Below are 57,671 nucleotides of genomic sequence, written 5' to 3' on the forward strand. Positions count from 1 at the left end.
TGCATTCTCCTCTCTTCTTCTCTTTTGTTACAAAACTTCTATTATACTAATACGCTTGATAGAAATACGATTAATGCTGTTAATACTACTGCTCCACTTGCTGATCCTACGAAGTCACCTTTTGTTACTTGTAATACTTGCTCTTTCATTTTGCATTCTCCTCTCTTCTTCTCTTTTGTTACAAAACTTCTATTATACTAATACGCTTGATAGAAATACGATTAATGCCGTTAATACTACTGCTCCACTTGCTGATCCTACGAAGTCACCTTTTGTTACTTGTAATACTTGCTCTTTCATTTTATGTATCCTCCTTTTAATAAGTTATCTATATGTAATTTCTAAGAAATGTTTATTTCATAGTTTATACGTTAGCGTTACATTAAATTTAATAACGTAACGTTTGTAACATTAATGTAACATAACTATTGTTACGTTGCAATATAATTACGTAAAATTTATTACACTTTTTTTACGTTTTTTTATAACTACCCTTAAAAACCTTGTTTTAATGCACTTTCTACTAAGTTTACGCTTGTAATGTTATTGTAATATTACAGTCATATAACGAAATATACCCATACTCCCTCCTACTTTTGTTACAAATTAAAGTGCATATTGGAATGAATACGTTGGAATCTATCAAGATTTTACTAACTGTTCGTGCTAGATAAAATACAATCTTTCCAAGATAAGTTTATATGTTTCCTCTATATAACTATGTATAATAAAAGCAAAGAGGTGGTCATTTTGAAATTAATCGCATTAGATATGGATGGTACACTACTATCATCTAATCTTGAGATCTCCAAAGAGAACTTACAAGCTATCCAAACTGCAAAAGAGGCTGGTCATATTGTCATGATTTGTTCTGGTCGTGCAAAAGAGGATGCTTTAAAATTATTGGAAGAATATAAACTATCCCTTCCAGTTGGAGCGAGCAATGGGGCAATTGTTTATGTGGATGGAAAAGTAATTAACTCGCGTTGTTTACAAAACGATAAAGTATACAAGCTTGCAAAATTACTAGAATGTGAAGGTTTTCCATATAAGCTATATACGAATAAAGGAGTTTATTCTCCATATACATGGCAAAACCAAGTCATGCAAGCTTTTGAAGAGAACAAGCATGCACTAGATGTTACACTTGAGGAACTTGAAAGAATTACAGAAAAACAAAAGAAATCAAATTTAATTACTGATTTCCAAAAAATCGAAGATGTTGTAAATAATCCAGAATTAGAAATATCTAAATTCTTCATTTTGACATTTAATGCAGCGCATCGTGCGCAGCTATTAAATACGTTACAAGAAGATACTGATATTTCGGTTACAGCATCAGCTCCTACTAATGTAGAAATTATGGATAAGCTTGGTCATAAAGGGAACGGTCTACAAGAAATGGCTGCTTATTTCAATATATCAATTGAAGATACTATTGCAATTGGAGACAACTTTAATGATGTGCCAATGTTACAAGTAGCTGGCTTATCAGTTGCGATGGGAAATGCTGAAGAAGATGTAAAAAAACTATGTGATGTTGTAACATTAACAAACAATGAACACGGTGTTGCCCATGCAATCGAGCAATTTGTATTGAAACAAACTTCATCTAGTAAATAAAAGAAAAGGACTCTTTCTATTCGAAAGAGTCCTTTTTTATACATGATGACAAGCAACAAAATGCTCCTCACCAACATTACGGAATTCTGGCACCTTTTTTTTACAAATATCTGTTGCAAACGGGCAACGTGTATGAAAACGACAACCCAAAGGCGGATTTGCCGGACTTGGAATGTCACCCTCTAGTATGATTCTCTCTCGTTTCACTGTTGGATCTGGTATTGGCACTGCCGATAACAACGCTTTTGTATACGGATGAAGTGGATTCGTAAATAACTCATCACGAGGCGCTGTCTCCACAATCGTCCCTAAATACATAATCCCGATTTTCGTACATAAATGTTCGACTACACTTAAATCATGTGAAATGAACAAATAAGATAGTCCCTTTTTCTCCTGTAACTCACTAAATAAATTAATGATCTGTGCTTGAATAGATACATCTAGTGCTGCCACAGGTTCGTCAGCTACAATAAATTCTGGGTTTAATACCATAGCTCTTGCGATAACGATACGTTGACGTTGTCCACCAGAAAATTCATGAGGGTACCGGTCAATATGATATGGAGCTAACCCACATAACTCTAATACTTCCGTCACTTTTTCGCGAACATTTTCTTTCGTTGCTAATCCATGAGCCAACATTGGCTCACCAAGCGCCTCTCCAATTCTCATTCTCGGATTTAATGAGCTAAATGGGTCTTGAAACACGAGTTGCATATTAGGACGATGTTTTCTCAGTTCTTCCTTAGATAAAGAGTGAACATCTTGCCCTTTAAACTTCACTTCCCCTTCTGTTTTCTGGACGAGACGTAAAATTGTTTTTCCTATCGTCGTTTTTCCGCTTCCCGATTCACCAACAAGGCCGAACACTTCACCTTTATTAATAGTAAAACTTACTCCATCAACTGCCTTTACATATCCAACTGTTCTACTAAATATGCCGCCTTTAATTGGAAAATATGTTTTTAAGTTTTTTACTTCTAATAATGGTTCACTCATTGTCCCGCACGCTCCTCATATAACCAGCAGGCTACTTTATGATTCTCATCATGTACATTTAGATTTGGTGCTTCTTCTTTACATATTTCCATACAATGCTCACAACGACCGCTAAAGTAGCAAAACTCATCCAAACCAACTAAATTAGGAACTTGCCCTGGAATAGAGTACAGTTTATCTATTCGTTTTCCCATCACTGGTTTTGATTTCAACAAACCTTTCGTATACGGGTGTTTCGGATTTTGGAATATTTCTAGTACTGGTGCTTCTTCAATAACTTTCCCGCCATACATAACGACAACGTAATCAGCCATTTCTGCTACAACGCCTAAATCATGTGTAATTAATAAAATGGATGTTTTAAATTCCTCTTTTACTTGCCTTAATAAGTCCAATATTTGCGCTTGAATCGTAACATCAAGAGCCGTTGTCGGTTCATCCGCAATTAATAACTTCGGATTACAACTAAGTGCGACAGCAATCATAATACGTTGTAACATGCCACCACTCAGTTCATGTGGATAAGAATGGACAATTTCATCTGCACGAGCTATGCCAACTTTACGAATTAATTCGATTGCTTTCTTGTATGCTTCATTTTTACTAAGCAGTTCATGCTCCCTTAACGTCTCTACAATTTGTTCCCCTACAGTGAAGACTGGATTTAGCGACGTCATTGGTTCTTGGAAAATCATCGCAATATCATTGCCTCGTAAACTACGAAGCTCTTTCTCCTTCATTCCTAGAAGACTTTTTCCTTCGTATAAAATATCTCCACCTACTACACTGCCCGATTCAGCAATAAGCCCCATAATAGATAAAGCTGTTACACTTTTCCCGCAACCCGATTCACCTACTACACAAACCGTTTCACCTTCCCGAACTGTAAAACTAACATGATTCACAGCCTTTACTGTTCCTTCTTCTGTCTGAAAGTGTGTTTGTAAGTCTTTCAGCTCTACTACCGCTTTACTCATATTCCCTCACCTACCGTCTCATCTTTGGGTCTAACGCATCACGAAGTGCATCACCAAGTAAGTTAATTGATACAACTGTTATAAAGATTGCGAAACCAGGCGGAATCCATAACCACGGACGCTTTTGGAAATCAATTAATGAGTTCGCTGCGCTAATCATATTCCCCCATGATGGTGTAGGTGGGACGACGCCGAGGCCTAAGTAGCTTAGTGCGGACTCACTTAAAATAGATCCAGCCACACCCAAAGTTGCTACAACAATAAGCAACGGAAAGACGTTAGGAATTAAATGATGAATAATTTTTCGAGAATCCTTTAATCCTAATACATCTGCTGCTTGCATAAAGGCTTGCTCCCGTAATGTTAAAATTTGTCCCCTCACCAGACGGGCAAGTCCTGGCCATCCTACTAAACTTAAAATAATCATGACAACATATAAGCGGTATTCCGATGGTAATTTCCATTCTGATAAAATTGCTCCCATTATAATAAGTAGCGGTAATCCTGGAATGGACATTAACACATCCGCAACACGCATAATTAAATGATCCACAATCCCTCGATAAAAACCAGCAATTGCTCCTAATAGAGCTCCTAGTATAACGGATAATAGCATTGACGCTAAACCAATTGTTAATGAAATACGCCCTGCTTGCATAAGTCTAGTTAAAATATCCCGTCCCAACTGGTCTGTTCCAAGCCAATGTGACAGGCTGGGCGGTTTATTAATTTGTGTTACTTGTACTTTCCCATCAGCATACGGCGAAAAGATTGGACCGATAAAACTAAATAAAAACATGAATATTAAAACGTATAAGCCATACAATGCCATCTTATTTTTCTTAATTTTTTTATACGCTTGGCGCCATGGTGATGATTCATTTCTCTTTTTTCGTTCTTTCTTTTTCTCTATTATTGGTGTAATAGTCTCCATATCTTTCCCGCCTTACTTCAATCGAATTCTTGGATCAACAAACGCATATACAATATCAGCTAAGAAATTAGCCATAATGGTTAAACAAGAAAGAAACATCGTAAAGGCCATTAATACCGTATAATCACGGAAGTTTAATGCTTCTAATTGAATACTCCCAATCCCTGGCCAGTTAAAAATCTGTTCAATAATAATGGCTCCTGAAAATAAACCTGGTAATTCAAAAGCAAGTAATGTAATTGCTGGTAAAATTGCATTCTTCAATGCATGTTTATAAATAACGGTTCTTTCTTTTAAACCTTTTGCACGAGCCGTACGAATATAATCTTGCCTAATAACATCCAACATACCAGTTCTAAAATATCGTGTTAACGATCCTACACCAAGAAGCGTTAAAATAAACACTGGTAGAATCATGTGACGCAATACTTCTAATATGTATGCTATCCCTGTTGAGTTACTCCCAATATCAATCATGCCACCAATAGGTAATAACTTTAAATCAACTGCTAATAATTTAATTAAAAATAGTCCTATAAAGAATGATGGAAATGACATTGCTGCAAAAACACCGATTGTTACCAATCTATCAAACCAAGAGTGTTGCTTTGTTGCAGAAATAACCCCAATAATAAGAGCAATAATCCAAGTGAAAAATAAAGCTGCAACAGCAACGATAAATGTATTCCAAATAAATTTATTAAGTAATGAAGTTACAGGTTCTTGATACTGTAAAGAAAATCCAAAATCACCATGCAAAGCATTCACTAACCAGTGAAAATATCTTTCAATAATTGGTTTGTTTAAGCCATACAATTCCCTTAACTCTTGCGCCCTCTCTGGTGTTAACTTTGGATTTGAATCAATATAATCCCCCGGCAAAAGTGCAAATAAGAAAAAAATAATAATAGATGTACCAAACAATGTAGGGATCATTTGAAGGAACCTACGAATGATATATGTTTTCACCTTTTGTCTCCCCAATCCTATTTACTTAAAAATAGAAGAACATTTTTTCAAAACAGCTACTATTCCATCGCTGTATGAAAAAACGCCTTCTATTCTTTAGGTCAACCCTTATTGTTCAATAGATAACACTGGTAAGTTAGAACTAATGCTATCGTATTTTTCTGGATCAATTCCTTTTATACGTGCATTATGAGCATAAAGTAGTTTACGATAGTTTAATAAAATAACTGGTGGATCATCGCTTAACTCTTTATACAGTTCTTTATATATTGCTTTACGTTTTTCAATATCTGTCGTCCCTATACCTTTTACAATCAAATCGTCTACTTTCGGATTATTATAACCCGTATCACTTTTTGGATTAGTTGATAAGTACTCACTTACAACTTCACTTGGATCACTAATCCCTGGTGTTGAAACTGCTGCTAAATCGTAGTCACCTTTTCCTACTTTTGAAAGCATCGTATTAAAGTCCATCAACTCTGGATTTAATTCAACACCAATTTCTTTGTAACTTTCTTTTGCAATCGGAATAAAGATATCATTTGTTTTACCTGTATTTGATGCGTAGTATGTTAATTTTAATTTTTGACCATCTTTTTCACGAACCCCGTCAGAACCTACTTTCCAACCAGCCTCATCCAATAATTTTTTAGCCTTTTCTACGTCGTGCGGATATTTATTAATACCCTCTTCTGTATATGCCCATGAAACTGGAGCAATTGGTACGTTAGCAACAGATCCATATCCTTGTAAAGCTGTATCCACATACTTCTTACGGTCTAATCCATAAGTAAGTGCTTGGCGGACCTTTTTATCTTTCAAATACGACTTCTTATTATTTACATAGATATAAGCAATATCACTTGATGATTCAAGATTAATATTTGCGAACTCTAACCCTTTTAATTGGTCTATATTTTCAGGGTTCGCTCTAAATCCACTATAGTCCAGTTCACCTGTTTGGAATAATTGGAATCCAGTATCACCTGATGTGATTTTATAAATAAAGTTTTTAATTTTTGGTTTACCTGCATAATAATGTTCGTTAGCAACAAAGCGTACTTCTTGACCTGGAACATATTTTTCAAACTTATATGGCCCCGCTGCAATTGGTTGCCCATATAATGCTTTTAAATAGTCTAAACTTGTATTTTGTTTATAATCTTTTCCATAATAAGCTTTTGATAGCACTGGGCCACCTAAATTAGTTAGCGCCTGTGAATTAACTTTTTCAGTTGTAATTTTAATTGTCTGTGGATCAACAACTTGAATTCCTTCAATAGAAGTTGCTTTTCCTTCTTTATATTCTTTCCCGCCTTTAACAGCATACTGAGCAATATCCAATCCACCTTCATACGCTTTATCATGAAGTAGTGTTAATGTAAATGCTACGTCATCCGCTGTTAAAGGCGACCCATCACTAAATTTTAAATTTTTACGTAAATGGAATGTATATGTTAACTGGTCAGCAGAAATATCCCATTTTTCTGCAAGATCCGGAACAGGTTTACTTTGTTTGTCTGTTGTTACTAATGACGCAAAAATAACAGACGTTACATTTCCATCCCAACCATTCTCTTGGAAATATGGAAGAAAAACTCCTCCTGGCTTAGAAATGGCTGTAATAAAAGTATCTTTTCGTTGATTTGCTTTCTCTGGACTTTTCTTTTTATCTGTAGCTGGAATTGATTCAATCTTAGCGTCTTTTAAATCCTGTTTTTTTACCGGTTCTGTAGAAGCCGTATCCTCCTGTCCCCCACAAGCAGATAACACTAGCGAACTACTCAGTAATACTGAAAATACACCAGCCCATTTTTTTGTCTTTTTATTCATTGTCCCCACCCTAACTGTTTAATAGTTATACCCTTTGAACTTATTAGCCTATGTATGCCTCCCACAGCACATTTATAGCCAATCGGAAAAGTCGGTTTTAATCGTAAAAAAATAGATGTTTTTGAGGGGTAACAATCCTATTCCGACCTTTCCGGTAGACTTTATGGTTATTAGCTTATATCTTCCGTTATATTTTGTCAATTCTTTCTAATTAAATATTTTGATAATTTTTTCGAAATTATTGTTCTATCTTTAATTTAGGTAAACTTAATAGAATGCCGTTATAGTTATCTTCTTGTAATCCTTGAATTCGTCCATGATGCGCGGACACCACTTTGCTATTATTTAAGAAGATTACAGGTGGGTCTTCACTTAACTCTTGATATAACTTTCTATAGATTTCTTTTCGCTTTTCAATATCCAACGTTTCTAATGCTTGCTTAGCTAAATCATCTACTTTTTGGTTATAATATCCGTCGTAATTTCGTTTACTTGTTGAAACAAACTCTTCAATCGTTCCACTCGGATCATCAATCATTGGCGTAGATACCATCGCTAAATCATAATCACCTTTTATCACTTTTGAAATCATCGTATTAAAGTCCATATATTCTGGGTTAAACCCTACACCAAGCTTTTTATAATCCTCTTTCATTACTGGAATCATCACATCATTTATTTTACTTGCAGAAGAAGCAAAATAACTTACCTTCAATTTTTGGCCATCTTTTTCGCGGATTCCATCTGAACCAGCTTTCCATCCAGCCTCATCCAATAATTTCTTTGCTTTCTCTAAGTTATATTCATATTTATTAATACCCTCTTCTGTATGCGCCCACGAGACTGGCGTAATCGGTACATTAACGAGTGACGCATAACCTTGGAAATACGTATCAATAACCTTTTGCCGCTCTAATCCGTAAATAAACGCTTGGCGAACACGCTTATCTTTAAAGTATGGCTTCTTATAATTCATTTTAATGTAGCCGTAAGAGCTTCCTGTGTATACATTAATATTAGCAAAGCCTAAATCCTTTAACTGCTCAATCGTCTCCGCGTTTGTCGTAAAACCATCATAATCTACTTCCCCGGCTTGAAATTGTTGTAGCTTCGTATCACCTTTTGAAATTTTATAAATAAAGTGCTCAATCTTCGGTTTTCCTTCAAAATAATTTTCATTTGCTACAAATCGAACTTCTTGACCTGGAATGTATTTATCTAGCTTATAGGCTCCTGCTCCCACCGGCTTCCCATACAACTCTTTTAAGTACTCCAAATGTCCTTGCTTATACTCTTTCCCGTAATAAGCTTTAGATATAACTTCTCCGCCAATTAAAGATAATGTTTGGGCATTTACTTTCTCGGTTGTAATCGTAATTGTTTTCGGATCAATGACCTGAATTCCCTCAATAGAATTTGCTTTTCCTTCTTTATATGCTTGCCCACCTTTTATTGCTGTTTGACTTATATCAGTCGCACCACTATAGGTTGGATCGTGTAATAACGTTAATGTAAATGCTACATCATCTGCAGTTAACGGTGTACCGTCACTAAACTTTAAATCATCTTTCAAATGGAACGTATATGTAAGCTGATCTTCTGAAATATCCCACTTCTTCGCCAAAATAGGAATTGGTTTCCCTTCCTTATCGAGTCCAACAAGAGGTGCAAATATAGCTTGCGTTATATTACCATCCCATCCATTCTCCATAAAGTGTGGAAGGAATATTCCTCCAGGACTCGGCATTCCAACTACAAAAGTATCTTTTCTCTCTTTTACTTTCGTAGGAATTTTTGATTTATCGCTTGCCTTAATAAATTCATCTTTTATTTTGGGAACATTCCCGGCTTCATTTGTACTCACTTCCTCTTGACCACATCCGGCTAGCAATACTGATACACTAAGAAATGTAGCAATTGCTCCTTTAAAAGCATTTTTCATTGCACGCTCACCTTTACCTTCCTAATTTTTAACGATGTAGAAACAAGGCCTCCCTCCTGTAACTATTTTTATTTTTCCTATAAAAATAGTATGAATTAATTTCAAGATTATTCCTTTCCTTGAAACATGTCAATTGTTCTCTTTTATTTCGTATGAAAAAACTTAAAAATTCACTTCTATTCGTTCTGTATGAAACATAGAATACTAATAACCAATTACCAAAAAGGGGGCGAAAACATGGACAACCTATTCCAATACGTCCTGCACTACGTATTATTAACAATTATGATAGTTGGGGCGCTATTACTATTCCCATTCTTCCCAAAGTTCGTCCTCTTTTTAGCTTTTTTTATTATGCTCTTGATTGCTATTATCATCTCAACAAGGGAAGATACCACACAAAAAGAAAACAGAGTTCAGCGCTTAAAGCTATAACTCTGTTTTTTTATTTCCAATCATGAATCTTAGTTTCACGCACTTATGTCTCGGGAAATAATTAATCGCTCTAAAAATCGCCTAATATCATTTATGTTTCACACTCTACGCAAATTGCGGAACAAGGATTTATGAAATATGTGTTTCACGTGAAACACATATTTTCTTTTTCTCTTACAGTAAAATATGAGTATAAAAAAGCGAATTCCTTCAGCAAAACTGAAAGGAATTCGCTTTCTACTTTTTACTCCACAATATTCTCTAACTCATTATATAACTCTGCTCGTAACAACTCTTTCTTCGCTTTTTCTTCATACAATTGTTCAAGCATTTCAACATCAACTACATGTTCCATCTTATGATCAAGCGTATATATATCTTCTTCTACACGCATTAACTCTGTTTCAATCTCCTCAATATCCTTAACTTTTTTCTTTTTTACAGGTGCTGTTTCAATACTTTTTCTTCCTTGGCGCTGTTGCTTTACTACTTGTTTCTCGAGCTTTTCTTCCCACTTTTGACGAGCCCATGCATAGTTCCCTGCAAACTCAAATAATTTACGCTCATCAATCCAATATGTCTTTTCAAATAACTTATTTAAAAAATAACGATCATGTGAAACAGCTAGAATCGTCCCATTATATTGCTCAAGAGCTTCCTCTAAAACTTCCCTTGATTCAATGTCGAGATGGTTTGTCGGCTCATCTAAAATTAAAAAATTGATATCTTGATACATCAGTTGCGCAAGTCTTAACCTCATTTTTTCTCCACCGCTCAGTTGCGTTACTTTCTTAAACACCGCTGGACCATAAAATAAAAACTTAGCTAATATATGTCTTGCTTCTCCTTCTGTTACAGCTACACATTCCCTAAAGGCTTCCAATACATTACTCTTCATATTTCCGTACGCATGCTGTGATAAATAACCGATTTTCACACTACTACCAATTCGAATTTCTCCAGCATCTGGTTCTATTTCTTCTAATAATAACTTTAGTAGCGTTGTCTTCCCTGTACCATTACGGCCAACGATAGCAGCACGCTCTTGAAAACGAACATGTAAATTTGCTTCGTTAAATAAAAAATCGTCAGCAAATCCTTTACTCACTTCTTTCATTACAACAACATCTTTCCCACTTCTCTCTTGTCCTTCAAACTGAAGTCCCATTTGTTTTCGTTCTAAAATAGGTTTCTTTAGTTTCTCCATACGTTCCAGTGCACGTTCCATACTTCTCGCTCTCTTATGCAATCCTTCATTCGGAGGATTCGCCTGATTTGCCCATTCACGTAATCGTTTAATAGCTTCTTTCATTTTCTTTATTTTCTTTTGCTGTTCTTGATAAGCTTGAAACTCTTGAAGCAACCGTTCTTCCTTTTCCTCAACAAACTGAGAGTAGTTTGTATGATACACGTGAATCTCTCCATCTTCTAAATCAAAAATCTTCGTTACAACTTCATCAAGGAAATAGCGATCATGTGAAATGACCATAACCGTTCCATTGTATTCTTTCAAAAATTGCTCTAGCCATTCTACCGCAAATAAATCTAAATGATTGGTTGGTTCATCTAATAAAAGTAAATCTGGTTTCTGCAATAGCATATACGCAAGACTTACCTTTGTTTGTTCCCCACCACTTAACTCCAGAAATGATCGAGGGAATAGCTCTGTCACCTGTAGACCATTTGCTACCTTCATCAAATTCGCTTCTATTTCATAACCACCAAGGAACGCAAACTTTTCTTCAATTACTCCGTATCTCTCCATTAATTTTTGTAAAGCAGACGGTTCTCGTTCTTCCGCCATATTTTTTTCTAAAGTACGCATTTCTCTTTCTAATTCCTTTTCTGCTTTAAAAGCCGAACTCAGTACATCATATACAGTCATATCCTCATCAAATTTCGGAATTTGTGCCACATGACCAATACGTGTACCTTTCTTCATATGAATGGCTCCTGCATCTAAACTTTCCATTCCAGTTAGAAGCTGAAAGATTGTTGTCTTCCCACTACCGTTACGACCAACTAATCCAACACGTTCACCATTCTTTATTTCAAGCGATATATTTTCAAATATGATGTTTCCACCAAAAGATTTCGTTACATTATTTACACTACAAATTGTCATTTTCCGCACTCCTTTCAATATAAAAAACCATGGGAAAGAAACATTCCCCATGGTTTTCGACATAGAAAAAGGAAGCCAAATAGCTCCCTTTTCACACGTTTATTAAAAATGGGTGAAGAGATTTCTATCGTTCAATAGCTACTATGCAATTGTTAAAAAAGGACAGACGTATCCCGTTAACAACTACATCATGAAAAATCGCACGACAAAAATAGATATAATCTAAAAATTTGGCACGTGCAGCTAAAGAACGTTTCATCTCATTCACCTCTTTCGTACGGAATTTAATACTTACTTCTTTATTATACTTTCCCATTTCATGTTTGAATAGTCATTTTTCTGAAAATAATGAAGATAGACTAAACATTTCAATAAGTGACATCAAATCTTACAAAACTGTTATGTTCACGTAATGGAAAGCGATAGTACGAAAAGATGCCTCCCTATACAATAAAGATGTAAACAAGAGAGACAACAAAAGGAGGAAACAATCATGATGAAAGAAATCGTAACAGCAATCTTTGAGGTATTAGTGAACGGACAAGCAGTTGTAAAAGAACTAAACGAACTATAAAAAGGAGTGAAAGAATATGATGAACATGGTAAAAATGATTTTACACGCTCTAGTTGATGCAAAAGCAGTTAGCCACGAATTAAACCAACAATAAAAAAGGGGTAAACGAATATGAAGAAAGCCATTATTGTAATCGCAAGTACAGCAATTGCCTTATACACAATAAAAAATAGAAAAAAGAAGTACAATACAAACGATCTATACTATCCATACACATTATTAAAGAAAAAATAAAAGACAAGGTACCCTATCTTAATGAGGATATCTTGTCTTTTATTTTTCCGATTTCCTTTAAAGGATTTTCTTCTCCTTTTCCCGAATGTATTAAGCGGGATTTTTACACATATTTTAAAGGGGCATATATACAAATGGATACACAACAACTATACTTTTTAAACGATATCGGTAAACAAAAACCAGAAAGCATCCGGAATAGAAGCGCGGCATGTCCTTTTTGTGACAGAGAAAATTTAACGGATATTTTAGCAACTGAAGGATCAATTATTTGGCTAAAAAACAAATTCCCTACATTAAAAGATACATTTCAAACGGTGCTAATTGAAACAGCTAATTGTGAAGACCATATTGCGACATATACAGAAGAACATATGAAATCGCTAATTCATTTTTCCATTAAACATTGGTTAGATTTGCAGAAGAATGAAGAATTCACATCTGTGATTTTATACAAAAATCATGGTCCATTCTCCGGCGGAAGTTTGCATCATGCACACATGCAGATTATCGGAATGAAATATGTAGACTATCTCGATAACGTTGAACAGGACAATTTCCAAGGAGTCATTGTACAAAAAAACGAGCGCATTGAACTCAATATTTCAGATCGCCCTATTATCGGTTTTACTGAATTTAATATCATCATTGAAGATGTTGAATTCATCGATGAATTGGCAAATTACATTCAGCAAACTGTACGTTACATACTGACAGATTTCCATAAAGGATGTAGTAGTTATAACTTATTCTTCTATCACGTAAACGGAAAAATCATTTGTAAAGTTGTTCCTAGATTTGTCGTTTCACCATTGTATGTAGGATATAAAATACCGCAAGTTTCTACAAAGCTAGAAGAGGTGAAAATACAACTGGCAGAGTATTTCACAAAACAACGCGATTATCCACAAAAAATAGAGTAGGTCTCAAAAACCTACTCTTTAATTACACCTTTATTTCGATAGTACACATCCTCTAATCCGACGTTATACTTCATATTATTATCCGTCCACTCCGGCCCTAAATTCCCTGGCCATCCAGATGTATTTGCTACATATTTTAGTAATGCAAAATCCGTCAAACCTTTTTGCACCCCGCGCTTATACCCTTTCATTAAATGCGGCATTGCAATTTGCGCATTTGTGCGCGGATCTTTCAACTCTTCATCAGTTAAATGATCTGGTGCAAGTCCACCACCACGGTGCAATTGAAACAATCCGAATGAAGTTCCGTTATCTCCAATACTTCTTGGATTTAACCGGCTTTCATGTTCGGCAATTGTAAGAGGTATCCATTCTGGAAGATTGACTTTCTTTGCTTCCTCTATAATAATTTGTTTCATCTGTTTTGCTTCTTCTGAGTCAACATAGCTTGTCTCATTCACTAACTTACCCATTCCTTCAGACTTTCCTTGGAAATATAAGTACACCCCAAGAACAACTAAAAATCCTACAAAGAATTTCTTCACTAGCTCTACCTCTTTCTCTGCTGAAATTTGTCCCCTTTCAGCCTTCCCTTTACAATTACCTAAACTTTAGCATTCTCTTACTCTTTCATCATAGCAAATAACTATACATATTATCATCATGCTTTAGACCGATTTTGTGAAAAAACAGCTGGTAAATACGTGTAAAAATGTAACCTTCATAGACTGAAACGCTTTTTTTGTATATAATTGTAAATTGAATTCTAAATATAAACTAGGAGAATAATAATATGAAAAAATGGTTGCTACTCTTATTTAGTTTACTACTATTAATTCCTATCCCTATTTCCGCACAAAAAAACGAAAATCCAAAAGTCCTTATTTTATACAGTTCAATCGATAATCAAATTACAAATGATACCCAAATACTTAATACACAAGTAGGACATTTTACTAATAACATAACAATAAAAAATATAAAACAGTTAGCTGAAATAACTGATAAATCTTTATATACACATGTTATTTACTTAGGTGAAAAACAAGAAGAACTTTCTACTGAAGCAAAAGAATTTCTAGAAAGTTTCTCAGGTCCACTACTCGTTTTAGGTCAAAATATAGAACAATTATCCAATCGTTTTTCATTTATCACACTTAAAAATGAAGATATAAACTCTGATACAATTGAATATCCAACACGTAAACTAAAGAATACATTAGAGGACGAACGATCCATTAAAAATCTTGATACAAATGGAACAATTCTTGCCAATGCTTTAAAAGGAAGTACTACTTATCCATTAATTGTGCAACAAAATAATTCTTATTATGTTGCAACTTCTAACCTCTTTGATTGGATATCTTATTATATTGGCGAAAGCCTATTTTCTTACTTTGGACAAAAGCCAACGACAAATAAAGTGGAAGCTTATTTACGTCTTGAGGATGTTCATCCAGCCGCAGATATAAATCAATTAAAAGAAATTGCTGAATTACTAAAAGAGAAAAAGATGCCATACATGATCACTGTTATTCCTGTATATACGGATCCGGAGACAGGTAAAACACTACATTTAAAAGATAAACCCGAACTAGCCGATCTTTTACGCTCTATGCAAGATGATGGTGCAGCAATTATTATGCATGGTTACACTCACCAATTTTATGATAGTGAAACTGGTGAAGGTTTTGAATTTTGGGACGTAAAAACAGACCAACCGATTCGTCAACCGAAGCATGAAAAACCAAAAACAAAAGATGATTTCCCTAATATAGAGGCATATAATGCATACGTAAAAAAAGGGGAAGAATTTGAAGAAAAATATACGACTGATCATATTGAAAAAGGCATTCAAGAACTTGTAGATGCCAAACTATATCCTGTCGCATTTGAAGCACCTCATTACACCATGTCTCAAAAAGGCTATGAAATATTATCAAGATATTTTTCAACTTATGTAGGACAACTACAGTTAAGTGATACAACTTGGAAATCCATGCACTCTCCAGCATACAGAAGTACACCATCATTCTTACATGGAATGAAATTAATGCCTGAAACAGTTGGATTTATTGAAGAAGATAAACCACAAGCGATTGCTAAAATGAAAGCAAATGCTTTATCTGTTGATAAATTATCCGATGGAGTTATTGGTGCATTCTATCATCCTTACTTAGGTGTGAAACCATTAAAAGAAGTGTTAAAGGACCTAGAAAGCATTCCAAACATAGAATGGATTGATTTACAAAAAGAAACAAATGAAGTGAAAATGAACGATATTCATATTACTACTAATAAAGACGGCATTCACGTTGAAAAACCAACAAGCGTAAGTGACGTAATGGATTATGTAAAACAATATGGGTTCTTCCTTATACTTGGTTTCTTCGTCATTGTCTTTCTTTTATTATTAAGACGTGCGAAAAAATTAGAATCCTAATACAAAACCACCAAGCAGAATGCTTGGTGGTTTTTTTAACTTAAACCAAAACGTGGCATATTATTAATAACCCATTGATTATTTTCATAAACAAATTCAACTTCTACTTTTTCTGTTACATTATCATAGTCGTTATACGTTTCTATCTGTGCTTTTATTTTCCCATCCTTTAACTCGGCAGAAATAATTTTTGTAAATTTAGTTGCTGCTTTTGACCCTGGATCTCCAATAACATAGTGCATTTTTCCATTTAACTCTTTAATATACTTACTCTTCATATACTCTGCTATAAATGATTTTGAGAAGTACGTAGATAGCGTAGTCTCTAAATTATCTTTCTTATTATAAATAGGGTTTACTAATTCCCCGTATGAAAACTCCCCTACTCGTTTTGGGTTTCCTGTTAGTGCAGCCATTTGAACATTAGTCAGTTCCTTCTGTGCATTCCATACTTTCTGTAACATAACGTCATCTGCTAGCTTCTTATCTTTTACTTCATTTGATTTCTTTGTATCCAGATTCATGATAGTTCCATTATCTGTATAGAGATACATATCTCCTGCGACAAAATATAAATAGGATTTAGTTGGTTCAACCGCTTTATTATAAATTACTTTTTCATTTCCGCCATTCATTTTCTTCTTATATACTCCGTCCTTTTTTAAATAATAAAAAGTATCCCCTTTCACATTCATCTGCAAGGCATCCTTTACCAATAACTTTTCATTATTTTGTTGAACGTCTATCTCATATATACCGTGCTCAGCTTCATTTGTTTCAAAAGGTAACGAAAAATCAACAACAGCATATAATTTTTCATTATCATACGTAGCACTAGATATTGTTGCATAATTTTCTTTTGACCAAGTTTTATTATCTTTTGTCACTTGTGTTCCACGATTTTTATTCCAATGTAGAATACTATCATCTATCGTTCGAGACCAACCGGAGTTTTGAAATGCAGCTTCTTCTTCCTTTCCCGTCTTCAAATCCATTTTTGCGATCCCTACAATGTCAAAACCACCATGCTCAGAATATTTTTTCGGATAAAATAAAGTTTTATCTTTTATATAAACATAATTTGTATCCTCTTTTAATGTGTCTAACTTTTTGCTAGATATATCATACTTCATTAAAGAAGATAATCCCGCATTCTTCTCTTCATCCGTATGAATAAAATATAAAGCTTTGTTTTTTTATATTTATGTAAGAAGCATTTACACCTTCCAATACACGTTCCGAAGTCTGAAATTGATCTTTCGTACGATAGATGCCTCCTGTATTTTTATCACCTTTTACCGAATAGTAAATCCAGCCGTTACTCTCTGCCATTTTCCCTTTGTTAGAACTGTTTCCAATCGAATTCCCGTTTTTCTCGGTTTCTTTCATCTGTTTTTCAACTACTGGATCAATTCGTTCTTCTTCTTTATTTTCTTGTATCGCATTTGGATTTATAGCCTTTTTTTCTGCTTCACACCCAAACGCTGCAAGTGAAAGTGCACCAATCATCATTGTAATAGCTATTTTTTTATATGCTTTCCCCATTTTCTCCCCTACTTCCTTCATCAAATTAAACATATCATAAATTATAGAAAATATTAGAAAAAATATCCATAAAAAAGATAAGAGTAACACTCCTATCTTTTCAAATAAAACCGAATGGTATTTCTATATAATGTTTCTGTAACCTTATCAATAGATATGTTTTTTATGATACTAATTTCATTTAATACTTCTCTAATCATTCTTGGATGCGTCATAACGTCCTTTTGAAATTCCCACGGCCCATCTGTTTCTACCATCATATATTCAAGCGGATAATATGAAACGATTTTTCTAATTTTCTCCTTATGTAAAACATCCGGTGTAATAGAAATATGATAACCGTTCCTCATCATCCGTTTCGTTGTCTCCTCACTTCCTTTAAACCAATGGAAGTGTGCACGTGAAACTTTATATTCTTCAAGTAAATCACATACAATGTCAGCATCTTCATAAACTGCGTGCAATACAATTGGTAAATCATACTCACTAGCTAGCCCTATAAATCTTTTCAATACAGCTATGTATGGACCTAGAGTAATCCTTTCATCTTCTTTCCTTAAATAATACGGTAAGCCTACTTCACCAATCGCTACTATATCCTCTACATGATCTTCAATTAATTTATAGATTTGCTTACATCCTTCTTTATGAATCGGTTGCTCTGGATGAAAACCTATTGCTGGATGTACAAAAGGATATCGCTTTGCTAAAGATAAAGTTTCTTTACATGATTGATAATTCATAGATACCGCAATAAGCCCCTTTATCTCTTTGCTATTTTCCACATCTTTAAGTAAGCTACTTTTCTCTTCATCTTTATATTGGTCCACATGTATATGACTATCAATCCATTTCATCTTTATGCCCCCATAAAAAAAACAAGAAAGGATCTCCCTTCTTGTTTTATCATCTATGTTATTTAACAATTAAGTTTGTTATGATATCAAATAATCCAATACATACTACGGCAACAGTAAAGTAGCTACAGAAATCTTTAATTGGAAACTTCACTACTTCTTCTTTACGCATCCCATTCTTCTCCCTTCTTACTATATCCCTAATTATTTTTATCTATTTGTATCTATTATGCAAAAAATATGACAAATTTACTATCGAATTAACTTACGTAAACCTTACAATGTTGTAAGGTTTATAAAAAGGGCCTCATCTCCATACAGATGAGGCTATTAAAAAGTAGTTGGTTTTTCATTCTTCATTCACATTACAAACAGAAAGTAATACAGTGAACTTTCTAATTACACTATATGAAATTCACTACCTTTTAACCATCGAATTACATTACAGAAGGCTTACATGTTTGTAAGCTATGTGTAATGTAATTCGATAGTTTCTCTTACTGACATTTCGTACAATAGAGGTAGCAAGTAAGCTAAATAAGAAGAACACTCACATAACCAAATTACATTGCTAGTAGCTACTCTTCTTATACCTTTCACTCATGCTACTACAATGTACCCCCTTCCCCTTTATATAATAAAAAGAGCCTTAGTCCCTATAGACTAAGGCTTTTTTATTAACCTTTAAAATACCCCTACCTAGTATTTTTATTTTCGACAAAAAATAGGTGGGGGTATAATTCGCTATCTCATCGCTAAAAGTTTACTCTTTGCATTAATAGGAATATTTACTGCTTCAATTTCTTCAATCGCCTCGCCGTAACGCCCCTTTGCATACACCTTTAATGCTTCATCTCTCTTTAACATATGCTTAACAGTCTTCTTTATTTTTTGTTCTCTTCCACGTTCGTCAAATGCAATAAATTCATATTCATACCACTCATCACCAATATGCTGACCAATTGTATTCACAACCGTATAGTATTCTTTCGTCTTATAAAGTGGATTATATTTATCGATAACTGGTCCAAGTTTCGTAGGCAGCAACATTACTACTATCACTACCATCGCTATTATAGTAGTGATCATTTTTTTCTTCATAATAAACATTCCTCCTCAGCAGGATATATATACATCCATTTTAAAAAGAAGGAATAAAATCTACTATTGAATCTCATTACATTACACTTACATTTTTGTAAGAATAAAAAAAGCGAACGAATTTACTCGTTCACCTTTTAGCTCGCTTTAAAGCCACCACCAAGTACATCACGTACATCATGGATAACAACGAAAGCATCTTCATCTACTCGACTAATCACTTGCTTTAACTTAACAAGCTCTTGTTTATTAATAACAACATATAAAACTTCTTTATTTTTACCAGTATATCCGCCGCGTCCTTCTAATACAGTGACACCGCGTGTCATGTTTTTCGTAATAGCCTCACGTATTAATTCTGGTTGATTTGAAATGATTGTAACAGCCGTTTTTGTATCCATTCCTTCTACAATGAAATCAATCACTTTTGCTCCGATAAATACTGCAACAAGTGTGTACATCGCTTTTTCTTGCCCTATTATAAATACGGAGCCAGCAATTACAACGATATCAATAATAAGTACGCCTTTACCAACGCTCCACCCTAAATATTGATTTGCTAACTGAGCTAAAATTGCCGATCCCCCTGATGTACCTCCAGCTTTGAACATACAGCCTAATCCGACACCGACAAATACACCAGCAAATAGTGCCGCTAATAACGTATCGCTATTCACATGATACTCAATATGTTCTGTAACATATAAAAACAAAGATGTTTCTACAATCCCTAAAATTGTATAAACCATCGTTTTCTTATCAAAAAATTTATAACCAATAGCTAGTAAGATTGCATTTATAGCAAAGTTTACAACCCCTGGCGACCAATCAAATAAATAGTACGTAACAACCGTTACACCAATAATTCCACCCTCTGATAAACGGTTTGGAATTGCAAAATAATTAATACCAATTGCGAATAATAATGAACCAATTGTAATTAGTGTTATTTCCTTTATACGTTGATTAACCATAGTTCATACCTCCCCCCATTTGACATTGTATCACTATCTCCTAGAGGTTTAGAAGTTGTTTTTATTGCGCTTTTCCCCTCTTAAAAATCGAGATATTATGTTTAAACAAAGGGGTGATTAATTATTCATATTCGCTCTAACTATACGGACAAATCGCTCCACATTCCCCTTCTGAATATACTTAGCTCGAATGGTTTCGTGATTACAAGCACATTCGAAATGCAGGCGAAAATCTATGCTATCTATATGCAAATATGAGTACTCTTTAAATGTTGCAGGATAATAGAGAAATTTCCCGTAAAACAGGAGACGTCTAGTAGTGGCAACAAAAATTCCATGTTGATAACATAACGTGAAATTATCCTTCTCAAAAACCCCCACCACAAAGGCTAAAATATTTTCGTCATTCCCTAAATACTTTTTTATGCTTAATAAAAATTCATTCATGCATACCCCTCCAAATACTATTCTTGAAAAGAATCCATGGATTGTTACAAACCGGTTTAACCCCTTTATAAAGTATGAAACGCGTTTCCTGTCAAAGGTATTTCAAAAAAATAATCCGTTATGCAATTTACACATAACGGATTAAAACTAAACAGTAGAGCGTTCCACAAGTTCGTATGGAATTTCCACCTTTTCTTGTTTAGAACTTTCATCACTTATTTGCCTGTAAAACATTTCAAAGGACTTTTTACCTATTTCCTTTAAATTTTGATCAATGGTTGTAAGTTGTAACACTTGCGAAATAGGTTGATTATCAAAGCCAATAATCGCTAAATCTTTAGGAACTTGAATGCCTAATTTTTCAGCTTCTGTCATCACCCCAATCGCAACTTCATCTCCTGCTACAATTAATGCTTCAGGAAGATGCTGCATCTCCTTTAATTTATGAGCTACTTTCACACCATCTTCTAATGTAAAACATTCTGTGAAAATCCATTCTTCATTCACTTCTTCATCTATAGCTTGCAATTGCTGTTTATACACATCAAAACGCTTTTGACTACTCGGTCCTAATTTCCTTCCCGTGCAATAACCAATTTTTTTATAACCTTTCTCGATTAAATAATCCATTCCTAATTGAAAAGCGGCCGAATGATTCGTATATACACTTGAGATATTCGAAATATCATTATCTTCACAAGCAACAATTGCCCCATAGGAAGCATACGGCTCTATCGTTTCCCAATCATTTGCACGAGAACAAATAATAAGACCATCTAACTGTTTTGTTTTTAACATATGTAAACTTTTCATTTCTTCTTTTTTATTATAATTCGTTTGGCAAAGCAGCACCCTGTAGTTATGGGTTAACGCTCCCTCCATCATTCCCCCTACCATTGCATCGAAGCTCGGGTGATTAATGTAAGGGAGAATCACACCAACGATATTCGTTTTCCCTTTTGATAAATGAACGGCATTTGCGTTTTGTGAGTAATTCAATTTCTCAACTATCTCTATAACCGCTTTCCTTTTTTCTTCACTTACATACGGATGATCGTTCAATACTCTCGAAACAGTCGTAACTGAAACTCCCGCCATCTTTGCAATATCTTTAATATTAGCCATACACTCACCTCTACTTTTAAATTAATAAATTCCATGAACATATGTCAAACCTTCTCATCATTACACTTTCATTCGTTTTTCTTACAAAAGTGTAATTTTCCTGTAAGTTAATTCGATAGTTACTCTCTTCTTTTTTTCATACAATTAAGTCAGAAACAGGGCAACAATTATTCGAAAAGGAGCGGATCAATATGATGAACAAAATGAAATCAAACAATTTTTTAAATACAATGGGCATGGTATTTTCCGCTCTTATCGATGCAAAATCTGTTGCTTCTACATTAAACAAGTAAGGAGAATGCATGATGAAAAATATCACTTTCAACAAATTAGATTTTTTAGGACTAGCTAGCGGATCAGTTCTTCTTACTGCTTTTATTTACGCCGCTACGCTTGTATAAATTTTGTGTCCCCTTTCCCCTTTATTATAAATAATAATAGAAAAGACGACCGTCTATGCCCGGTCGTCTTTTCTTACTTTTGATTTGATTGCAAAGCTATCTTTAGCTCCTCAAACTTCTCATTTAATTGATCTGTCATCATTTTCATAGCTGTTTTTCGATCTATTTGTTCTTCAGCATCAATTTGAATTGGGTCTCCGAAAATCAATTGCGCCTTTTTCCCTTTTATTAATTCTTTTACACTTGATGGACCAATGTAAGCTGCCGGTACTAATGGAACGTTAGAACGCATCGCAATTGTCACCGCACCAGCTTTTAATGAAACGTCTTCTGTTGATCTCGTTCCACTCGGGAAAATCCCTACAACTTTTCCTTCTTTTAATAAGCGTGATGGGATTTTAAGTGTACTCGGTCCTGGATTTGCACGATCGACAGGGAATGCATTTACATTTTTAAAGAACCAATTTTTGAATTTCCCTTCAAATAATTCTTTTTTAGCCATGTAATGAATTTCAGTCGGATACATCCCTGTAGCCAACATTAATACATCCATAAAACTTGTATGTGTACACGCAACAACATACGGGCCGCCTTCTGGTAACTTTTCTCTTCCTTGTACTTCTACTTTCCCAGCTGTTTTAAATATATATTTCAACAAAAATGTAATTGGTTTATACATTTGTTTCGTTCCTTTCTGAACATCCGAAGTATAATCATTTTCTTATCACAATTATAACACTAAGTTTTAGGAGTTAGTAATAATTTTAAGTATTAATTGTTACATTTCAATTCTTACAAAAGTGTAATTTTCTTGTAAGCTAATTCGATAGGTACTTCTTGCGATATTTCATACAATTAAGTCAGAAAGAAACAACAACTATTCGAAAAGGAGCGGATCAATATGATGAACAAGATGAAAACGAACAATTTTTTAAATACAATGGGCACGGTATTTTCCGCTCTTATCGACGCAAAATCTGTTGCTTCTACATTAAACAAGTAAGGAGAATGCATGATGAATAATATCACTTTTAACAAATTAGATTTTTTAGGATTAGCTAGCGGCTCTCTTCTTCTTACTGCTTTTATTTACGCTGCTACGCTTGTATAACTTTGTGTCCCCTTTCCCCTTTATATAGAAAAAGACGACCGTCTATGCCCGGTCGTCTTTTTACATGTTTCTTTCTTTTAACTCTTTTAAAAGCTGTATCATTTCAGCTTGTTGTTTTATCTTCTTACGACCATTCCGATTAATTGCTGCAAGCTCACAAGCAACTCCAACGGCGAAGAAAAACAATAAACTTTCTAACATGTGAAATCCTCCAATTGCCTATTAAACAGCTTGACGTAATTGCTCTTCTTGTAAAACCTTCTTATTTATATTTTCTTCTTTTCTCTGACAAACGTTATTGCGAATAAGCGCTGCGATAACAAGTAAAGTTCCTATAATATCAAACATTGTTATTTGATATCCTTGCATCATCATAATCATTAAAGTCGTAATAGGCACAAAGTTAATAAACAAAATCCCATTAATAGATGATAAAATCTTCACACCGTAATTCCAAGCGAGTAATGCTACAATTCCCGGTAATGTCATCATAAACAATAAATCATATTTCACGATAGAAATCGTTCCCATACTCGGAACTGAAACATATCCAAGCGACGTAATAAGTACCGTTATAATTCCTGTAACAGTCGTACCGAATACACACGTCAATGTAGAGTAACGTAATGTCGACCAATCGCTACACGTTTGACCACCCATCGTATAAATAACCCAACCTACAACTCCTACAAATATACATGCTAGCGAAAACATGTTATCTTTCAACGTTAAAAAGAAACTCATATCGCCCTTTGTAATAACAAATACAGCTCCTATAAAAGCAATAATCATGCTCGTTATCATATACTTTTTCGGTTTTACATGCTTATATCCCCATAGAATACAAATAGAAATCATCGGCATAAGTGCTTCCATAATGGAGGCTACCATCACACCTGATTTCCCCATCAACATTTGACCTAAAAATATAAGTACATTATATACAGTAAACGCCATCGTCCCGAAAAAGACGAGTAACTTTCCTCTTCCCTCTAAACGAAATGCCTGTTTTCCTTCTTTCATTAACAGCAATACTATCAGTACAATCGCCACCGCTCCATAGCGAATAAGCGAAAAATAAAATGGATCTATGTATTCTAACGCATGATCAGCAACCGGAAACATTGCTCCCCACGACATACTTGCAATTAAACACGCTAAAGCCCCTATTATCATTTGACCTTTTTTCAACACAATCCCCCACTTCTTTCTATTTGCACAAAGAGAATTGTAAAAGAAAAAATATATCACGTAAAATGATTCAAAATGATGTTAACTATCACTTATAATGATAGTTAACATCAAGGAGGATCTTATTATGGAATTAAGAGATTTACAAATCTTCCAGAGCGTTGCCGACCAGGGTAGTGTAAGTAGCGCAGCAAAGGAATTAAACTACGTACAATCAAATGTAACTACCCGTATTAAACAACTAGAAAATGAGCTCAAAACACCGCTCTTTTATCGTCATAAACGAGGCATGACTTTAACAGCCGAAGGAAGAAAAATGCTCGTTTATGTTAATAAAATTTTGCAAGATGTTGATGAGCTAAAACAAGTATTTTTAGATAGTGAAACACCTTCTGGTATATTAAAAATCGGTACTGTCGAAACAGTAAGTACATTACCTACCATTTTATCTTCTTACTATAAACGCTATCCGAATGTTGATTTATCATTACAAGCAGGTCTAACAGAAGAATTAATTAGAGAAGTACTTGATCACCAATTAGATGGTGCCTTTATATCAGGGCCTATTAAACATCCACTAATTGAACAATACGATGTTAGTACAGAAAAATTAATGCTGATAACACAAAATAAAGCTTTTCATATAGAAGAATTTACAACAACGCCCCTACTCGTTTTTAACCAAGGATGTGGATACCGTTCCAAACTAGAACGATGGCTTAAAGATGAAGGTTTGCTACCAAAAAGAATTATGGAATTTAATATATTAGAGACAATATTAAACAGTGTCGCACTTGGCCTTGGCATTACGCTTGTACCACAGTCTGCTGTCCACCATCTTTCTAAAGCTGGTAAGGTACATTGTCATGCAATCCCTGAAAAATATGGTAGTATTTCAACGGTTTTCATACGCCGTAAAGATAGCTATATGACGAATTCAATGCGTAGCTTTTTAAAAACAATTGAAGAACATCATCATATCAATATGCTTTAAAAGACATTCTTACACGAATGTCTTTTTTTCTTACAAAAGTGTAAGCCTTCCGTAAGCTAATTCGATAGTTGCAGGCGATCATATTTCCTATAATTAAGACATAAAGCAGGGCAACAACAATTCGAAAAGGAGCGGATACGCATGATGAACAAAATAAAATCAAACAAATTTTTAAATACAATGGGCATGGTGCTATCCGCACTTGTCGATGCAAAAGCCGTTGCAACTACATTAAACAAATAAGGAGAGATTACAATGAACAACATTACTTTCAACAAATCAGACTTTATCGGACTTGCAAGTGGAGCTACTCTTCTTACAGCTTTCATTTACACACTTGCTCAAGGTCTCGTTTAATACTTTGTTTCCCCAAACCCCTTTATATATAGAAAAAGCTGCTTGTCTTATAGACAAGCAGCTTTTTAGTTTGTTTCATATATAATCTGACCTGTTTTCGTCATATCGTATCCACCAATCGCTTTTAATTCATTATGAAATTCTTCCGATTGCAGAATATCTTTCACGACTTCGATCAGCTCTTCATTTTCTTTATTCTTCAAAATCACTAAATCATACTGTTCTTTCATGATTGGAACAAAGTCTACATTTACAATTTGTGAAAACTTTTCTGATCCTACTCCCACATCAGCTTTTCCATTCGCGACTTGTGTGGCAACACCAAGATGATTCGATTCTTCCCATTCATACCCACTAATACGTTCTTTATTTAACTTTTGAATGCGCAATTGTTCGTCCACCAATACCCTAATGCCAGAGCCTTTTTCTCGATTTACAAATCTTATAGATGATTGGGATAAATCATCCCATGTTTTTATATTTTTAGGATTCCCCTTTTGCACATAAAACCCAACGTTCCTTACTAATAAATTAATCATCGTACACGGTTGTCCAACTAAAATACGTTTTACGTAAGGAACATTGTATGTACCCGTTTCGCCATCAAACAAATGCAAGCTAACGATACTTCCTTCTCCTTGATACATCTTTACTAAACTCGTTAAACTACCTTGATATGCCCTTAATATATTTGAACTTGGCAGGCGATTTTCTATACGTTTCGCCAACATATCTAACGTTAGTTCTTGTCCGCTAATAATACATGTATTCAAGCCTCTACTATCTTCGCTCTTTACAGGAGTGCCTTGTATTTTCCCTGTTTTCATTTGCTTTATATATTGTTCTAAATCCGTTGCATCAATGCGCATCTGTCTACCAATTCTATAAGAAGGCAGTTCTCCTTTTTTAATTAAATCGTATACCGTTAATTTTGATACTTTTAATCGCTTCGCTACTTCTTCCGTTGTGTAGGAATGATGATCCATAGACGATTCCTCACTTTCTTCCTTCATTGTAACAAAGAAAAGAATATTTCTCCTATATTAAAAACAACTACATCGTTCAAATTATATTCAATTATAACTATTTATATCTAGTTATAATTAGTTATAATTGAATATATCAAAATGAAAGGGGATTTTTTTATGAACAAGTTTACATTACGATCCATCGGGGCACTTATACTTTCTTTTCTTCTTATATTTAGCGTTGCATGTACAAGCGGAAACAAGAAAGAGAAATCAACTGCTAAAGAAGGAAAAACAGTTGAGCTTACTATATCAGCTGCTGCAAGCTTACAAGATGCACTAAAAGAAATCGAAACAAAATATAAAGAAAAAGAACCTACTATTAAACTTTCTTTTAACTTCGGTGCTTCTGGTGCACTTCAACAACAAATTGAACAAGGTGCACCTGCTAATTTATTCTTCTCAGCAGCCGAAGATAAATTCCAAACTCTTGTTAAAAAAGGATTCATTAATGAAAAGGAAGGGAAAAATCTTCTCGGAAATGAACTTGTTCTAGTCGTCCCAAAAGATAGTTCCCTTTCAAAAATTCAAGATTTAAAAGATGAAAAAATTAAGAAAATCGCACTTGGTACACCTGAATCAGTGCCTGCGGGAAAATATGCAAAGGCCTCTCTCACACACGAAAATCTATGGAATGACATTCAAAATAAAATCGTATTTACAAAAGATGTTCGCCAAGTGTTAACATATGTAGAAACAGGTAATGTCGATGCTGGCATTGTATACAAAACAGATGCTCTTATTTCAAACAAAGTAAAGATTGGCGAGACAGCGGCAGCTACTTCTCATGAGCCTATCCACTATTCATTAGGTGTTATTAAGGGATCTAAGCATAAGAAAGAGGCGACTTCATTTTATGAATATTTACAGTCAAAAGATGCACAATCTATCTTTAAAAAATATGGATTTACAGTCCTATCATAATTGCCATGAGCTTTGATGCTATTTTTTCACCAATCTTTCTATCTTTACGAGTAGCTGCATGCGCCACCATTATCGTTACCATTTTAGGGACGATTATCGGACGAGCGCTAGCACGCTCCTCATGGCGATATAAAGTTATATTAGAAACAATTTTCTTATTACCAATGGTACTTCCACCAACTGTAATTGGCTTTTTTCTCATTATTATTTTTGGAAATAATAGTCCCATTGGAATGTGGATAGAATCCTTGTTTCAGCAGTCTATTATGTTCACATCTACTGCTGCGATCATTGCTTCTACAGTTGTTGCATTTCCGCTTATGTACCAATCAGCAAAAACAGGATTTTCTATCGCGAATGTACAAATTGAAGAAAGCGCTCGTGACCTCGGTGCAAGTGAATATCAAGTTTTTCTACACGTCACACTTCCACTTGCATTTCCTGCCTTACTAAGCGGAATGATTTTGAGCTTTGTTCGTGCGCTCGGTGAGTTTGGTGCTACACTCATGTTTGCTGGGAACATTCCTGGTAAAACACAGACTATCCCAACTGCAATTTATATGGCGATTGATGCAAGTAATATGCAGCTTGCCTGGACACTTGTAGTTATCACTATCAGTTTGTCACTCCTATTTCTGCTATGTATTCAGCTTATCAATAAAAGAATTACCAACTCTTAAAGCAGCTTTTTTCGAAGCTGCTTATTTATTTCTTAGGAAATAAAATATACGCTCGGGAAATAACTGAATTTTACCTCTTATTAAAATATACATTTTATTTGAATTCACTTTCTAAAATAGGCAATTTCCTGTTATTATATGGAGGTGTTTCAAAAAATGAAGAAATGAAAACGCATTTATATCGTAAATTCTTCATCCTGTTTTAGCGATCGGTAATCTTCTACTCTACTAGTGGGGCATTACCGATCGTTAGAACGATATGTAATTATATTGGTATAGAAAATCGAAGGGAGTCTTGTAATGGACATTTTATTAGCGCTTCTTCCTGCAATTGCATGGGGAAACATCTTATTAGTAAGCGTAAAAATGGGCGGTGGTGCATATAGCCAAACGGTAGGTATGACAATCGGTGCTCTATTCTTCGCAACAATTATGTATGTATTTACTCAACCAGCTTTAACAATGACAATCTTGATTGTTGGTTTTATTTCAGGTTTATTCTGGGCTTTAGGACAAGTAAACCAATTAAAAACAGTTGAAAAACTAGGTGTTTCAACTACTGTAACAATTTCTACTGGTATGCAACTTGTTGCAACTTCTATCTTTGGAGTTATCGCTTTCCGTGAGTGGACTACTACAACAACGATTGTTCTGGGAACGATTGCAATCCTATTAATCGTAGTTGGTGTTGTATTCACATCATTAGATGACAAAGAAAATGCACAGCCACCAGGACAATTGAAAAAAGGACTTCTTACTTTAATTGTTTCTACTTTTGGTTACCTTGTATATGTAATTATTATTCGTTGGTATAATATCGATGGTTGGTCTGCTATTTTACCACAAGCAGTTGGTATGTTTGTTGGTGCGGTTGTACTGACATCTAAACATAAACCATTTAACAAATATGCAATCCGTAATGCTTTGTCTGGTTTACTATGGGGAACTGGAAACTTATTCTTACTTCTTTCATTACCACGTGTTGGAGTAGCAACAAGCTTCCCATTATCTCAAACTGGAATCGTTATCTCAACATTCGGTGCGATTGTCTTCTTAGGTGAAAAGAAAACAAAACGTCAATTGATCTTTATTGCACTAGGTAGTGTTTTAATTATTGGCGGCGCTGTATTGTTAGGTATGACAAAAGCATAAACTTATAATCTATTAATCCCTGAAGCAATTGTGCTTCAGGGATTTTTTATTACAACTATTTTTTAAGTATAACAATTTTTATAACCTTATTTATATTAACCCTCCTCTCTCCGTTTTTATCCTTTTCACAATAAGCCTTTTCTTTTTACAAAATTCTCTTAAAAATGGTATCGTTTTTTATAACATATCTCCACTAGAAAGGAATAGAGGATATGCTAACTAAACATCGAATTTTATTTATTGGTGCTGGTCGTATGGCAGAAGCTATATTTTCCGGATTACTTAAAACAAGCAAAGAATACATCGAAGAAATTATCGTTTCTAACCGAAGCAACGTAGAAAAGCTAAAGCAATTACAAGGGCGATATAATGTGTCTACTACAACAGATTGGAAGCAGCATGTTACATCTGTTGATACGATTGTTTTAGCAATGCCACCTTCTGCACATGAAGAATTATTAGCAGAATTATCTCCGTTACTATCGAAGCAACTTGTCGTAACTGTAGCTGCTGGCATTGGTCCGTCTTATTTAGAAGAAAGACTTCCCGTGGGGACACCTGTTGCTTGGATTATGCCAAATACAGCTGCTGAAATTGGAAAGTCTATCTCCTTATATACAATGGGACAATCAGTAAACGAGATGCATCAGGAAACCTTACAACTGCTTTTAAGAGGCATTGGTACTTCGCAACTTTGCACTGAGGAAGAAGTTCATCAGCTTACTGCCGTTACTGGAAGTGCACCAGCTTTCCTTTATTACTTTGCTGAAAGCTTAATTGAAGCAACAAAAAATTATGGAGTCGATGAAGCAACTGCCAAACACCTTGTCATTCAAATGATTTCTGGCTCTGCTTCTATGCTTGAACAAACGCAAGATCCAGCTAACCTCCGCGAACAAGTAACAACACCAGGTGGTTCCACAGCTGAGGGTCTCAAATCTTTATATGAATATAATTTTTCAGAGGCAATTCAAAAAGCAGTAGAAGCAACAAACAAAAAAGCTAGGGGGAAATAATATGAATTTAACAAGTTTAAAAGACTATACAACACTACATAACGGTGTAAAAATGCCTTGGTTCGGTTTAGGTGTTTTTAAAGTAGAAGACGGTTCAGAAGTAATTGAATCTGTAAAAGCAGCAATTAAAAATGGCTACCGCAGCATCGATACTGCGGCAATCTATCAAAACGAAGAAGGCGTTGGACAAGCTATCCGTGAATCAGGTGTTTCACGTGAAGAATTATTTATTACATCAAAAGTATGGAATAGCGATCAAGGATATGAAACAACACTTCAAGCATTTGAAACTACATTAGAAAAACTAGGTCTAGAATATTTAGACTTATATTTAGTACATTGGCCTGTAAAAGGGAAATATACTGAATCATGGAAAGCGTTAGAAAAGCTTTATAAAGACGGCCGTGTTCGTGCTATCGGTGTGAGTAATTTCCACATTCACCACCTACAAGACGTATTTGAAATTGCTGAAATTAAGCCAATGGTCAACCAAGTGGAATACCACCCACGTTTAGCACAAGAAGAATTACATGCTTTCTGTAAAGAACATAACATCCAGCTTGAAGCTTGGTCACCATTAATGCAAGGCCAACTGCTAGACAACCCAACATTACAAGACATTGCAACAAAATATAATAAATCAACTGCACAAATTATTTTACGCTGGGATCTACAAAATGAAGTTGTAACAATCCCTAAATCTATTAAAGAACATCGCATTATTGAAAATGCAAATATATTCGATTTTGAATTAAGTGCGGATGACATGAAAGCAATTCAAGCTCTAAATGAAGATCGTCGCGTTGGTCCAGATCCAGATAACTTTAACTTCTAATAGAAAAACCACTGCCATATGCAGTGGTTTTTCCGTCTGAGAAAACTGAAAATTTAAAATATATTTCATTTAGTTGACACTTCATTATCCAAGGTGTAAGATTTTGAATTATCAAAGAAACACAAAAATTAATAAAATTTATTCGTTTACTCATTGTATCAAGAGAGGTGGAGGGACTGGCCCTTTGAAACCTCGGCAACAGGTTCATTTTGAATACTGTGCCACTTCCTGCAAGCTTTATGCTTGAAAGATAGAATGAGGGACTTCGTTTATATACGGGTGCATAACTTGTACGTAAAAATCCCTCTTTCTCAATATGAAAAGAGGGATTTTTTATTTTTCATTTCCCTCATCATCATCCAAACTTAATTATTTAGGAGGAAAATCAAATGAAAAAGAAGTTTGTACCCGGTATTGCATCAGTTGTAGGAGTAAGTATTTTATTAACTGGTTGCGGTAATTATAAAAACGAAGCAAGCGGAGCAAATGCAAAGGACGAGGCGCCTAGTAAGCAGGTTTTAAACTTATCTTCACCTACTGAAATACGAACAATGGATACAGCTCGTGCTACAGATACTGATTCTGGTCAAGTAATGAGAAACGTATTTGAAGGTTTGTATAATCTTGGTGAAGGTAACAAACCTGTCCCTGGTGTTGCAAAATCTCATGAAGTAAGTGGTGATAAGACGAAATACACATTCCACCTGCGAGATTCAAAATGGTCAAACGGCACTCCTGTTACAGCGAAAGACTTTGTCTTCGCTTGGCAAAGAGCTGTTGATCCAGAAACAGCCTCTGAATATGCATTTCTATTCTTTGATATTAAAAATGCAACAAAAATTAACAACAAAGAACTTCCAGCCGATCAACTTGGTGTAAAAGCAATTGATGACCATACGTTTGAGGTAGAATTAGAACGTCCTGTTCCGTACTTTATTAGCTTAACAGCGTTCCCAACATTTCTACCAATTAACGAGGAATTCTTTAAAACACAAGGTGATAAGTACGCTTTAGAAGACAATACAATCTTGTACAACGGAGCTTTTACACTAAGCGATTGGAAGCACGAGCAAAGCTTTAAATTCAAGAAAAATCCTACCTATTGGGATAAAGATACTGTCAAACTGGAAGAAATTAATTTTAACGTCGTAAAAGAAAAATCTACAGAAGTAAATTTATTCGAGTCAAAACAATTAGACCGTATAAAACTAACATCTGACTTCGTTGATAAATATAAAAAAGATGCCAACTTTAAAGAACGTCCGAACGTAGGGGTGCAGTTTCTACGTATGAATCAACAAAATAAAGTACTTCAAAACGTTTCTGCACGCCAAGCAATCGATCAAACAATCGATCGGAAATCCTTTGTAAATACGTTATTAAATGACGGCTCTACACCAACCTCTAGTCTCGTGCCGAAAAACTTTGCAAAAGGACCTGACGGAACAGATTTCCGTGCTGCAAACGGCGATTTAACAAAGGTTGATACAAAATCTGCTCAAGAATTATGGAAAAAGGCAAAACAAGAACTTGGGTCTGAAAAAATAACGTTAGAACTATTAACAAGTGACGGTGACCTTGAAAAGAAAACTGGTGAATTCTTAAAAGGACAACTAGAAAAGAATTTAGATGGCTTAACGGTAAATATAAAGCCGCAACCACGTAAACAACAAGTTTCACTTTTATTAAAAGGTGACTACGAAATTGGAATTGACGGCTGGAGCCCTGACTTTGCGGATCCAATTACATTCCTTGAGCTATTTACAACGAATAACCCTTACAACTTAGACCATTACTCTAATAAGGAGTTTGATGAAACAATAGCAAAAGTAAAAACAACTTTAGCCGGTGATGAAAAAGCTCGCTGGGAAGCATTACTAGCATCCGAGAAAATCTTATTTAAAGACTCTGTTATCGCTCCTCTTTACCAAAAAGGCGAATCTTATTTAGAACGTTCTTATGTGAAAGGAATTGTGCAAGTAGACTTTGCAGGGCAATTAAACTTCAAGTGGGCAAAAATTGAAAAATAAAGTGAAACATTAATCATTGGGACTTTCTTTACCCACTGATTATTAACCCGCATCAATCGAGCTTTTATCGGTAGCCGCAATTAACGTAATAAAAGGCCACTTTATTTGAAGTTTCTCCACCTACACCAATTATTTTTTTAGAAAAACATATGAAAAGTAGGTTCCCAAACACGAGGGAATCTGCTTTTTTAATATATTATTCTAAGAAATTAACAATCTATTTTTATTATTGACATATAGTTCTTTCCAGTGTTAATATTCTAAATAATCAAATAAACTAAATATTTAACCATCAAAATATAATGTCTTCTACGTTGAAACATATAACGATAGATTATAGTTCAACATGTATATACATATAGAACACCTGATTACCTACACGCACATATCTGTAATAGGTTTTCTCTTCTTCTATAGCTACACTTCAAAACGTGGACATTACGACGTTACGAACAACACATTTAGGGAGGAACGAACAATGAAGAAAAAAGTTGTACCTGTTGTTGCATCTGTTTTAGGGGCAAGTCTATTACTAACTGCTTGTGGGGGAAATAAAGATCATGCAAGCGGAGCGAAAGCAAATGATAAAGCACCTGATAAACAGGCAATTAACTTATCATTCGCTTCAGAAATTCCAACAATGGATGTTGCAAAAGCGACGGATGGGGAATCCATGAGCGTAATGCGAAATGTTTTTGAAGGTTTATATGCAATGGGAGAAGATAACAAACCGATTCCTGGTGTTGCTGAGTCGGTTGACGTTAGTCCCGATAAAACAAAATATACATTCCACCTACGTGATTCAAAATGGTCAAACGGTACTCCTGTTACAGCAAAGGACTTCGTCTTCGCTTGGCAACGTGCCGTAAATCCTGATACAGCAGCTGAATATGCATTCTTATTCTTCGATATACAGAATGCGAAACAAATAAGCCAGAAACAATTGCCAATTGATCAACTAGGGGTCAAAGCTCTTGATGATAAAACGTTAGAAGTACAACTAGACCGTCCTGTTCCCTACTTCTTAAGCTTAACGACATTCTCAACATTCTTACCAATTAACGAAGAGTACTTAAAATCTCAAGGAGATAAATATGGTTTAGAAACAAATCATTTAATTTACAACGGTGCTTTCACATTAGATAACTGGAAACACGAACAAAGCTTCCAATTGAAGAAAAACCCTAACTATTGGGATGCTAAAACTGTAAAATTAGAAGAAATCAACTTCAATGTCGTTAAAGATAAGTCTACAGAAGTTAACTTATATGATTCAGGACAAATTGATCGCGTTGCTTTAACTGCGGAGTTTGTTGATAAATATAAGGGCGATCCAAACTTCAAAGACCGCGCTGAAGTTGGCATTCAATTCTTACGACTAAATCAAAAAAATGAAACGTTAAAAAATAAACATGCACGCCTTGCTATTAACGGAGCTATGAATAAAAAAGCATACGTAGAAACAATTTTAAATAACGGTGCTGTTCCAGCTGAAGGAATGGTTCCTGTGAAATTCGCAAAAAGTCCAGAAGGTAACGACTTCCGTAAAGAAAACGGAAACTTAGTCAAAGATGATGTGAAAACAGCGAAAGAAAATTGGAAAAAAGCGAAACAAGAACTTGGTACTGACAAAGTAACAATCGAGCTATTAACAAGTGATAATGCTTTAGCTAAAAAGACTGGTGAGTATTTAAAGGGTGAATTAGAAAAGAATCTAGATGGATTAACAGTGACATTAAAACCACAACCACGTAAACAACAGTTAAAACTACTATTAAATGGTGACTATGAAATCGGTATTGATGGTTGGGGCCCTGACTTCGCCGATCCAATTACATTCTTAGATTTATTTACAACAGATAGTGCTTATAACTTCGATAAATACTCTAACAAAGAGTACGATGAGCTCATTCATAAAGTGAAAACAGATTTAGCTGGCGATGAAAAAGCACGCTTTGAAGCAATGAAGCAAGCTGAAAAAATCCTATTACAAGACGGTGCTGTCGCTCCTTTATACCAACAAGGTCGCTCTTACTTACAACGCTCTTTCATTAAAGGACTTGTAACAACTGACTTCGGCGGTGAATTTAACTACAAGTGGACAGAAGTTGCAAAATAATAAAGTAAAAAGGTATCCAATCACAGGATACCTTTTTATTTTATACTTCTTTAATTATAGAACTACTTCTCTTTACCATCCCTTTTATACATATGGTAATTCTTGCTACCAATTTTATAACGAGTACAATCAGTAATAATACAATAATATTTCTCTCCCTATTAACTTCACCAAATATTATTGTATGATAACCGTTTGTTACGGGAAATAATCTCTAATCTAGTGATAACTATTTGCGTATCAATAATAGGAAGATAAACAAAACGATTATCAATTTTCTTCATAGCTCTCTTTTTGCGTCGAACCAAAACTCATCATAAATATAAACACAAACATCAAATATGTTCTCCACGTCAAAGAAGGTATATGCCCTGACCAAAGATAGCTAATGAAATAATTAATTCCCATAATACAAGACGATATTACTAAACTAATACTTATTAGTTTTGCATATTTGAGCATATCTTTTCTCCTTACTTTTCTATCTCTTCAAATTGAAGATTTATCGGTTCTTCTAGTAGTGTTTCATAAAAGTTTTCAGCCAAATCTGTTGAAGGAATTTTTTCATCCACTTCATCAAATCGGATACTATCTAGCCACACGCTTCCTTCTCCTGATAATAAAATACCAAATGCAATACCAAGCGCTTCTTCCTTTATATCTAATACAACCGAGTACGATTGCCAGTTATTCGTATTTTTAATTGGGCGATTTTGCATATTATCCATAGCGAGCGGTTCTGTATCTTTTCCGTCTACTCGCATCCACAATCCTGCCCAGTCCTTTACGTTCTCACTCTTAACAAATGCTGTTAAACGTAATCTTTTACCTACATATTTATCTGCTCGAAACATTTGCATTAATGTTGAAAATCCTCCATGTGTAACATCCTCTTTTGCTTTTATGTATGCAGATACTTTTCCTTGATGGGCAACTTCATAATCTAAACCCATCTCATATTCAGCAGGATGACTTCCACTTAAGATCCATCCTTTCGGTATACCTTTTTGCATTGAAACACCCTCTCTTTCTATATAAAATGACTGAAAGTACTTTCGATATTTCTTCGGCGGCAATTGAAACATTCTTTTAAAAGCTCTCGTAAATGCCTCTTGTGAGGAAAAGCCGTATTGCATTGCAATATCAATAACAGCCCTCTCCGTTAACACTAAGGATTGCGCAGCATGAGTTAACCTTCTCTTTCGAATATAATCCGTTACACTCATCCCGATATACTTTTGAAAAATACGATGAAAATGGTACATCGATACTGCACTGTGAGATGCCACTCTTTCTGTTGTAAGTTCCTCATGTAAGTGACTCTCTATATACTCAATTGCCTTCTTTATCATCTCTTTATATTCTTCATGCATTTTAGTACCTCCTCACAACCTTAATTTACCATATACATAAAAATCGTTTTTGATTTAAATTGCGGATTAATCTTTGTGGCTACAAGTTAATAATTTATTTTCAATGCATACATAATTACATGTTTTTTGGAAAAACTTGTATAGAAACAATTTACATAAGGAGGAATTTATAATGAGAATTTTACTATCAGTTTTATTAGCGCTTATGCTAGTACCTGCATTAACAGGATGTAAAGCTCCTGCAAAAGAAGACACAACTTCTAATAAAAAGACTACAGAAGAGGCAAAGAATGAATCTCCTGCTGATTTAAAATTAAACTTCAATGAATTCAGTTTAGATGCAGACTATCAAGATACGAAGAAAGACTATGAGGCTGATTATAAAAATGTAGCAGCAGATAAAAAAATGGAAGCAAAACTTGAAGACCACAAATCAAATGCAAAGTTTACAGGTGACGAGGCTATTACAAAATTAAGCCCACTTCTACAAGAATTAAAATTTGATAAAGATACGCCTGACCAAGAAGTAATCGATCAAGTAGTAAACGTGTTCAAACTTGATAAAGACTACCAAAAGTTCGATTTAGAAGTTGTCTTCTCTGATGGAACGAAAAAAGAATATAAAAGAGAAATAAAATAAAGAAGTAGGCGGTTGCCTACTTCTTTATTTTTGCATATCTTAAATCCGGTTTAGATCCAACATAATATTGAAGTCCAGATACCGTTTGTTTCTGTAAATAAGAATCCGACGGGAATATAATTGGGATTAATGGTGAATCTGTAAACATAATATCTTCGGCTTTATGCAGTAAGTCAAAGCGCTTATCTTCATTTTGTTCCACTTCTGCTTCTTTCACTAAAGCGTCAAATTCTTTATTATGCCATTTTGCATAGTTGTTTGGACCATCGCCTGCATATAAATCTAGTTTAGTAATTGGGTCTAATAAAGAACCGCCCCATCCCATATAAGCTAATTGGAAATCACTTTGCTTATATGTATCGATGTAACTCTTCCACTCTTTATTTTCTAACTTAATATTTACACCAAGATTTTTCTTAAACATTTCCTGCATTGCTTCTGCTACTTTTTTATGCTGTGTATCTGTAGTGAATTTTAATGTTACTTCAGGTAATGTAGACCATCCTTGTTCTTTCATACCTTCTTCTAGTAATTTTTTCGCTTCTGCTGGATCAAATTTAACGTAATCACCTTTTTCTTTACGGAAATCACGACCACTTTGTGTTTTTGCTCCTTCTGGAACGAATGCATATGCTTCTTGCGCATTATTCTTATACAGTTTTTCAACGATAAATTTACGATCAACTGCTAATGAAAATGCTTTACGTACTTTCGCATTTGTAAATGGCTCTTTTTCTACGTTAAATGAGTAAATATAAGATGAGAAGCCCGCAACACGTTTATATTCTTTATTCCCTTTTTCTTTCTCAATCATCTCTTGTGGTAAACCACTTAATAAATCTAATTCTTTTGATTTGTACAATTGATACGCTGTTTTAGAGTCTGGAATAATACGAAACTCAATTTCTTTTAACGTTACCTTTTTATCATAGTATTCTTTATTTTTTTGTACTGTAATTGCTTGATTATGCTTCCATTCTTTTAACGTGAATGGTCCATTTGTAATTAACTCTTTTGGATCTGTTTTTAATTTGTTGTTATCATCAATTGATTTTTTAGATAATGGAATAAATAATGAACTCGCTAATTTTTGTTTAATAGAAGCAACTGGATGCTCAAGTGTTACCTTTAATGTTTGAGGATCAACAACTTGAATGCCCACTTGTCCTTCTTCACCTTTTCCAGTATTATATGCCTCTGCACCTTTAATAAAATACATTTCTGTTGCATTCATAGAGCCTGTTTTCGGATTTAATAATCGCTTCCATGCAAATTCAAAATCATTTGCTGTAATAGGAGAACCATCTGACCATTTAATATCTTTCTTTAAATGGATTGTATATTCAGTTCCATCCGCATTTACTTCTTCTTTTTCTGCTAACTCATTTTGATATTTCCCATCACTATCTTGCGTATATAAGCTTGAGAATAAATGCCCAATTACATAACCTGATGTGCTATCTGTTGCAATAGCGGAATCGAGTGTATATGGATCGCTACCAATATTCGTTACTAATCGATCCCCTTCTCCCTTACCAGCACTCGCCTTTTGCGCCTCTTTCTTACCGCAAGCGACAGAAGTAATTGCTAATACGGTCATAATGACAAATAATAAAAACTTCTTCATCCTACATTCTCCTTTAGCCTGAAATTTTTGGTGTTGATGCTAATAATGTTTTTGTATAAGAATGTTGTGGATCACGGAACACTTCATCCGTATTTCCAAATTCAACAAGTTCTCCTTTATATAAGACCGCCACTTTTTCACATAAATAGTGAACCATCGGCAAATCATGAGCGATAAATAAATATGTATAACCTTGCTCCTTTTGAATTTTCTGCAGTAAATGTACAACTTGAATTTGCAATGAAACATCTAATGCAGAAATTGGTTCATCAAGAATTAATACTTCTGGCTCACATAATAACGCCCTTGCAATAGCGATACGTTGACGTTGTCCTCCGCTAAATTCGTGCGGGTAACGATCAATATATCTTCTATCTAGTCCAACACGTTCTAGTGCATCACCTGCGACTTTATCTTTCAGCCCTTTATCGTCGCCTAAACCGAATGAAATATAGCCTTCTGTTACGCTATCGCGTACTTTCCAGCGCGGATTTAATGCAGCTGTTGAATCTTGAAAAATGAACTGTACTTTCTGCAAGAAATCTCGCTTATGAGCTGACTTCAACTTGTGAACAACTTGACCGTTATAATCAATTTCACCAGACGTTGGACTCTCAATCCCAGCTATGAGTTTACCGAGTGTTGTTTTTCCTGAACCACTTTCTCCAATAATGCCAAGTGTTGTTCCTTTCGGAATAGAAAGTGATATATCTTTTAACGCTGCTATTTCTTTCTTTTTACTTCCATATGTTTTCGTTACTTGCTTTACCTTAATTAAATCTGTCGTCATGAGGCATTCACCTTCTCTTTTGATTTCGCTTGGTTATGCTCGAGAACATGCTGCCAACAATGTGAACTGTGTTCTACAGAATATGTTGTTCTCTCTGGGAAACGATGAATGCATTCTTGTATTGCTACTGGGCAACGATTGACAAATGGGCATCCAAAGCTATTTAACGTTTCAATTGATGGTGTTGTTCCCTTAATTGACCTAAGTACCTTTTCAGAATCATCCATATTCGGAATTGCCTGTAATAAGCTTTTTGTGTATGGATGTTTAGGGGAACCTATTACTTCTTCTATCGTTCCTTTTTCAACAACACGCCCTCCATACATGACAACTACTCGGTCAGCTACTTCACGTACAAGTGCCAAATCATGTGTAATCAACAAAATACTCGTATTTTGTTTTTCTTTTCGCTCTTTTAATAACCCCATAATTTGTTTTTGAATCGTTACATCTAATGCAGTTGTAGGTTCATCTGCAATAACGAGCTTTGGATGACAAGCAAATGCAATTGCTAAACAAATACGTTGCCTCATGCCTCCGCTTAATTGATGTGGGTACTGTTCAAAGCGTTTCTCTGCTTCATGTATCCCTAAATCATTTAATAAGTTAATTGCAATTTCTTTTGCCTCTTTTTTCGATTTCTTTTCGTGTTGCAAAATCACCTCTGTAATTTGCCTTCCCACCTTCATCGTTGGATTTAAAGATGAAAGTGGGTCTTGAAAGATAAAGGAAATATCTTTCCCACGAATTTGATTCCATTCTGATTCTTGTAAATTCGTTAATCCTTGAGATTGGAAAGAGATACTTCCATCATCGATGTGAATAGACTCTTGATTTAGTCCGATAATAGATTGTGCTGTAACACTTTTTCCTGAACCACTCTCTCCTACAAGTGCAACTATTTCACCTTCGTTAATAGAAAAGGAAACATGTTTCACAATCGCTTGCTTACTACTCTGTTTTTCAACGGCTAACGTTACGTTTTCTAAAGATAAAAGCTGTCCCATGTTTTTTCTCCTTTCGATTCCTTTTTACGATTTTTGGATCAATTGCATCTTGCAAACCATCACCAATTGCATTAAATGCGAACATGATGAGTGCAATCATGATTGCTGGGAAGAATAATTGCCACCACTCTCCGCTTAGCAATGTCCCGAGTGCATCGTTCGTCATCGTTCCCCAGCTAGCCGCTGGTGATTGCACCCCGAGTCCGATAAAGCTTAAAAATGATTCTGAGAAAATAGCTGCCGGAATTGTAAATGATAAATTTACGATAATAATCCCTGTTAAGTTTGGAATTAAGTGTCCATATATAATTTTCATATGAGACGTACCTAACCGTTCTGCTGCGATAACAAACTCTCTTTGTTTTAAAGACAAGACCTGGGCTCTAATGAGACGTGCCATGCCAATCCACCCTGTTAATGCAAGAGCGATTATAATCGTAAAAAGTCCTGGTTTCATCACAATCAATAGTAAAATAACAATTAATAAATATGGGATACCGTATAACACTTCAATCCCTCTTATAATCCATTCATCTATTAACGTTCCAAGACGATTACGCCCTCTTACATATCCACTAAAACCTCCGATCAGTACACCAAGACCTATGTCTAGTGCTGCTGCTACCAATCCAACTGTTAGTGAGATTTTTCCACCAGCCCAAGTACGTGCCCATATGTCTCTTCCTAAATCATCGGTTCCGAACCAATGCTCGCTACTAGGAGGTAAATTAGTCGCTTCTTTCACTTGTTCACTCGCAGTAAATGACGTTAAACTTTCGCCAATTAGTGAGAAAATTATAATGAGTAATAACGTCACTGCCCCTAAAACTGCTATAGGGTTTGATATAAACTTGCGAAACACTTCCTTCTTCCGGCTAATTGTTTGCTGATCTTTATTTATCGTTAATTCTTTTTTCTCTTCATTCGTTAATAACTGTTTATTAATTTCATAAGCTCCCATTTAAATATCCCCCCTCCTTATGTAATAGAACGAATACGCGGATCAACAATACGGTGAATAATATCTGTAATAAAAATACAAGAAATTAATAACGCACTATAGAAAATCGTTGTTCCCATAATGACCGGATAATCTCGGTTAAAAATACTATCTACAAAATATTTTCCGAGGCCAGGAATTGAAAAGATTTTCTCGATAACGAAAGTCCCTGTTAAAAGCCCAGCCATTAACGGTCCAACAAATGTAAGTACTGGCACAATTGCATTTCGAAGAGCATGTCTTATAATAATCTTCTTAATTGGTATACCTTTCGCTCTCGCTAGCTTAATATAATCACTCTGCAAAACTTCAATCATATTAGAGCGAACAAACCTTGTAATAACCGCGATTGGTCCTAACGCTAATGCAAAGGATGGCAATACTGTATGTTCGAATGTACCCCAAGACGCTACAGGTAACAGTTCAAACTGTATAGCAAATACTTGTATAAATAGTGGCGCTAAAATAAAACTTGGAATAGATATACCGAGAATCGCAAGTAAGCTCACACTATAATCAATTACTTTCCCATGATATAAGGCTGCAAATGTACCTGCTGCAATTCCGACTAATAATGAAATAATAAGTGCTTGTAAACCAATAATCGCTGACGGACCAAATCCTGTCGTTATAATTTCTGATACGCCTTGACCTGTGGATTGAACAGATTCACCAAAATCAAAATGAACTACGCCATCTAAATAAGCGACGTATTGATTCCATAACGGTTCATCGAGGTGATACTTCGCCCTCATATTTTGTATTACTTCCTCGGGAAAGATTTTCGCATCTGATGAAAATGGATCCCCAGGAATGATATGCATAATCAAAAATGTTACTGTCGTAATGACCCATAGCGTGAAAACCATAACCGATAGTTTTTTAATAACATACACTTTAATAACCTCCTAAACTCATAAATTTACTTTGTTTTATTGACGTATCTTTCCCCTTGCTTCCTTTTCTCTTCTTAAAACACAAAAAGCCTTGATCTTAAAAAATAAGATCAAGGCTTAATAAACGAAGGCCCATCACTTATCTTTCAAGACTTGCTTGCTGGAATTAGCACGGTGTTCCTGTTACAGAACCCGCTGCTGAGGTGTCATAGGGCCAGTCCCTCTACCTCTCTGGATAAGTAAATTGCTATATTATTATTTGGTTCAAATTGTATATTTCGAATTATAATTCTGAAAAAATGAAAAGTCAATCAAATTGGATATATTTAGAAAAATCAGTTTTCTATGGCGTTAGTTATTGAAATTACAATCTTTCGCTTATAATAAAAAGAAATTGTATTAAAGGAGTTATAAGATGGATTCCTTACTTCTTGCTACTATAGGATTACCCTTAACAATCGTTATACTTGTCATCATCGGCTTCTATAAACTCTTTATTAAAAAGAAACGTATCACTTCTTTTTATACTCCATTCGATAATATTACCGGTCAAACCATTTCTCAATTTCACGAAGAACAGAAGGTATTAGTATGCGAGGATGAAGACGGAGATGGTAAGAAAAAAAAATAACCTTGCGCGTACGCAAGGTTATTTTTTCGTTTCTGCTTGAAAACGTTTATAGTATGTTGATGCTGTTGCAAAATTAATTTCTATATCACGAATCAATGATGAGTCTTCTTCTTTAGCTAACTTCTGTAATTTTTTCATCGCTTGTTCCGATTCATTCAAGAAACCAGCGTATACCTCATGTTCTTGCTCTTTCGACTTTGGAACACGAATTTCTTTACGTATATTATCGATATCTTCTAACATGCTCGTTGTTACCTTTTGCACATCTTCTTTATATGTAGCATTCGTTATTTCCTTACCGCCCTTTTCTTTTGCCACTTCAAATAACTGTAATGCTTTATTAATTTCTTTATTCATTTTCATATCGTATTTTTCATGTACTGCAAGGTATTCTTTCATCTCTTCTGTTTGCTCAGTAGATTGCTCTACCTTTTCTTTCGGTTCTTTCGTATCTTTATTTCCATTACATCCCGCTAGAAGGATCATACTTCCCATTACAGCAATACCCAAAACCTTCTTCATCTCTTCTTCTCCTTTTATCTACAGCTATTACTCATTATAGTTTCTTTTATCTCCACTTGTTATTATACCGAGAACACCCTACTTTTTACACTTAAGACGATATCTTAATATACACACCAACATTTTTGTCACAGTATCGTCACTTTATGCAAATAACTTTTGCATCACCTTACAACACTGTATAAGTTATTTCAAAGAAATGAAAAAAGAGCTGATTCAACACATTTGAATCAGCTCTTTTTATAAATTAAGCCTCTAAATTTTGTCTTTGTTGCAGTTCAAACTGCTTCTCACTTCTTCTGGCCATAAATAGATAACATAACACAGCACCAATTTCACAAAGAGCGATTACAACACCCATCGGTAATGCGGTGTTACTTCCACCAATACCTACTAACGGTGCAACAAGTGCTCCTGAGATGAACTGTAATAATCCTAATAAGGCCGATGCTGTTCCTGCGGCTTGTTTCTGATTTCTCATCGCTAACGAGAACCCAGTCGTTGAGACAACCCCGACACTTGATACAACAAGGAATAATGAGCATAAAACACCAATTAAACCTATTCCGAGCACGATTGTCAGTAATAAAGATAGGCCACCAACAGCTGCGATAATAATACCAGCAACAAATAATGTCTTCTCATTCACTTTCCCTGCTAAACGACCCGTTACCTGACTAGCAATGATAATACCGATACCGTTGATTGCAAAGAATAAACTAAATTGCTGTGGTGACGCTCCGTATATGTTCTGTAACACAAATGGTGAGCCTGAAATGTACGCAAACATTGCCGCCGTTACTAGCCCTTGTGACAATGCATATCCCATAAACAGACGATCCTTTAACAGTTTTCCGTACGTCGCCAATGTTCCTGACAATCCACCCGTTTCTCTCTCTTCAGGAGGTAATGTTTCACGTAATACGAAAGTAGCTGATATTAACATGAATACACTAATTGCTCCAAGAACGATGAAGACACCGCGCCATGTTGTAAATTGTAACAATTGTCCCCCAATAATCGGTGCCAAAATAGGTGCTGCTCCGTTTACTAACATAAGCAGTGAGAAAAACTTCGTCATTTCAGAACCTGAATACATGTCACGTACCATTGCACGTGATATCACAATCCCAGCCGATCCTGAAGCTCCTTGCAAGAAGCGCAATAACACTAAACTCCAAATAGATGGTGCAATAGCACAAAGTAAAGAAGAAGCAACATAAATAATAAGAGCAATAATAAGAGGTTTGCGCCTTCCGTAAATATCACTAATTGAACCGACAAATAATTGCCCTACTGAAAGCCCAAGTAAACAAGCTGTTAATGTTAACTGCGCTAGGGATGCACCTGTTTGTAGGTCATCTGTTAATTTCGGTAAAGAAGGCAAATACATATCAATAGATAATGGCCCAATCGCCGTAAGTGTCCCTAGTACAAGAATCATCCATAACCTATTTGTCTTTACAGGTTTATATATTTCTTGATTAACTCCATTCACTTTTTCCGTTCACCCTTTCCTATAACTACTAAATCGTAACAATTATAGTTACAACATAAACATACGTCAAGTATAGTGCATTTTCCTGTTTCATACTGTAAAAAAAAGCGATAGAATTTCTATCGCTTTACTTTTTCAAATTGTTATTTGCAAATTTAGATACGGAAGACATCGACTCTCCTGTATCTAAATATGTGATTTGAATTGAATCGCCCACTTCTGTAAACATAGCATATGGGAATTTTTTCACAGGTATCATAAATACTTTTTGTTCATTCTCTAACAGTACATACACAATTGTATTTTCACCTGATTTTTCTTTATATACACGTTGTACAACGCCTTCTTTTTGTGCCTCTTTACCACTTGAAGTCGGTCTAAATGAATCTCCACTTCCGCTCAGTGCATTTTTATAATTCTCAAGCGCTTCTTTTTGCGTCGAACCTGTTGCAAATATTTTTGCATTAGAAGCATAGATAACTGTATGAGCACGTACTAATCCTCCGTCATCAATAACAGGTACAATCCAAGAAGGTTTACCGTAGACGTTATAAATAACCGGCATCGTTCCATGCCATTTCTCTCTCTTAAAGGAATTATCCACTACTTCCGAAGCAGCTGAACCATCCATAATTCCCTTCACTTCTTTTCCGTTATAATAATATAACTTACCTGTACGCGCATCAATAAGCGAGTAACCTAACGCAGAATCTACTCCTTCTTTCGGAGAGGTGAAATCAGTAAAGTAATATAACGTTCCATCCTTACCGAAGATTGGTGTAACTCCTTCTTTCGTTCCCCACTCAGTCGGGATCTTCATATCAGTTTGTGAGAATTTTGTATTCCAAAATCCGTGAATATATTTACCGAAATACGTATTTAATGTAGATGCAGTCTCGTGATTTAATACGCCATCAACGAATTTAGGTGCCTTTCCTTTGTCGTATCTTTTCACTTCACCTGTTTGTGCGTCTACTACTACAACGCCCTCTACTTCAAATCCAGATCTTCCTGAAATAAATTCACCATACGTCATTGTATAATAAGGTTTCCCTTTATCATCTACTTCAAATTTAGGTTTCCCTTTAAAGATTAGATTTGGTTCTGCTTTCCTTACAACACGCTCTAAATTATTCCCGAAAAACATGCTTGGCACATATTTCATTTTATAACCTAGGTGCAGTTTCGCTTCCGCATCTGGGTTCGTACCTGACATCGTTACGTATCCTGGAATTGTCTCTGCTTTACGCGCTTTAAAAAAGCCTGAAACTTCAATTGGTGCTACATATAAAGCCTCGCCATTTACCATTTGTGGCGTTAATTCTCCCAGTTCAAAATAAGCTACTTTCGGAATATCTCCAAATACTTTTTTCATCTTATTTTCCGCTGTCTTTGGCGGCACTGTAAACGGCTGATCATTTTCAGTAAATGGCTCTGAAATATCTTGCTCTACCTTTACAACAGAATCATATTTTTTTTGCGTGATTACTATATCGTGCAAATAACCAAAATAGCCGTAACTTGCTAGTAAAACAAACATGAGAAGCCCTTTTAACGTACCTTCTAATTTCCCTATTTGATTTTGTGAAAATAAAACAAGCCCAATTAAAACTGCTACTGCAACGGCATAATGAGTAAGAATTGAATCTGCTCGATCATCAATTAGCCAAAGATATTCATAGATTGCAATACCTATCCAAAATAAAACAGGAATAACTAAAATGGATGATTTCTTACCCTTTACAACCTTCTCCTCCCCTTTCTTATCCACTGCTCGAAGTTTACTACCGCTTCTTGTCCATGGAATCAAAAACAAAGTGAGAATAGCTAAAATAAAAAATTTCATCAAAGGCAATGTCCCCTTTTCTTTTATTTTCCCTTTTAGTATAACAAATAAAGGGTATTCAGGTAAAAATGGGGATGATTATATTTTTTTACTACTTAATACAACTCCGCTTACTACATATAAGATAGATGCAATATAAAAAATCGTACCAATCGTAAAGAAATCTACTAAATATCCTGTTGCAATAATTGCTACTGCTCCTCCAATCGATGTCCACACATGATATTTCCCAATCTCATAACCAGCATTTTCTTGCACAACTTTTCGTGCTAACGATGTCTTCTCCGTATTACGCTGCACAGCCCCTAAAATACCCATTAAAATTTGAAGAATGTATACATGCCATACTTCTGTTGCAATCGGGAAACAAAGCATTAATATAGCCATAGACCAGGCGTATATAATTAGTAACTTTCTATCACCTACTCGATCAGAGATTCTTCCAACTAGCGGATATACTAGAGCTGAAGTTAAGGCAAATAAGCCATAGGCCCAGCCAAACTGCGAGAAGCTATTTCCAACATTCCGAAGCAATAAGATGTAAAAGGGAAATACCATACTTCCTGCCATCATAATTATGCTTTGTGACGCTACAAACCTTCTATATGTCATTTGCTATACTCCTTATAAAATAAATTCACAAACCTTTCCTCTGAATCTACTTCCTTCTTCTTCTGAAGGAACTCTTCTATACGAGGATATGCTTTCTTTAACTGTTCTTTCGTTGGGTAAGAATAATACGGTAAATAATAACTACCATTATGCTTTAAAGTAACATTAATCATCTTCTGAATGACCACTTTTGTTTTCTTGATTTCATCCTCTGAGCGTCCTTGATTAATTAAAAGCACCAGTGCAAACATATCATCTTTTGCATAAGATAGTACCGCATTTTCATTCTTTTCCACATAGCGAATGGTAATGTTAAGAAGATTGAATTCCTCTTCACTCAAAACATTTCGCAAGTCATCTATATATGCTGCAAAACTGTCTATCGGTACGAAATACTCCTGTAAAACCTCAGTCAAGTTTGGGTTATCGTATTCCATAAAGGCACTATCCGATCTCATTACATTATTTCGCGTTTCGTACTTACCATTTGTACGTTCAAAATAACTTCTTTGTATATCCCAAAATGTATCTTTTCCCCAATCACTATAGCGTGATAAACCGAGTAAAAACTTTGGCGCAGCTATAATATTTTCTTCTTTTAATTTACTGTACTCTCTCAACTTCTGCTGATCTTTTGCTAATACATAATCTGTCACATACATTTCTTTTAAAAATGAATGTGGGGCAACAGAAATACGCGCTAAATGCATACGTATATCCTCATCCCTTCGCACTTTATTCTTAAAATATGAAGAGTATTCCTTATAATCTAGTACCTTCGTATGCGTTTCATACAATTCATCGTTTGTTAACTTTAGCGTCACATCTAAAATAACACCAAATAACCCGTATCCCCCAATTACATACGGAAACAAATCCGCATTCTCTTCTCTACTTACATTACGCACTGTACCATCTGCCATTAACAATCTAAATGACTCTACTGTATCAATTAATGCTTCATGACGAATGTCACGCCCATGTACATTTACACTTAATGAACCACCAACAGTAAAAATATTTTGAGATTGCATGACTTGAACCGCAAGACCATACGGATTGATTTTCTTTTGAATGTCATTCCATGTGACACCGCTTTGTACTCTAATCCTCTTCTCCGCCGGATTAAACTCTAATATTTTATTGTACCCTTTCATATCAAGCATCGTACCGTTCGGATAATACGTCTGTCCGCCTTGGCTATGTTGCATACCAGCAATAGAAATTTTCTCCCCAGAAACATTTGCATCTCGCACAACCTGTTTTAATGAACTTTCATCCTCCGCGTTTTCAATACGTTTAATTTTCGTTGGAAGTAACTTTCCTACATCGCTCATAATCGGATGATTTAGTTGCTCTTTATATGTATTTACAGATGTTGCAAGGAACACTGTATAAGCCATAATAACCACCGCTATCTTTCTTTTTTTCAAATGACACTCTCCTCTTCTACATCTTTTCCCCTTCATATTGTACCTATTTTTCTATGAAGAAAGTATACAAAAAAGAGGGCACCTTATTTTAGGTCCCCCCTTATCAAAACTGTTACTTTGCTGCTGGCAATTGTATTGGGTCAAACTTTTCGTACGACGTATATTTTGCGTTCGTAATAATGTGTGCTTTATCCTTGCCATTACTACTCATAATCATGTCTATCTTTGCTGATTCATATTTAAAATCTTTTGTAATGATATATTCTGCATCCACTTCTTCTATCTTCGCATTTTGTGCTTGTAACATTTTCTTCTGTGTTTCATCCATGCTAGTTAACATACTTTCTGTTTCTTGCCCTTTTAATGTAAATTTCAGTTTATATTTATCTCCGCTTTTTTCCATCTTCATTTTATCTAAAACTACTTCCGGTACTTCTAACTTATCTATAATATCTTGAGTTGCTTTCATTCCACCAGCGTTTAATTGCTCCTCTGGCACGTTTATAACTTCTCCTGTATTAGGGTTTTTCACCTCACCAGCAACTTTACCATCCACAGTATACACTACAACATCTGTACCAGAAATATTCATTTCAGAACGAGAATTCTTTGTCTTTGGCTCTAATTGCATCTTAGCCTTTACTATATCCATCTCTGTTCCTTCAGCTTTTATCCCTACATCATATGTCATCGTTACATGTTCTTCATTTTTAAAAGCTTCGTTCGTTTTCTTGAAAACATCCTTCGCTGCTAATTCCTTTTCTTTTTGAACAGATTCTTTTTTCGGTTCATCCGTCTTTGCTGTTTTCTCATTGCTACATCCTACCCCTAAACTGATTGTAAGTACTAAACTTGAAACAAAAATAATTTTTTTCATAATGTTGCCCCCTTTCCCAAAATAATATCACCTCTTTTCCTATAAAATCTATATAATTTTCAATCTATATTTGCTATATAGCGACATGTTTAATGAAGAGTTTAAATATGATGTAAATAACAACAACTCATTTCAGGAGGTCATTATGAAAGCAATTATTTGCACACAGTATGGACCACCTAATGTTCTTCAGCTTCAAAATATAGAGAAACCTACTCCTAAAAAGAACGAAGTATTAGTTAAAATTCACGCAACAAGTGTATCGACTGGAGATTGTAGAATACGCGGTTTTAACAGTCCCCTCTTATTTTGGATTCCTATGCGGATTATATTAGGTTTCAGAAAACCGAGAAACCCTATACTTGGTGTAGAATTAGCTGGAGAAATTGAGGAAATTGGAACAGATGTAACTCAATTTAAAAAAGGTGATCCAATTTTTGCATTAACAGAACTAAACCTCGGTGGTTATGCCGAGTACACATGCATACATGAAAGTGGATTACTCACATTAAAACCTACCAATGTGACGTATGAAGAAGCGGCAGTTATTCCTTTTGGTGGAACTTCAGCATTGCATTTCCTGAGAAAGGGCCGTATAAAAAAAGGGCAACAAGTGCTCATATATGGTGCCTCAGGATCGGTAGGAACAGCTGCTGTACAACTTGCGAAATATTTCGGTGCGACCGTTACGGCTGTTTGTAGTAATTCAAATTTTGAACTCGTTCAATCTTTAGGAGCTAATAAAGTAATTGATTATACGAAAGAAGATTTTACTAAACAGGGCGAGCGCTACGATATTATATTTGATGCAGTTGGGAAGTATAAAAAATCCCTTTGTGCAAATACATTAACACCTAATGGAAAATATGTATCTGTTAATGGAATGATGGCAAAGGTAAGTAAAGAGGATATGATTCTACTAAAAGAACTAACCGAAACAGAACATTTAAAACCTGTTATTGATAGAACCTACCGATTAGAAGAAATTTCTGAAGCTCATATGTATGTGGAAATGGGACATAAGAAAGGTAACGTTTCGATTACCTTAAAATAAAATATATTCAGAAAATAACATTGACAATTCTTTTTGTAAGATTTACTATTAATACCATATTAAAAAACTACATACACGAACTCTTATCAAGAGTGGCGGAGGGACTGGCCCGATGATGCCCGGCAACCGAGCTTATGACGTATAAGCTAAGGTGCTAATTCCTGCAAAACGAGTTTTCGTTTTGGCAGATAAGAGAGGAATCTATTTTGTCTATTCGGCACCTCTCTTATTTTTGAGAGGTGCTTTTTATTTTGGAACGTATATGAAGGGGGAACTATAGATGAAAAAAGTATTATTGAGCATTGTAAGTGGAGCAGTATTATTATTAGGCGCATGTGGTGCTAATTCAGATAAAGAAGTAAAAACGTTAGATGAGAAAAAGATTACTGTCGGTGTAACTGGCGGACCACATGAACAAATTTTTGAAAAGGTAAAAGAAGTGGCAGCGAAAGACGGACTCGAAATCGATGTAAAAGTATTTAATGATTATGTAGCACCAAACGTATCCTTAGATGAAAAAAGTCTCGATGTAAATAGTTATCAAACGAAATCTTATTTAGACGTATTTAAAGCGGAGCGCAATATGAAATTAACGGAAGTATTTTCAACAGTAACATTCCCTATGGGTGTATATTCTAAAAGCTTAAAAGATGTAAAAGACTTAAAAGAGGGCGATGCAATTGCTGTACCAAACGATCCAACGAATGAACTTCGAGCTTTAAAGCTATTTGAAAAAGCAGGTGTTTTAAAAGTGGATCCAAAGGCTACAGAAAAAGCGACTGCGAAAGATGTAATTGAAAACCCGAAAAACTTAAAGATTGTTGAATTAGAGGCATCTCAATTACCGACACAACTAAGTGAAGTGAAAGCAGCTGCAATTAATACAAACTTTGCATTAGGTGCAAAATTAAGCCCTGCGAAAGATTCTATCTTCCGTGAAGGAAAAGATTCACCATATGTGAACTGGGTCGTTGTTCGTACTGAGAATAAAGATGATGCCGTTGTAAATAAATTAAAGAAAGCTTATCAATCTAAAGAAGTAAAAGAATTTATCGAGAAAAAATTTGATGGTTCTGTTTTACCGTCTTGGTAGGAGCTGACGATAATGATTGAATTAAAAAATGTATCCAAAGTATTTACAACAAAAAAGGGGAATGTAGAAGCTCTTAAGTCTACTTCCCTTCAAGTAAAAAAGGGCGAAGTATTTGGAATCATTGGATATAGCGGCGCTGGTAAAAGTACATTAATTAGGTGTGTAAATTTATTAGAAAAACCAACGACAGGGAATATCATTGTAAATGACCAAGACTTAACAACTTTATCAGCAAAAGAACTTGCAAAAGCGCGACAAAAAGTCGGAATGATTTTTCAAGGATTCCATTTACTTAAAACTGTTACCGTTTATGAAAATATCGCATTACCGTTACGCCTTGCTGGCATTCCAAAAGTAGAGATTGAAAAAAGAGTAGAAAAGTATTTACGCATTGTCGACCTTTTCAATCGAAAAGATGCCTATCCGAGTGAACTTTCTGGTGGCCAGAAACAACGTGTTGCCATTGCACGTGCACTATCACATGAACCAGAAGTGTTATTAAGCGACGAAGCAACGAGCGCTTTAGATCCAGAAACAACGGAATCTATTCTTGATCTACTATTAAAGATTAACGAAGAAATCGGGATCACAATTTTATTAATTACACATGAAATGAATGTCATCCAGCGTATATGTGACCGAGTTGCTGTCATGGAACATGGGGCAGTGGTCGAAAGCGGGACTGTGAACGATATATTCACAAACCCACAACATGCAACAACGAAAAAATTCATCAATAGTGCATTTGCAGCGAAGATTCCTGAAGACGCACAGAAAGAGCTACAAAGAACCGGAGAAATCGTAACACTTTCATTTATAGGAACTTCTTCTGGCGAACCAGCGTTAGCTATCGCTACAAAACGTTTTCAAGTGTATCCAAATATTTTATCCGGTAATATTACACAGTTAAAACATGAAGCATATGGGAAACTAGTCATTCATATGCAAGGTGAAAAAACTGAAGTAGACCGTGCTTTATCATTTTTACAAGAGCAAGGGATCATCGTAGAAGGAGGTAGAACAGACTATGGGAAACAAGTCCTTTTTGGATGAATGGGGTAAAGTCATATGGGAAGCAACCGTTCAAACATTTCAAATGACATCTATTTCACTATTTATCTCCATCCTTATTGCATTACCACTTGGCGTCACACTTGTTTTAACGAGACCTGGCGGACAGCACGAAAATAAAATCATTTATCCAATTCTTAATACAATTATTAATATCATTCGCTCTCTTCCATTTATCATTCTATTATTCTTCATTTTACCTTTTACAAAGTTTCTAATGGGAACATCCATTGGTGTGCAAGGTGTCATCGTACCACTTGTCGTATTCACGGCCCCTTATATTGCAAGGTTAATGGAAACAGCTTTACTGGAAGTAGATCGTGGTGTTATTGAAGCTTACCAAGCGATGGGTGTTTCTACTATAAAAATCATCTGGCACGTTATGGTCAAAGAAGCTCGTCCCTCCCTTGTACTTGGCTTAACAATTGCAACAATCGGCTTAATTGGTGCAACAGCAATGGCTGGACTTGTAGGTGCTGGCGGTCTTGGTGATTTAGCATATCGATTCGGACACTTACGCTATGAACCTGAAGTAATGTATGCAACAGTCTTTATTTTAATTATCCTCGTTCAAGGGTTACAGTCTTTAGGAAATGGTGTTGCAAGAAGATTGAAGAAAGATTAAAAAAGAAGGTATCTCACTAGGGTGAGATACCTTCTTTTTTATCTTTTAAATCCACCTTCAGAATGAATAACTTGTCCAGTAATCCATTCTGCTTCTTCACTTACTAAAAATTTAATGAGCCTTGCTGCATCCTTTGGCTCACCAATTCTACCAAAAGGAAACATCGGCTTTAATCCTTGCTTTATCTCCTCAGTCATCCATCCTGTACTAGTTGGACCTGGATTAATTGCATTCACTGTTATTCCTAGGTGAGCTACCTCAGCTGACAACGTACTCGTAAGGGCGTCAATTGCTCCCTTCGTTGTTGCATACGCTAGTTCTCCTGCCATAGGTCCTTGAAATTGCCCCGACGTCATATTCACAATTCTACCACCAGATTTCTTATCAAATCCTCGGGCAAATTGAATACTTAACAACGTAGTCGCACGAATATTTACCATGTAGTGCTTATCTAATTCTTCAGCGGTCAAATTAGAGAAGTCATTATTTGTGGAATACGCTGCATTATTAATTAATATATGAGGGTAGCCTAGTTGTTCAGTAACTTTATTTATAAGCTCTTTCGGTGCATCATTCTGAGTTAAATCTAACTCCATACTTGATACTTTAACACCGCTTTTTAGTAACTCTTCTTTTAATTGTATTTGTTCACTTTGATCAACGCCCCAAGGCATCTCTTTATCGTATGCTGTCCAATACGTAAAAAATATATCGTATCCTGCTTCAGCTAATTCTTTACAAATTGCTGCGCCTATACCATCTAGACGACTTACACCTGTAACAACCGCTATTTTATTTTTTAATTGATTCATCATATACTCCTCCAATTTTAAAGGACGCATATTGTTATATAAGAGATATAAACTTTCCCACAAAAAAGACAGATACATAAAATAGGCATCTATCCTTACAAAAGGGATGTACAAGCCAAATATGCAGTCCTTGAATGATTTACAGATACCTAAATAATCCCTCACTGATGGGAGGAAAATTTATCTATCTAATTTTTAATCATTACAAGTTCGTACACATATTTAGTCTTTGTCCCCTTTCCATATATCTCTATTTCTATTATAGCAATATGACAAAATATTTCAAATGGTACAAAAGGAAGCAAAACAAAAAAACAGGCAATGGGAAAAATACTGCCCATTGCCTGAAAACAAACGAAATGTCTAATATATAACTTCCTTCTTATATACCATATAACTAGGTTCATTATAAACCCACTCATCAGTACCAATTCTTAGCCAGCTATTCTTCTCTTCATATACTGTAGCTTTTTCACCTTTGCTTGCTTTTCTAACAACAGAGTAGCTAGCACCTGCTCCACTACGAACATTTACTCCAATTCCATTAATTTCAACTGTACCAATTCCTTTTTGAACATTACCAGTTTCAATTACTTGAAGCATGTTTAAAATAAATGCTGCTGTTTCACCACGAGTCGTCGTGCCTTTAGGGACATACAGATTATCTCCCATACCTTTTACAATACCCAAACCGTATAATCTTTGTACTGCTTCTTTATAAATAATTTGATCTTTATCTGCAAATGGTAAGTTTGCCAATGGACCATTTATTTTTTTATACTGTAAAGCTTTATTTACAATAACGGCAGCTTCTTCTCTTGTAATAGGTGTGTTAGGGTCAAAGTTACCGTCTCCTCTACCCGAAATGATACCTGCACTTGCAGTACGTTTAATACCATCTCGTAAAGTTGGATTTACATCATTTAAATCTTTAAACGTTGCATCTCCAGCTGGAAGACTTAAAGAATTAGAGATTAATTGAGCAAACTCAGCTCTTGTTACAGATCTATTAGGCGCAAAAATGCCGTTTCCTTCTCCGACCATAATACCTCTTCTATTCAAATCACGAATGGCCGCCTCATACCAACCTCCTGTTATATCGTCTGTTGGTTGATAAAATTTATTATAATACCCTTCAACACCATTTACGAATGGAACCCATTGTCCACTGTTAATCATAATAGCAGGACAGATTTTACCACTCCATTTTTGATGTTTCACAACATTATTTAATGGTACACCAGTTTCTTTCATTAAATAAGCTGCGAGTTTCTTAGCGTTATCTACTGCCTTATTATAGTCACCATCACTGTTAACTGCAATTTCAATTGCAATAGATTCTCTATTACCTGGACCATCACCGTCTCCTGCGTGCCATCCGTTCTCGTTTAATGGTAAGTGTTGATAAATCTCCTTATCATCTACTGTAAAGTGCCATGATGCAGCTCGATCTGTGCTTCCTGTTGCTTGGTTATATAAGTATTGAGCGTGGTTTTTCGCTCCTGCTCCTACGCTTTTATTATCAGTTTCATGAATTGTAATATACTTTGGAACCATATGGTTTTGAGGACGAATATTCTCGTTACCAGTTGGAACAATCCATTCAGTGAATGGGACGCCATTTATAGTACTAGAAACTTTAGGAGCTGAAAAAGAAAGACTACGTTTTGTTCTATTTGGATCGTTAGGAACCGTTAATGTACCTGTTTCTTCATACATACCTTCTGAACCTTGAAGACTGTCCACTTTCTTATTATCGACAGTACCTCCACCACGTCCATCTACTCCTTCAAAACTCTCTTCAATACTTTTTAAAGCTTGTTCATCTGATACTTGAAGTTGACCTGTTTCACCTTGTTCCAGAGCACTTATAGATTGATAGTTATTTACTGATGATTGTTGTTCCTCTGCGAACGATACCACAGATGAAGATAATACCGTTAGTCCTGCTGTTAATGCTACTACCTTTTTATGAAATGTAATACTCATGTTTAATTTGATATATCTCGCTATGTTAGATATATCTTCCTCCTTTAATAGACTTATAAAATTTCGCGAAAAGAACCTTTAAAATACCCTTTTGAATGTCGGAAACAACACTTAACATTTTACTCGATATCCCGTTTGTTTTCTATGAAATCTCTAAATTCTTTAAAAATCCTGACAACAAATAAAAAAGAACTCCTATTTTTAGAAATCCTTTTTTTGCTACACCTCTGGGTATGAGTTTACTAATATGCTAGATATTAATTAATTTTACATAGGTTAATCAAACCGATATGAATAACTCTAAGTAACAATTATAGAAAAGAGCATGTTTTAAAAAGATTAATTAAAACATACTCTTACTTTTTTCAAGT

57 protein-coding genes, 1 pseudogene and 3 riboswitches are annotated in these 57,671 nt (G+C 35.1%); of the genes and pseudogenes, 22 read left to right on the top strand and 36 right to left on the bottom strand.

All coding sequences use genetic code 11. The annotated features are described in order from the left end of the window. Positions 1–41 precede the first annotated feature (41 nt). On the bottom strand, positions 42–149 hold the full coding sequence (locus AC3WVA_RS26365; protein ID WP_000664237.1) for a DUF3948 family protein: 108 nt from the start codon (positions 147–149) through the stop codon (positions 42–44). 43 nt (positions 150–192) lie between these two features. Beyond that, entirely contained in the window at positions 193–300 is a 108-nt protein-coding gene (locus AC3WVA_RS26370; protein WP_000664237.1) for a DUF3948 family protein, read from the bottom strand. Between the two features lie 450 nt (positions 301–750). Between AC3WVA_RS26370 and AC3WVA_RS26375 the strand changes: the two genes are divergently transcribed. Next, complete coding sequence (locus AC3WVA_RS26375; protein WP_098345114.1) at positions 751–1,623, top strand: Cof-type HAD-IIB family hydrolase; 873 nt, start codon at positions 751–753, stop codon at positions 1,621–1,623. Positions 1,624–1,659: 36 nt separating this feature from the next. Here the strand turns inward: AC3WVA_RS26375 and AC3WVA_RS26380 are convergent, their stop codons facing one another. From AC3WVA_RS26380 to AC3WVA_RS26405, 6 genes are all read right to left on the bottom strand, one after another. Continuing rightward, positions 1,660–2,625, bottom strand: coding sequence for an ABC transporter ATP-binding protein (locus AC3WVA_RS26380; protein ID WP_098345113.1), 966 nt, complete (start codon positions 2,623–2,625; stop codon positions 1,660–1,662). Beyond that, positions 2,622–3,602 (bottom strand): ABC transporter ATP-binding protein, encoded by a 981-nt coding sequence (locus tag AC3WVA_RS26385; protein ID WP_000030797.1) that lies wholly within the window; start codon positions 3,600–3,602, stop codon positions 2,622–2,624. Before AC3WVA_RS26385 ends, AC3WVA_RS26380 begins: the two co-directional genes overlap by 4 nt. Before the next feature lie 10 nt (positions 3,603–3,612). After that, the gene (gene opp4C, locus AC3WVA_RS26390; protein ID WP_098345111.1) at positions 3,613–4,536 is read right to left on the bottom strand and encodes an oligopeptide ABC transporter permease; all 924 of its coding nucleotides are present in this window, start codon (positions 4,534–4,536) and stop codon (positions 3,613–3,615) included. A gap of 12 nt (positions 4,537–4,548) precedes the next feature. Beyond that, positions 4,549–5,505 carry an ABC transporter permease gene (locus AC3WVA_RS26395; RefSeq protein ID WP_000860691.1) on the bottom strand — a complete coding sequence of 319 codons (957 nt, stop codon included), beginning with the start codon at positions 5,503–5,505 and terminating at the stop codon, positions 4,549–4,551. 108 nt (positions 5,506–5,613) lie between these two features. Beyond that, entirely contained in the window at positions 5,614–7,341 is a 1,728-nt protein-coding gene (locus AC3WVA_RS26400; protein ID WP_492322315.1) for an ABC transporter substrate-binding protein, read from the bottom strand. 238 nt (positions 7,342–7,579) lie between these two features. Beyond that, the gene (locus AC3WVA_RS26405; protein WP_195756955.1) at positions 7,580–9,283 is read right to left on the bottom strand and encodes an ABC transporter substrate-binding protein; all 1,704 of its coding nucleotides are present in this window, start codon (positions 9,281–9,283) and stop codon (positions 7,580–7,582) included. A gap of 237 nt (positions 9,284–9,520) precedes the next feature. On the opposite strand from AC3WVA_RS26405, the gene AC3WVA_RS26410 reads away from it, so the two are divergent. Beyond that, entirely contained in the window at positions 9,521–9,718 is a 198-nt protein-coding gene (locus AC3WVA_RS26410) for a hypothetical protein (RefSeq protein WP_141539481.1), read from the top strand. A gap of 244 nt (positions 9,719–9,962) precedes the next feature. On the opposite strand, the gene abc-f is transcribed toward AC3WVA_RS26410, so the two are convergent. Both abc-f and AC3WVA_RS26420 read right to left on the bottom strand, forming a co-directional pair. Beyond that, positions 9,963–11,843, bottom strand: coding sequence for a ribosomal protection-like ABC-F family protein (gene abc-f / locus AC3WVA_RS26415; protein ID WP_098345109.1), 1,881 nt, complete (start codon positions 11,841–11,843; stop codon positions 9,963–9,965). 124 nt (positions 11,844–11,967) lie between these two features. Continuing rightward, the gene (locus tag AC3WVA_RS26420; protein WP_046956655.1) at positions 11,968–12,102 is read right to left on the bottom strand and encodes an RAxF-45 family protein; all 135 of its coding nucleotides are present in this window, start codon (positions 12,100–12,102) and stop codon (positions 11,968–11,970) included. Between the two features lie 426 nt (positions 12,103–12,528). Here AC3WVA_RS26420 and AC3WVA_RS26425 point away from each other — a divergent pair, with 426 nt between their 5' ends. Together AC3WVA_RS26425 and AC3WVA_RS26430 are read left to right on the top strand one after the other, a co-directional pair. Further along, the gene (locus AC3WVA_RS26425) at positions 12,529–12,651 is read left to right on the top strand and encodes a hypothetical protein (protein ID WP_001975396.1); all 123 of its coding nucleotides are present in this window, start codon (positions 12,529–12,531) and stop codon (positions 12,649–12,651) included. A 134-nt stretch (positions 12,652–12,785) separates the two neighbouring features. Beyond that, positions 12,786–13,574, top strand: a complete 789-nt coding sequence (locus tag AC3WVA_RS26430) for a DUF4931 domain-containing protein (RefSeq protein ID WP_098345108.1) — start codon at positions 12,786–12,788, stop codon at positions 13,572–13,574. An 11-nt stretch (positions 13,575–13,585) separates the two neighbouring features. Here the strand turns inward: AC3WVA_RS26430 and AC3WVA_RS26435 are convergent, their stop codons facing one another. Beyond that, positions 13,586–14,119, bottom strand: coding sequence for a transglycosylase SLT domain-containing protein (locus AC3WVA_RS26435; RefSeq protein ID WP_087984982.1), 534 nt, complete (start codon positions 14,117–14,119; stop codon positions 13,586–13,588). 248 nt (positions 14,120–14,367) lie between these two features. Between AC3WVA_RS26435 and AC3WVA_RS26440 the strand changes: the two genes are divergently transcribed. Further along, positions 14,368–16,017: a DUF2334 domain-containing protein gene (locus AC3WVA_RS26440; protein ID WP_098881431.1), complete on the top strand. Its 1,650-nt coding sequence runs from the start codon at positions 14,368–14,370 to the stop codon at positions 16,015–16,017. 35 nt (positions 16,018–16,052) lie between these two features. On the opposite strand, the pseudogene AC3WVA_RS26445 reads toward AC3WVA_RS26440, so the two are convergent. The 6 genes and pseudogenes from AC3WVA_RS26445 to AC3WVA_RS26470 form a co-directional block, all read right to left on the bottom strand. Next, a pseudogene (locus AC3WVA_RS26445) lies at positions 16,053–17,562 on the bottom strand (DL-endopeptidase inhibitor IseA family protein). A 92-nt stretch (positions 17,563–17,654) separates the two neighbouring features. Continuing rightward, complete coding sequence (locus tag AC3WVA_RS26450) at positions 17,655–18,419, bottom strand: TatD family hydrolase (RefSeq protein ID WP_098520369.1); 765 nt, start codon at positions 18,417–18,419, stop codon at positions 17,655–17,657. A 744-nt stretch (positions 18,420–19,163) separates the two neighbouring features. Next, the gene (locus AC3WVA_RS26455; RefSeq protein ID WP_048525594.1) at positions 19,164–19,520 is read right to left on the bottom strand and encodes a YxeA family protein; all 357 of its coding nucleotides are present in this window, start codon (positions 19,518–19,520) and stop codon (positions 19,164–19,166) included. 137 nt (positions 19,521–19,657) lie between these two features. Next, a complete protein-coding gene (locus tag AC3WVA_RS26460; RefSeq protein ID WP_048525593.1) occupies positions 19,658–20,494 on the bottom strand; it encodes a YitT family protein in 837 nt (278 codons plus the stop codon). A 117-nt stretch (positions 20,495–20,611) separates the two neighbouring features. Further along, positions 20,612–20,941: a PH domain-containing protein gene (locus tag AC3WVA_RS26465; RefSeq protein ID WP_098881430.1), complete on the bottom strand. Its 330-nt coding sequence runs from the start codon at positions 20,939–20,941 to the stop codon at positions 20,612–20,614. A gap of 147 nt (positions 20,942–21,088) precedes the next feature. Beyond that, complete coding sequence (locus AC3WVA_RS26470; protein WP_098345104.1) at positions 21,089–22,066, bottom strand: LacI family DNA-binding transcriptional regulator; 978 nt, start codon at positions 22,064–22,066, stop codon at positions 21,089–21,091. Positions 22,067–22,371: 305 nt separating this feature from the next. Between AC3WVA_RS26470 and AC3WVA_RS26475 the strand changes: the two genes are divergently transcribed. Next, complete coding sequence (locus AC3WVA_RS26475; RefSeq protein WP_071757122.1) at positions 22,372–22,467, top strand: DUF3948 family protein; 96 nt, start codon at positions 22,372–22,374, stop codon at positions 22,465–22,467. Positions 22,468–22,540: 73 nt separating this feature from the next. On the opposite strand, the gene AC3WVA_RS26480 is transcribed toward AC3WVA_RS26475, so the two are convergent. Further along, a complete protein-coding gene (locus AC3WVA_RS26480; protein WP_048525590.1) occupies positions 22,541–23,146 on the bottom strand; it encodes a lysophospholipid acyltransferase family protein in 606 nt (201 codons plus the stop codon). A gap of 336 nt (positions 23,147–23,482) precedes the next feature. On the opposite strand from AC3WVA_RS26480, the gene AC3WVA_RS26485 reads away from it, so the two are divergent. Then, positions 23,483–23,578: a DUF3948 family protein gene (locus AC3WVA_RS26485; protein ID WP_001060007.1), complete on the top strand. Its 96-nt coding sequence runs from the start codon at positions 23,483–23,485 to the stop codon at positions 23,576–23,578. Positions 23,579–23,638: 60 nt separating this feature from the next. Here the strand turns inward: AC3WVA_RS26485 and AC3WVA_RS26490 are convergent, their stop codons facing one another. Then, a complete protein-coding gene (locus AC3WVA_RS26490; RefSeq protein WP_000894070.1) occupies positions 23,639–23,779 on the bottom strand; it encodes a YrzO family protein in 141 nt (46 codons plus the stop codon). 21 nt (positions 23,780–23,800) lie between these two features. Then, a complete protein-coding gene (locus AC3WVA_RS26495) occupies positions 23,801–24,769 on the bottom strand; it encodes an EamA family transporter (RefSeq protein ID WP_142342054.1) in 969 nt (322 codons plus the stop codon). Between the two features lie 127 nt (positions 24,770–24,896). Here AC3WVA_RS26495 and AC3WVA_RS26500 point away from each other — a divergent pair, with 127 nt between their 5' ends. After that, positions 24,897–25,763 (top strand): LysR family transcriptional regulator, encoded by an 867-nt coding sequence (locus AC3WVA_RS26500; protein WP_098345102.1) that lies wholly within the window; start codon positions 24,897–24,899, stop codon positions 25,761–25,763. A gap of 255 nt (positions 25,764–26,018) precedes the next feature. Then, positions 26,019–26,120: a DUF3948 family protein gene (locus AC3WVA_RS26505; RefSeq protein ID WP_001060018.1), complete on the top strand. Its 102-nt coding sequence runs from the start codon at positions 26,019–26,021 to the stop codon at positions 26,118–26,120. Positions 26,121–26,185: 65 nt separating this feature from the next. Here AC3WVA_RS26505 and AC3WVA_RS26510 read toward each other — a convergent pair whose 3' ends face one another. Then, entirely contained in the window at positions 26,186–27,133 is a 948-nt protein-coding gene (locus tag AC3WVA_RS26510; RefSeq protein ID WP_083588084.1) for a substrate-binding domain-containing protein, read from the bottom strand. Between the two features lie 132 nt (positions 27,134–27,265). Between AC3WVA_RS26510 and modA the strand changes: the two genes are divergently transcribed. From modA to AC3WVA_RS26545, 7 genes are all read left to right on the top strand, one after another. Next, the gene (gene modA / locus AC3WVA_RS26515; RefSeq protein ID WP_098881428.1) at positions 27,266–28,072 is read left to right on the top strand and encodes a molybdate ABC transporter substrate-binding protein; all 807 of its coding nucleotides are present in this window, start codon (positions 27,266–27,268) and stop codon (positions 28,070–28,072) included. A gap of 5 nt (positions 28,073–28,077) precedes the next feature. Then, a complete protein-coding gene (gene modB, locus AC3WVA_RS26520) occupies positions 28,078–28,752 on the top strand; it encodes a molybdate ABC transporter permease subunit (RefSeq protein ID WP_048528633.1) in 675 nt (224 codons plus the stop codon). Positions 28,753–29,052: 300 nt separating this feature from the next. Beyond that, positions 29,053–29,904: a GRP family sugar transporter gene (locus AC3WVA_RS26525; protein ID WP_048528634.1), complete on the top strand. Its 852-nt coding sequence runs from the start codon at positions 29,053–29,055 to the stop codon at positions 29,902–29,904. A gap of 212 nt (positions 29,905–30,116) precedes the next feature. Then, complete coding sequence (proC, locus tag AC3WVA_RS26530; protein ID WP_048528635.1) at positions 30,117–30,920, top strand: pyrroline-5-carboxylate reductase; 804 nt, start codon at positions 30,117–30,119, stop codon at positions 30,918–30,920. Between the two features lies 1 nt (position 30,921). Next, complete coding sequence (locus AC3WVA_RS26535) at positions 30,922–31,755, top strand: aldo/keto reductase (RefSeq protein ID WP_001054817.1); 834 nt, start codon at positions 30,922–30,924, stop codon at positions 31,753–31,755. Positions 31,756–31,907: 152 nt separating this feature from the next. After that, positions 31,908–32,012: riboswitch (SAM riboswitch) on the top strand. A gap of 132 nt (positions 32,013–32,144) precedes the next feature. After that, positions 32,145–33,785 carry a peptide ABC transporter substrate-binding protein gene (locus AC3WVA_RS26540; protein WP_098881426.1) on the top strand — a complete coding sequence of 547 codons (1,641 nt, stop codon included), beginning with the start codon at positions 32,145–32,147 and terminating at the stop codon, positions 33,783–33,785. Between the two features lie 478 nt (positions 33,786–34,263). Beyond that, on the top strand, positions 34,264–35,904 hold the full coding sequence (locus AC3WVA_RS26545) for a peptide ABC transporter substrate-binding protein (RefSeq protein WP_098881425.1): 1,641 nt from the start codon (positions 34,264–34,266) through the stop codon (positions 35,902–35,904). Positions 35,905–36,174: 270 nt separating this feature from the next. Here the strand turns inward: AC3WVA_RS26545 and AC3WVA_RS26550 are convergent, their stop codons facing one another. Beyond that, positions 36,175–36,366, bottom strand: a complete 192-nt coding sequence (locus AC3WVA_RS26550; RefSeq protein WP_048528638.1) for a hypothetical protein — start codon at positions 36,364–36,366, stop codon at positions 36,175–36,177. Between the two features lie 11 nt (positions 36,367–36,377). Further along, positions 36,378–37,277 carry a helix-turn-helix transcriptional regulator gene (locus AC3WVA_RS26555; protein WP_098345098.1) on the bottom strand — a complete coding sequence of 300 codons (900 nt, stop codon included), beginning with the start codon at positions 37,275–37,277 and terminating at the stop codon, positions 36,378–36,380. 172 nt (positions 37,278–37,449) lie between these two features. On the opposite strand from AC3WVA_RS26555, the gene AC3WVA_RS26560 reads away from it, so the two are divergent. Continuing rightward, positions 37,450–37,917 (top strand): YusW family protein, encoded by a 468-nt coding sequence (locus AC3WVA_RS26560; RefSeq protein WP_098345097.1) that lies wholly within the window; start codon positions 37,450–37,452, stop codon positions 37,915–37,917. A 16-nt stretch (positions 37,918–37,933) separates the two neighbouring features. Here the strand turns inward: AC3WVA_RS26560 and AC3WVA_RS26565 are convergent, their stop codons facing one another. Genes AC3WVA_RS26565 through AC3WVA_RS26585 form a run of 5 tightly spaced genes read right to left on the bottom strand, consistent with a single transcriptional unit; the run spans position 37,934 to position 43,237 of the window. Beyond that, on the bottom strand, positions 37,934–39,544 hold the full coding sequence (locus tag AC3WVA_RS26565; protein WP_098345096.1) for a peptide ABC transporter substrate-binding protein: 1,611 nt from the start codon (positions 39,542–39,544) through the stop codon (positions 37,934–37,936). 13 nt (positions 39,545–39,557) lie between these two features. Beyond that, on the bottom strand, positions 39,558–40,334 hold the full coding sequence (locus AC3WVA_RS26570; protein WP_098345095.1) for an ABC transporter ATP-binding protein: 777 nt from the start codon (positions 40,332–40,334) through the stop codon (positions 39,558–39,560). Then, entirely contained in the window at positions 40,331–41,341 is a 1,011-nt protein-coding gene (locus AC3WVA_RS26575) for an ABC transporter ATP-binding protein (protein WP_492322316.1), read from the bottom strand. Before AC3WVA_RS26575 ends, AC3WVA_RS26570 begins: the two co-directional genes overlap by 4 nt. Beyond that, the gene (locus tag AC3WVA_RS26580) at positions 41,298–42,302 is read right to left on the bottom strand and encodes an ABC transporter permease (protein ID WP_048528644.1); all 1,005 of its coding nucleotides are present in this window, start codon (positions 42,300–42,302) and stop codon (positions 41,298–41,300) included. Before AC3WVA_RS26580 ends, AC3WVA_RS26575 begins: the two co-directional genes overlap by 44 nt. 17 nt (positions 42,303–42,319) lie before the next feature. Beyond that, on the bottom strand, positions 42,320–43,237 hold the full coding sequence (locus tag AC3WVA_RS26585) for an ABC transporter permease (protein ID WP_048528645.1): 918 nt from the start codon (positions 43,235–43,237) through the stop codon (positions 42,320–42,322). A gap of 136 nt (positions 43,238–43,373) precedes the next feature. Then, positions 43,374–43,479, bottom strand: a riboswitch (SAM riboswitch). A gap of 173 nt (positions 43,480–43,652) precedes the next feature. Between AC3WVA_RS26585 and AC3WVA_RS26590 the strand changes: the two genes are divergently transcribed. After that, positions 43,653–43,868: a DUF3951 domain-containing protein gene (locus AC3WVA_RS26590; RefSeq protein ID WP_098881424.1), complete on the top strand. Its 216-nt coding sequence runs from the start codon at positions 43,653–43,655 to the stop codon at positions 43,866–43,868. A gap of 18 nt (positions 43,869–43,886) precedes the next feature. On the opposite strand, the gene AC3WVA_RS26595 is transcribed toward AC3WVA_RS26590, so the two are convergent. The 6 genes from AC3WVA_RS26595 to AC3WVA_RS26620 all read right to left on the bottom strand — a co-directional run bounded on the left by AC3WVA_RS26595 (position 43,887) and on the right by AC3WVA_RS26620 (position 50,656). Beyond that, the gene (locus AC3WVA_RS26595; protein WP_048528646.1) at positions 43,887–44,390 is read right to left on the bottom strand and encodes a lipoprotein; all 504 of its coding nucleotides are present in this window, start codon (positions 44,388–44,390) and stop codon (positions 43,887–43,889) included. Positions 44,391–44,637: 247 nt separating this feature from the next. Then, on the bottom strand, positions 44,638–45,888 hold the full coding sequence (locus AC3WVA_RS26600) for a multidrug effflux MFS transporter (RefSeq protein WP_073518225.1): 1,251 nt from the start codon (positions 45,886–45,888) through the stop codon (positions 44,638–44,640). Between the two features lie 127 nt (positions 45,889–46,015). Next, the gene (locus AC3WVA_RS26605) at positions 46,016–47,734 is read right to left on the bottom strand and encodes a DUF3981 domain-containing protein (RefSeq protein ID WP_098345091.1); all 1,719 of its coding nucleotides are present in this window, start codon (positions 47,732–47,734) and stop codon (positions 46,016–46,018) included. Between the two features lie 78 nt (positions 47,735–47,812). Then, the gene (locus AC3WVA_RS26610; protein WP_000222369.1) at positions 47,813–48,346 is read right to left on the bottom strand and encodes an MFS transporter; all 534 of its coding nucleotides are present in this window, start codon (positions 48,344–48,346) and stop codon (positions 47,813–47,815) included. Continuing rightward, positions 48,343–49,779, bottom strand: coding sequence for an FAD-binding oxidoreductase (locus AC3WVA_RS26615; protein ID WP_048528648.1), 1,437 nt, complete (start codon positions 49,777–49,779; stop codon positions 48,343–48,345). The genes AC3WVA_RS26610 and AC3WVA_RS26615 overlap by 4 nt, the downstream gene beginning before the upstream one ends. A 112-nt stretch (positions 49,780–49,891) precedes the next feature. After that, positions 49,892–50,656 (bottom strand): DUF6612 family protein, encoded by a 765-nt coding sequence (locus tag AC3WVA_RS26620; protein WP_098345090.1) that lies wholly within the window; start codon positions 50,654–50,656, stop codon positions 49,892–49,894. Between the two features lie 145 nt (positions 50,657–50,801). On the opposite strand from AC3WVA_RS26620, the gene AC3WVA_RS26625 reads away from it, so the two are divergent. The 4 genes from AC3WVA_RS26625 (at position 50,802) to AC3WVA_RS26640 (ending at position 54,499) form a co-directional block, all read left to right on the top strand. Then, positions 50,802–51,710, top strand: a complete 909-nt coding sequence (locus AC3WVA_RS26625; protein ID WP_417902603.1) for an NAD(P)-dependent alcohol dehydrogenase — start codon at positions 50,802–50,804, stop codon at positions 51,708–51,710. Between the two features lie 80 nt (positions 51,711–51,790). Continuing rightward, positions 51,791–51,905, top strand: a riboswitch (SAM riboswitch). A gap of 85 nt (positions 51,906–51,990) precedes the next feature. After that, positions 51,991–52,803 (top strand): MetQ/NlpA family ABC transporter substrate-binding protein, encoded by an 813-nt coding sequence (locus AC3WVA_RS26630; RefSeq protein WP_048528651.1) that lies wholly within the window; start codon positions 51,991–51,993, stop codon positions 52,801–52,803. 12 nt (positions 52,804–52,815) lie between these two features. Beyond that, complete coding sequence (locus AC3WVA_RS26635; RefSeq protein ID WP_098345088.1) at positions 52,816–53,856, top strand: methionine ABC transporter ATP-binding protein; 1,041 nt, start codon at positions 52,816–52,818, stop codon at positions 53,854–53,856. After that, the gene (locus AC3WVA_RS26640; RefSeq protein WP_048528653.1) at positions 53,831–54,499 is read left to right on the top strand and encodes a methionine ABC transporter permease; all 669 of its coding nucleotides are present in this window, start codon (positions 53,831–53,833) and stop codon (positions 54,497–54,499) included. The genes AC3WVA_RS26635 and AC3WVA_RS26640 overlap by 26 nt, the downstream gene beginning before the upstream one ends. Before the next feature lie 38 nt (positions 54,500–54,537). Here the strand turns inward: AC3WVA_RS26640 and AC3WVA_RS26645 are convergent, their stop codons facing one another. Further along, the gene (locus AC3WVA_RS26645) at positions 54,538–55,314 is read right to left on the bottom strand and encodes an SDR family oxidoreductase (protein ID WP_142320946.1); all 777 of its coding nucleotides are present in this window, start codon (positions 55,312–55,314) and stop codon (positions 54,538–54,540) included. Between the two features lie 360 nt (positions 55,315–55,674). Further along, positions 55,675–57,300: an S-layer homology domain-containing protein gene (locus tag AC3WVA_RS26650; RefSeq protein WP_048528656.1), complete on the bottom strand. Its 1,626-nt coding sequence runs from the start codon at positions 57,298–57,300 to the stop codon at positions 55,675–55,677. Between the last annotated feature and the right edge of the window lie 371 nt (positions 57,301–57,671).

This window comes from Bacillus sp. EB106-04-02-XG92, from assembly GCF_058791995.1.

What these genes read in the sequence shown, in the direction of transcription:
- AC3WVA_RS26365 (WP_000664237.1), bottom strand. Translation starts at nt 149, where the DNA reads ATGAAAGAGCAAGTATTACAAGTAACAAAAGGTGACTTCGTAGGATCA.
- AC3WVA_RS26370 (WP_000664237.1), bottom strand. Translation starts at nt 300, where the DNA reads ATGAAAGAGCAAGTATTACAAGTAACAAAAGGTGACTTCGTAGGATCA.
- AC3WVA_RS26380 (WP_098345113.1), bottom strand. Translation starts at nt 2,625, where the DNA reads ATGAGTGAACCATTATTAGAAGTAAAAAACTTAAAAACATATTTTCCA.
- AC3WVA_RS26385 (WP_000030797.1), bottom strand. Translation starts at nt 3,602, where the DNA reads ATGAGTAAAGCGGTAGTAGAGCTGAAAGACTTACAAACACACTTTCAG.
- opp4C (WP_098345111.1), bottom strand. Translation starts at nt 4,536, where the DNA reads ATGGAGACTATTACACCAATAATAGAGAAAAAGAAAGAACGAAAAAAG.
- AC3WVA_RS26400 (WP_492322315.1), bottom strand. Translation starts at nt 7,341, where the DNA reads ATGAATAAAAAGACAAAAAAATGGGCTGGTGTATTTTCAGTATTACTG.
- AC3WVA_RS26405 (WP_195756955.1), bottom strand. Translation starts at nt 9,283, where the DNA reads ATGAAAAATGCTTTTAAAGGAGCAATTGCTACATTTCTTAGTGTATCA.
- AC3WVA_RS26410 (WP_141539481.1), top strand. Translation starts at nt 9,521, where the DNA reads ATGGACAACCTATTCCAATACGTCCTGCACTACGTATTATTAACAATT.
- abc-f (WP_098345109.1), bottom strand. Translation starts at nt 11,843, where the DNA reads ATGACAATTTGTAGTGTAAATAATGTAACGAAATCTTTTGGTGGAAAC.
- AC3WVA_RS26420 (WP_046956655.1), bottom strand. Translation starts at nt 12,102, where the DNA reads ATGAAACGTTCTTTAGCTGCACGTGCCAAATTTTTAGATTATATCTAT.
- AC3WVA_RS26425 (WP_001975396.1), top strand. Translation starts at nt 12,529, where the DNA reads ATGAAGAAAGCCATTATTGTAATCGCAAGTACAGCAATTGCCTTATAC.
- AC3WVA_RS26430 (WP_098345108.1), top strand. Translation starts at nt 12,786, where the DNA reads ATGGATACACAACAACTATACTTTTTAAACGATATCGGTAAACAAAAA.
- AC3WVA_RS26440 (WP_098881431.1), top strand. Translation starts at nt 14,368, where the DNA reads ATGAAAAAATGGTTGCTACTCTTATTTAGTTTACTACTATTAATTCCT.
- AC3WVA_RS26450 (WP_098520369.1), bottom strand. Translation starts at nt 18,419, where the DNA reads ATGAAATGGATTGATAGTCATATACATGTGGACCAATATAAAGATGAA.
- AC3WVA_RS26455 (WP_048525594.1), bottom strand. Translation starts at nt 19,520, where the DNA reads ATGAAGAAAAAAATGATCACTACTATAATAGCGATGGTAGTGATAGTA.
- AC3WVA_RS26460 (WP_048525593.1), bottom strand. Translation starts at nt 20,494, where the DNA reads ATGGTTAATCAACGTATAAAGGAAATAACACTAATTACAATTGGTTCA.
- AC3WVA_RS26465 (WP_098881430.1), bottom strand. Translation starts at nt 20,941, where the DNA reads ATGAATGAATTTTTATTAAGCATAAAAAAGTATTTAGGGAATGACGAA.
- AC3WVA_RS26470 (WP_098345104.1), bottom strand. Translation starts at nt 22,066, where the DNA reads ATGGCTAATATTAAAGATATTGCAAAGATGGCGGGAGTTTCAGTTACG.
- AC3WVA_RS26475 (WP_071757122.1), top strand. Translation starts at nt 22,372, where the DNA reads ATGAAAAATATCACTTTCAACAAATTAGATTTTTTAGGACTAGCTAGC.
- AC3WVA_RS26480 (WP_048525590.1), bottom strand. Translation starts at nt 23,146, where the DNA reads ATGTATAAACCAATTACATTTTTGTTGAAATATATATTTAAAACAGCT.
- AC3WVA_RS26485 (WP_001060007.1), top strand. Translation starts at nt 23,483, where the DNA reads ATGAATAATATCACTTTTAACAAATTAGATTTTTTAGGATTAGCTAGC.
- AC3WVA_RS26490 (WP_000894070.1), bottom strand. Translation starts at nt 23,779, where the DNA reads ATGTTAGAAAGTTTATTGTTTTTCTTCGCCGTTGGAGTTGCTTGTGAG.
- AC3WVA_RS26500 (WP_098345102.1), top strand. Translation starts at nt 24,897, where the DNA reads ATGGAATTAAGAGATTTACAAATCTTCCAGAGCGTTGCCGACCAGGGT.
- AC3WVA_RS26505 (WP_001060018.1), top strand. Translation starts at nt 26,019, where the DNA reads ATGAACAACATTACTTTCAACAAATCAGACTTTATCGGACTTGCAAGT.
- AC3WVA_RS26510 (WP_083588084.1), bottom strand. Translation starts at nt 27,133, where the DNA reads ATGAAGGAAGAAAGTGAGGAATCGTCTATGGATCATCATTCCTACACA.
- modA (WP_098881428.1), top strand. Translation starts at nt 27,266, where the DNA reads ATGAACAAGTTTACATTACGATCCATCGGGGCACTTATACTTTCTTTT.
- modB (WP_048528633.1), top strand. Translation starts at nt 28,078, where the DNA reads ATGAGCTTTGATGCTATTTTTTCACCAATCTTTCTATCTTTACGAGTA.
- AC3WVA_RS26525 (WP_048528634.1), top strand. Translation starts at nt 29,053, where the DNA reads ATGGACATTTTATTAGCGCTTCTTCCTGCAATTGCATGGGGAAACATC.
- proC (WP_048528635.1), top strand. Translation starts at nt 30,117, where the DNA reads ATGCTAACTAAACATCGAATTTTATTTATTGGTGCTGGTCGTATGGCA.
- AC3WVA_RS26535 (WP_001054817.1), top strand. Translation starts at nt 30,922, where the DNA reads ATGAATTTAACAAGTTTAAAAGACTATACAACACTACATAACGGTGTA.
- AC3WVA_RS26540 (WP_098881426.1), top strand. Translation starts at nt 32,145, where the DNA reads ATGAAAAAGAAGTTTGTACCCGGTATTGCATCAGTTGTAGGAGTAAGT.
- AC3WVA_RS26545 (WP_098881425.1), top strand. Translation starts at nt 34,264, where the DNA reads ATGAAGAAAAAAGTTGTACCTGTTGTTGCATCTGTTTTAGGGGCAAGT.
- AC3WVA_RS26550 (WP_048528638.1), bottom strand. Translation starts at nt 36,366, where the DNA reads ATGCTCAAATATGCAAAACTAATAAGTATTAGTTTAGTAATATCGTCT.
- AC3WVA_RS26555 (WP_098345098.1), bottom strand. Translation starts at nt 37,277, where the DNA reads ATGCATGAAGAATATAAAGAGATGATAAAGAAGGCAATTGAGTATATA.
- AC3WVA_RS26560 (WP_098345097.1), top strand. Translation starts at nt 37,450, where the DNA reads ATGAGAATTTTACTATCAGTTTTATTAGCGCTTATGCTAGTACCTGCA.
- AC3WVA_RS26565 (WP_098345096.1), bottom strand. Translation starts at nt 39,544, where the DNA reads ATGAAGAAGTTTTTATTATTTGTCATTATGACCGTATTAGCAATTACT.
- AC3WVA_RS26570 (WP_098345095.1), bottom strand. Translation starts at nt 40,334, where the DNA reads ATGACGACAGATTTAATTAAGGTAAAGCAAGTAACGAAAACATATGGA.
- AC3WVA_RS26575 (WP_492322316.1), bottom strand. Translation starts at nt 41,341, where the DNA reads ATGGGACAGCTTTTATCTTTAGAAAACGTAACGTTAGCCGTTGAAAAA.
- AC3WVA_RS26580 (WP_048528644.1), bottom strand. Translation starts at nt 42,302, where the DNA reads ATGGGAGCTTATGAAATTAATAAACAGTTATTAACGAATGAAGAGAAA.
- AC3WVA_RS26590 (WP_098881424.1), top strand. Translation starts at nt 43,653, where the DNA reads ATGGATTCCTTACTTCTTGCTACTATAGGATTACCCTTAACAATCGTT.
- AC3WVA_RS26595 (WP_048528646.1), bottom strand. Translation starts at nt 44,390, where the DNA reads ATGAAGAAGGTTTTGGGTATTGCTGTAATGGGAAGTATGATCCTTCTA.
- AC3WVA_RS26605 (WP_098345091.1), bottom strand. Translation starts at nt 47,734, where the DNA reads ATGAAATTTTTTATTTTAGCTATTCTCACTTTGTTTTTGATTCCATGG.
- AC3WVA_RS26610 (WP_000222369.1), bottom strand. Translation starts at nt 48,346, where the DNA reads ATGACATATAGAAGGTTTGTAGCGTCACAAAGCATAATTATGATGGCA.
- AC3WVA_RS26620 (WP_098345090.1), bottom strand. Translation starts at nt 50,656, where the DNA reads ATGAAAAAAATTATTTTTGTTTCAAGTTTAGTACTTACAATCAGTTTA.
- AC3WVA_RS26625 (WP_417902603.1), top strand. Translation starts at nt 50,802, where the DNA reads ATGAAAGCAATTATTTGCACACAGTATGGACCACCTAATGTTCTTCAG.
- AC3WVA_RS26630 (WP_048528651.1), top strand. Translation starts at nt 51,991, where the DNA reads ATGAAAAAAGTATTATTGAGCATTGTAAGTGGAGCAGTATTATTATTA.
- AC3WVA_RS26635 (WP_098345088.1), top strand. Translation starts at nt 52,816, where the DNA reads ATGATTGAATTAAAAAATGTATCCAAAGTATTTACAACAAAAAAGGGG.
- AC3WVA_RS26640 (WP_048528653.1), top strand. Translation starts at nt 53,831, where the DNA reads ATGGGAAACAAGTCCTTTTTGGATGAATGGGGTAAAGTCATATGGGAA.
- AC3WVA_RS26645 (WP_142320946.1), bottom strand. Translation starts at nt 55,314, where the DNA reads ATGATGAATCAATTAAAAAATAAAATAGCGGTTGTTACAGGTGTAAGT.
- AC3WVA_RS26650 (WP_048528656.1), bottom strand. Translation starts at nt 57,300, where the DNA reads ATGAGTATTACATTTCATAAAAAGGTAGTAGCATTAACAGCAGGACTA.